A 57,671-nucleotide genomic window follows, 5' to 3' on the forward strand; every position below is an offset into this window, starting at 1 on the left:
ATGGCGGGACGACATTTTTGCCGATGCCAAACAGCGATGCCAGAAACGGGTTGCCCATCTGCTTATTCAGCATTTCGGTGCTGGTAAACAAAATATCTGGCAGTTCGATCTTCATACGCTTACGCGTCAGGATCACTTCATCAGGCTCGATGGTCTGCGTACAGCTATCGCAATGCAGACGTTCAAAGCTGTTTTCAAGATCAGCGGTGCGCCAGACCATTTTGCCACGACAGCTATCCGTCGGGCAGGGAATATACTGGCAGGACATGCCGTCACGATGCCGGCTCCAAGCCGTTTTCATGTAGTCACGATAAATCGCGTCTTTATCTAGCGGCACCATGCCGAAAAGAGCGGCGATACGTACTTTGCGCACGCCTTTTTCTTCCAGCAAACCGTTCAGTTTACGTACCTGACGCAGCGTTTCGATAAACTGATCTTTCAGCAGTTCATTCCGAGGGTAAATTGCTAGCGCCTTTACCGCATCTTTTCTTTTGGCGACCAGTTCACTGCCGATAAAGGTCAGAGCAGGCAGATAGAACGCCAAAGTTTTACCAGTCCCAGTTCCGGCGCAGACAATGGTAGCAGTCGAGCGGTGCTGGCTCTGCTGCAATCCGCGCAGTACGTTTTTGCAGGCTTCTTGTTGAAAGTAGGCGAGGTTGTACATTCCGCTCGAATGGCTGAGCAGGGCCGACAGTAACTGGCGGTGCGTAGAGGTAAAACCAGTTATTTCATCAAGTTGCTGCAAAACTTCAGCAGCCTGTTGGTTACGCTTCGGGTATTTGCGTTGGCGGCGTAAGAAGCGATAGTCGGACACCAACGTCGATGCGGTACGCCAGTTATTATTAAGGCCGTGCTTAGGAAACATCTGGCGCAACTGGCTGTAAAGGCGCACTGCCTCCGCCATGCGGGTACGAAACACCGAAACACCATTTTGCTGGTGACGCAGTAGCAATCCACGATCGATCATAACTTTCGCTATGCCAAAACTAGTTAGGCCGTTGGCCTCGAGCGGGTGGTTCTGTAAGACCTGAGAAATAGTATTACGGAACTCGGTCTCAGTGAAAAAACCTTGTGTGTTACCCCAAGTGAGGAGTACCGCCTCCTGCGACTCCAGCCCATCAAGTACTGCGCGAATAATCTGTTCCATTGAAACTACGGCTCCTTACAGGCGTCTTATGCGATAGCGCGTCGGGTCGTCTTCTTCCGTCAGCCAACTGAGTACATTAGGCGTCAACATATCGAGCGTGGCACCTTGCCCGGCTACGGCTTTGAGGAAGAGATTGACCTCTTCTGGCACATCCAGCTTAAGTGCTCCGCGTTGCTGGCAGAGTTTCTCATGCAGGTCTCTCACCGTATCAAATTCTTCAATGGTTTTCGGCAGCCCCCGGCTACTGCTGGTGAACTTTTCCACGAGATCACTGTAGTGCTGTTGTACTTTTCGTTGTCCTTCCTGATGCGCCAAGTTACTGAACAGTCTCTGATCCACTTCCCACTGCGCTTTTAATCCGCGAATATAGTTAACCCACGCCGCGGTGGTGTGCGTGCTGAGTTCGCTGGCTAAGCGCCTAATTTCTTGAGTAAGCAGGGCAAGTTCACCCTCTTGCTCAACATCATGTTTATGCGTCGCGTACTGCTGGCAAAAGGCCGTCAGCAGGATTTGTGGATTGCCGAAAGTCGCACGGTCAAACGGACCAACAATCGGCTTACCCGTTTCATCGTCGTGGACCTGCCTTAACACCCTATAGCTACAGAGGGCCTGTGCTAGTGTTTGAGTCGGAGTATCGATTTTTTTTGCTATCCGCAGCAGGTTATCGCGGATATCCTGAGCTTTCTCCATTTGTAGGTAGCGTTGAAGGCGTGCTTTAAAATCACCGCTGCGCCGTGCAAAAATACCGCGTTCTTCCGGTACGCTGGCTACGGGAGTTACCACGTCATTGATGTTTACTTCACTCATGATAAGTCCGCCTCCAGCAGCGTTAACTGTTCAGCCAGGTTTGCCAGGGTATCTGTAACTTGGTTTTCTGCATCCTCAACTTGGTCTCCGCCCTTATCGCTTATACGCTGTTGCACATACTTGTCGGTGGCGTCTTCGAACTTGCCCCAAGTCTCTAATAACTGTCGAAACGCCTCAAACTGCTCGCCATTGATGGCAAGGATCTCTCTCATCAACATGTGCGAGTTATCGGCTGGCAACGTCAGTTTTTCCAGTTGTCTGATCAGTTTTTTCAGCTCTGGATCTTTCCAGTTCTTCAGCAACTTCAGCAGTACCGGTACAGTTTCACCCATTGGACGGGCGACGTCCGCGCTATTCGCCAGTTCGACTATCTCCTTCATGGTGTCGCAGAGGTTCACCGCTGCCAGGCTGGCGCTGTTGCCGTCGCTCAGGCGTTCAGTGATGCTCTCTTGGGTCTTCAATAGCAGGGTGCGGTAGCCACCGAGCTTACTTTTGACTTCATGGATCTTGCCCGGTTGTTTGCCAGCGTCTGGCAGTTGTTTCTTAGACGCCTCCACCAGCATTAAGCCGTTAATAGCATACGGCTGAGCACCCGGTTTTTTCGCCGCCGTAAGCGCGATTAAATGCTCGCGACGTTTCAGATGCTCATCAATCACGGTGTCGCGCGCTTGGGTTAAGAACTCATCCAGCAGTGGATGGTTGCTGTTTGCGACTTGCGGTTCCGTTAACAGTGCCTGCACCAGCGTGGTCGGATGGGATGCTGATAATCCATCCAACCCAAGGAATGAACCACTTAACTGCAGATCGTTAATGATACTAGAAAGCTCATCGCGTTCTTCCTGCAACACCTTGAGTTTTACTTCGTGCTCAATGCAATCCATGAAACTATGAAAGGCGGCGTAGTCGATCTCACTGCCGTCATAATCCCAACTCTGATAATGGTTGAAGTGCGCCATCGCCAGACAGGCGCTACGCAACTCAGGAGTATCTTCAAGCTTCACCAGCGGATGTGACTGATTCCCTACAAGCACGCCGGGCAAGTGGATCCTACCCTGAGTTTTTGCTGAGCTGGCCATGAGAGAGGTCTGGATAAGCTCAGTTGACCAGTCGATACGGGCATTCAGCGCTTCCAGGAGCCACTTACGAATGTCGCGGGCTCTGGTTTGCTCGAGCGTCTTGCTCTGGTGCCATTTATCCAGCACGAGTTTCCATTCATCAAGTGGTGATGGTGGTGCCGGTACTGATTCCGGTACTGGTACAGGTTCCGGTACTGGTTCCGGTGCTGGTTCCGGTGGCGTTCCACCGCCCCCCAACAGTACTGCCGCATCCGGCAGACCAAACTCTTTACAGATAGCGGGCGTAAGACCTGCCAGGTTTGTACTATTTCCCCCCCAAACAGCCAGCAGTGAATTAATCCGCTCAGGCTGGCTGAGGCCTTCCAGGCGTACCCTCTGCTGTAATGCCGGGTTACATACAATCTCAGCAAATTGTGATGGCGGGAACTGCCCGTCCAGATAATTCTGGCGATACTTTTTCAGTGGTTCGCGCAAAATTTCATGCAAAATATTACGCGGGATAAACACTAGGCCTTGTTCTTTAACTTTGCAGTGTCGTTCTACCAACTGCCCAATGGCTGCTGGGTTGAAGGGAAACAGCGGATGACCAATGCTAGTGCTGCCAAAACTGGCCAGCGCTGGCGCAGCAGATTCGTTCTCCAGCACCTCCTGATCCTGCCATACAGGAATCTCCTGATAACACTGCGCGTCCTGCTGGAGGTGATAAGTTTCCAGAGCAGCAGCGCCGTGACGGGCAGCGTTGAGATAGCGGCCGCAAAAGTCAATAACGCGTTTTTTCAGTGCGACATCGTTTTCGCTGGCATGCTGCTGGATCACCCATTCGTAGCGGGCACGGGTGCCTAGTGTATTACGTAGGCGCTTAAAGCTATCGTGACCCTCAGTAACCGCAATAATCGATCTTAGAGTACATAAAACCTTTTTGCCGTCGTACTCATCTTCCTCTATCAGACAGGCGATCAGAACATCTTCAATCGCCGAGGTGGCGGTAAGATCTTCCACAAGAAGGATCAGGTCGCGACCTTCTGCCAGCAGCTGTCGGCGGATCATACGCATCAGATCCTGGAAATTGGCCCGGTTAAAGCTAAATAGTTCGACGAAGGTGTCTTCTAACGCCTGGCTGCGCACCACGTTGACAACGCGAGCCGCTGCTTGCTTTTTTTCATCACTGGTAAGCAACTGTTGGTTGCGCAGGTAGGGAAGCACTGTTGGTGAAACCTGCCTGAAGTCCAGTCCGTTGAAGGTGAAGTCTTCCGCAGACATTTCATACCGCAAGTTTGCAATACTGTCGTCATTAGCTCCCTGGCAGAAGCGCTGCGCTATATTGTGAAGACAGGCGCCAGGAGCAGTGAAATACTGCGTCATCACGCTGTCAAAAAACAGCGCGGGCAGTCGGGATGATGCTGCGTGTTGTTGAATTTCTTCCAGCTGCTTTTTTCTGCTTTCTTCCAGCTGAATTTTTCCCATTTTTTCTTGGCGAAGCTCTTCAATGGCATCTGTATATGCTGCGTTTAGCGCTTGACGCAATTTAAGAGCAATATGTTCGGCAACGTTTTCGGGGATTAATTGCTTTCCAACTCCGTTAACCTTTTCACGAATACTCTGATACTCCTCGCCGTCAAGACCTTCCAGAATGGCGGCAAGTACACGTGGCAGAGAAGCATTTTTGGGGATGCGGATAATGTGGTATTTCGCATGATCTTCACGACGTTTGAGCTGAGCATGAACCCAGCGTACCAAGTGGGATTTCCCCACGCCAGAAGCGCCAATTAGCGGCAGCGGGCGGTTATGTTCAAGCAGAAAGTCCAGCAACGCCCCCTCTCCCACCTGCGTGACCTTACCACTTTGAAACTCAATGCGGTCGAGACGCATCGGTTCATGCACCGCCAGCAACTGGCTGTCAGCCAGTGACTCAGCCTCGGTTAGGATGCAGGCAGTAACGTTCTGCTCGCTGGGCCAGTAGCTCTGTAGTTGTGGCATTAGTGGACTCCCACATCATTTAAGGTCAGATGGGTTACGGTACGCAGCACGCTGCCGTTCCGGCCGGTTAACTGCATTGCGCCGCTGGCGTCAGACTCAGCCTTCATGTTGATTACTCCGGAAAGCTGAAGCCGCAGCAGCGCACGCGACAGCGAGGTGGAAAGGCGGTTAGGGCTAAGAGAGTGCCAGCCATACAGACTGATACGCTCCTCGACCTGCTGGCGATAACTGCCACCATCTAGCACCGGGAGCGCCCGATTAAGACGTTGCAGCACTTCGCCGATGGAAAGTTGTTCGCCAACACGCATAAGGAACGGTAACTCTTCACGAATAGAATCGGTGGGGTCAATGGCGTAACTGTCGCGAGTGAGTTGTTGAGCAAAGCCCAGCCAACTGAGATACCCCGGAACGACAGCAATTTCATTACTGTTGATACGAAAATCAGGTATAAACGTGTTCACCAGCACTTCAAGGTTGCCCGATTTGATTTCTGCGTTCTGATAGACATCCAGCGCCAGCAGCAACGCAGCCAAAAGGGTAAGGTCGACGGCGCGTTCATCGCGTGAACTCAGGTCACTGTTATTTTCCTGAGCCTGTAAACAGCGGCGCGCAGCCTGGCGCAGCGGCATACTTTTTGTGCTGAAATAGTTCGCGTTGAAACTGATTTGTGTTGTCTCTTCTACTTTTTCTTCCGTCAGTAACCCCAAGTCCAGCCATGCTCTTAATTCCTGAGACGCTTTACCACGTGCATTTTGTGAGTCGCCGGTTTGCAATGTTTCCGGTGCACAGAGCGCCATCAGCTTTTCACGCGGTAGTTGGTTCTTCGGGCTGGCTTTCAGCACCTGATAAAATGCGGCCAGCACGGCATACTGGCTGCCACCATGGGCATTATTGATAATCGACACTGTCTAGTTTCCTTTGAAGTTGTTCGATGGTGATCCAATTGTGATTATCGAGAAGAACGTAATGCGCCCCGCCAGGATGGTGAGGATCGGGCATATCATGCGGGATCAGCGTCAGTTGTAATGGTGCTGGGTTGAAAGGCGGCAGGTAACCATTGGCGCAGGACTCTTGAGTGGGAAGTACCAACTCTGCCAACTCGGCCATTACATCGTTATCCGGCGCTGGCTCATCACGTGCAGGCAATTCGTCACTCAACAAGATCAGGCGCTCACCGCGCGGAATGGCGCTAAATATACTATGCAACAAGGCAGGATCTGCCCAGACGCGCTGGACAATGCCTCTAAGATGCAGTTGCACCAATAGCGTCGCGACACGGTGATACCAGTTCTCACGTTCCCACTCATCGTCGTTGACTGGCTGATAGGTGATAAAGCAACTGGAGTAAGATAGGCCGCTGAGCGCCTGCCAGCGGCTTAACGCCTGCTGTGCCACCGACGCTGGCGGGTTAAGCAACAGCGGAGGTGGACTCAGGTAATTATTAGTAAGCGCCTGCTTATCGCGACAGGCAGGGCAACCACCACAGGCGTGACCCGGAATAAATTCCGCCATCGAGTAGAGATCCACAAGTGCCTCGCACAGCGGTTTGCTCAGTGGCGTATGCAGCCAGTTGATTAATGCATTATGGTTAGCCCTTGCAGCTTGCAGCGTCTCTTCACGGGAGGGGATAATATGTGTTTTCCACAATTCTTCTCCGGTGTGGTGACTACGCAGGATGCGTACTACCAGTGAGTTTCCGTTCTGTCGGATGATTTGCTCTTTTGCCGCTTCGTAGCGATTAACATCGGCAAAGTCTTTTTTGTCTGGCGGGTTTTGTAGATCGGCATCCAGTTCCAGCACTCCTGCACGCACCATCATCAGTACGGTACGCAAGTTCCATAATTTATTTTGTTTGCTGCGGAAATTAAGGCCGCTATGGATCCTCTCTATATCAATACGATACAGGTTGTCGCCCACCGATTCGGCACTGCCCCATAACTTTTTCCAGCGTTCCAGGCCCAACTCAAGACCAATCAACTTTTGTGAGGACAGATGTTCTGCCTGTTTGACATCCTGATGATTGTAAATTAGCAGTGAGGTGCAGGCATAGCCATCGCGTCCACCACGTCCCACTTCCTGGTAGAAGCGGTCCATGTTTTCCGGCACTGTGGCATGGATCACTGTGCGCACGTCGTTTTTATCCATACCTACGCCAAATGCTGAGGTCGCAATCATGATATCCAGCTGGTTTTTATCCCATTTTTCCAGCAGGCTTCGGCGTACTTCACTCGGCGTATCACCGGTAAATGTTGCCAAACGCTGATACCCCTGCAAACGCAACTGTTGCGCCCACTCTTCAGCTTCTTTCGGTCGTGTCACGTAGAGGATCAGCGGGCGTGGCGCATGAGCCAGCGATTGCAGCACCTTATCCCGTTTGTCGCTGTGGTCTTTTGCCCGATAACACCAGTAAGCAGGTTCCGGGCGCAGATGGCAGGCATGGACTTCGCTCATCTCCTGATCGAAGGTATCGCGCAGGATTTTACGACTGGCTTCGGTGATAGTCGCACTCATCAGCAGTGTTGAGCACGGTGTAAGATTCGCTTCACGGCTGACGCGCTTCAGCCCGCGAATTAAGCCACCAAGTTGCTGGAAATGCGGGCGAAAGTCGTTCCCCCAGCTGGCGACAATATGCGCTTCATCAACAATAACATGCCGCAGCCCTCCCTGTTTTGCTGCTTCAAATAAGGCGAACTGCAGGGAACTGCAGGTAGCTTCAGGAGAGGTGACGATCAGCCGCTGCTCACCCACACGGATACGCATGTACGTATCATATTTATCCTGCGCCGGTAAGCCGCTATACCAGCCGGTGACAGATTCTGCTTTGTTCCCTGCTTCAATCAGTAACTTCCGGAAACGGCTAGCCAGCTCCAACACCAGCGCCGTGGTCGGGGCGATCAGTACACAAAGTGCCCCGGGAGCTGAGACTGTCAGAGCTAATGCTTGCGCTACCAGTGTTTTCCCGGTGCCAGTGGGCAAATTGACCAATAGCGTACTGCCCGGTGGGGCGAACAGAGCCCGGCGTACCGCATCGCGCTGGCCCGGTGCCTGATAGCTGATATAGTTGTCCTTCTTGAAGTAACGGCGCAGGACATAGTCCATCGGTACTCGAGTGTCCTGGCGGCAGAATTGGTGCTGATCGCTGGCGAGAAAAGGCATGCCGTTTCCCTGCTCCAGCCACTGCGGACACCAAGCAGGGCCAGCGCTGAGCAGAAAGGTCTGACCTAGTCGTTGACAGTTAATACCGCTGGCTTCCCACTCCTCCTGTCTTGGCCAGCCAGGGTGGCTGTCATCAGGGACGGTCAGTTCGTTATCGTTGTGGTGGGCATGTTTTTCCCGGTACAGCCAGTCACGGATCAACGCCCGGCGGTCGAGGTGTCCGGCAGTCGCCTCTGGCAGCAGGCACTCACTCAACCTTGATGAAATAAAATCATTATCAATCAGTTGCGCCAGATTCATCCGGTTTATGAGTCCTCATCCAATATAGCTTCTGATGCAATGATTAAGGCACGCGTCGCCAGGCAGGTCATTTTCGGCTGTGCAATACCCTGGCGCAGCGTCTGCCCTGTCTCCTGCCGGTTAGCATGATGCAGCGCGGCGCTGCTTAGATAATGTTCCAGTCGGCTCAGGCTGAGAGCCTGTTGTGTGGCGAACTGTTCCACCGCCAGGCGCTGGGCTATGCTATAGCTATCGTTACACCAGGTGCGCCAATCTTTAGCGCTGATGCAATGGGAGATCTGCGCCCAGCGTTCCTCATTGAGATTTAGGTGGCGTCCGCCCTTATCCTTCGGTTTATAGTCTTCATTAAGTATCATCAACACCTCTGCGTTGGTGACCTGCTCGCCGGCCTGGTCCAGCCACAAGGTAATGGTTTCAGGAGGCATCAGATGGTCGGCCAGTCGTTGCAGTGCTGGTGTATTGACATCAGCTTCAATCAGAAAATCGTAGCGGAAAAAAATATTTTCATCGCCCATGCCTGGTGTGATGCGGATAATCGCGCTAGCAACACCGCGTTCTTCAAAATCCAGCATTTGAAGGATGGCATCATGGAAAGGTTCACCCAAGCGAGCCGGGCGGATTTTACCCTGAGAGGTATCAGCCCGGTAGTAGCTAAGCGGCCAAGTCATGGGCGAACTTCCGCTAGATTGGTTGAGATCAAAGCCCAGCAGGCAGTGTTTTTGTAGGCGCTGTGGACTGACTAAGGTGCCCGTCCCTCTATCACCAGGGTTGAAGCGATAGCGGAATATCGATGGATCTTTCTCATCTGGAATAAAATCGAATTTCAGTACATTACCTATCAGATTACGAGCGCAGCGGCGGAATTCATCTTCATTCTCATCTATATCCGCCAGTGCATCGGCATACTCTCTGGCTTCGATGATATCGCCATCAATTTGCAGCAGGACTTCCTGCATTTCGATGCGCTGCTTTTCCACCGTAAGGCGGCCATCTTCACCAGCCAGACGCGCACTGAGTTGCATCATGCTCTCTTCACCCAGCGGGTAAAGATTGGAAATAAGCCGCTGTAATTCCTCATCAATCAAGTATTGTAGGCTTGCAATCGACTCTTCGAAGACATCGAACACTTCATTGAGAATAGTCAGCCACTGATTTTGCAGACCCTCTGCTTCACTCACCAGCGCCATGCTGAGGATAGTAGTCGCACTCTCAGTCGCGCAGTAGCGATTCAAGCGGCCAAGACGCTGTTCCATACGGTTAGGCGACAGCAACAAGTCGTAATGCAGCGCAATCTTGCGCCCGCCGTGCAGATTGACACCTTCTTCAGCCCGGCGATCGCACACTAAGATCTGGCATTTGCTTCCCTTGCCAAAGCGCACTTCTTTGTCGGGGTTATGGCGCTGGATTTTGCCAATAAATGGTATCATAAGGTCGGTAAATACCTGGTCGGCTACCCATGGCTGGTCACAGAACACCACAATATAAGGGAGTTCTCTGACGTTACTATCCAGAAGTTTTTCCAGTACATCAATTAAGCGCTGGCGCTTGCTGTCACACTCCATTTTGCAGCGGTCTATCAGCTCAAGCAGGATCTCCTTCTCGCCATCAAACAGCGGATGCTGCAACAGCGCAAGCTGTGAATCACTATAGAGAAAGCCCTGCACGGCACCAAGTGACTCCTGCTGTAAGCGATAGTTTGCAAGCCGGGCCAGTAGTTCCGGCGTAGCGATAGCGGCTTCAAACAGTAACTGATAAATTGCCGCCAACGTGGGGTCTTGTGGGTGCATCATTATTGCCGATTCGCGCCAGGCGATCATCATGTCGTTGCTGGCGTTCGTCGTGGCATATTTTTTTAGTGATAGGCCGGACAAGCCAGGCATCAGGACACTAATGGCGGGGTTGCTACGGCGGTTGCGTAGCAGGCGGTGGTGCAGACGGTAACGGTTACCAATGTAGTGGCGGATTTTATTGATCAGCAGATCACGCGCCTCACTCCGCAGCGGTTGCATCATATCTAAATGGGGAAGCAACTGTGAAGCCATCCCGTTTAGTACTTCATCCTCAGGAAACATCCTAGTCAACGCTTCCAGGTTCTCTTCCAGCGTCATGTTGTCGTTATCACAGTTAAACGCGTAGAACAGTGAACCTATTTCTTCGCGCTGCTGGATACGCTGCTGAAATTTCTGTAAGCCAGTGTCAGTCAGTGGGTAATTTTTAGCATCCAGCAGATGCAGCATGGCCAGGAAGTTCTTTTCATTGCCAGTTACGGGCGTCGCTGATAGTAATAGCAATTTTTCACTTTGTTGCGCCAAGTAGTTCACACTAGCGTAGCGCTGCTCGTACTCTGCATCCCATGCCCAGGCACCGACCTGATGAGCTTCGTCAATCACCAGCATATCGGGGCGGAACGACAGGGGGTCCGCTGTGCTGAAGGCGGCCATATCAATGATATGGATCGACTTATTAAGCAGTTCCTCCAGGTGAAAACGTGCAGAAAGTTCCTGCTGCCACTGCCGGTGCAGAACTCCAGGCGCCACAATCACCACGCAGTGGGTGAGCGGATTTTCCGTGACGTGTTGACGCACGATCAGCCCAGCTTCGATGGTTTTCCCGAGGCCGACTTCATCAGCCAACAGATAGCGTTGAATAGGGTCAGATAACACCCGACGCGCGACGGCCAACTGGTAAGGTTCGAGTTCAATACTGGACGACAGCGAAGAGGTAATCCCAGCACAAGCGTTGCGTTGTTTCAGCATCTGATGCTGATAAGCTAGACGGGCATCTTGCCAGAAGGGGGTATAGGTAATGCGCTCGGCCAGAAGGGCCGCAGCATCGCTGATAGGGCGATCCCAGCGCACAAAGATATCATTTAAGCTGACATCTTCCTGCTGCTTGTTAGGAAAATGCAAACGCACCCCTCCAGGCACAGCACCAACAACACGTGCAATCTGCCAGTGTGCAACCTCGTAGTCGTAGCGATAAACCAGACTTTCCGCGTGGAGTTCGGCTTTTTTTAGGTGTTTTACTTCGACAGTTTGCTCTATGCCTTCATAATTTACGGGAGAATCGAAATACTTAATTAGAGCATCATTATTGTTAATGCGAATAAGTTTGCCGATTCCATAAGGCGAGTCAACGAGGTCGCCAGCTTCAAGGGGCATATATCCATCCATAAATTTGCTGTGCGTAACAGTGATTTTAAAAGCCTTTGATTAATGGTGATTTTTTATACGTATAATATCACTGAATACAAGGTCAATGTCATACACTGCAACCCGTAAAGATGATTGTCAAGGAGGGGGATCACGGTTACTAGTCTACTATGACTTTTAGGGGGATTGGTGGGTAATCCGGGGCGGCCTATGACTTATTTACCGGATTTCAAAACTCGTGAAATGACTAAATTTCAAAAAAAAAATTTCGATTTTTCATGAGTTACGAACATATATCGTAACAAGGTCAGCGTTTGTTGATAAGAATGAAAGCATGGGGGCTGTCTGGCGCTTGCACAGAATTTGAACTTCTGCACCATATCTGCAGCCCCCACGTCGATAATCAGCACTCGATACTTCTAATGCCAATTGGGTTGTCACCCTTATTTGATATCTGCATTGACAGTTTTCATATAGCTAGTTACCAAATAGTCAGTAACCAAAGATATATCTTTTGAAAGATTTTGCAGTTCGTTCCATTTACGGACGATAGGCTGACCATCAATATCTGTGCCGAAGTTCCACACGCCACTGCTCCATGCACAAAGCGGCTTTATTCGGTTTAGCTCTTCGACAAAACGAGTGTAGGAAGGGATCTCAGTCCAGCCAGGTTCACCTTTATAGTCCTGATGGACCTGATCGATTTCATCCATCAAGCTGCCAAGCGCAAGAATACCAACGCCATGTAACAAGCGGGAATAGCGAGGCTTTTTATCCCAGTCATCAGTAAACACAGTTTCCACAGCCGACCAGAAGTTATTCAGCAATTTCACCATCTTCCCTTCATCCCCCAACCCTGTCGCCGGGTCACGGAAGCGATACAATGCTCCCTCGCGAAGACTGGCATCGATCATTTTGATCATCGAGTTGTCAGCAATAACCCCATCAGGATTGGTCGCCGTTTTGATACGCCCTGCAAGTGAACCTTCGCCGAAGTTCAGTCGTTGAGTCAGCAGTGAAGGAAACTTACGCATTTGCAGATCGGATGGCAAACGACCGTGGGTATGCGGTGCCAGTTCGTATAACAACGTTTTGGGCAACGGTTTTGTGGAGTTAACCAGCATGAACTGTTCACGCTGTTCTTCCGCGTCATTAGCGATAAAAGCGGAGACCGGCATCATAAACGAATTGATTTCTGCATCCCGCAAAGCAGCAGTACGTTGTTGACCATCCACAATAAAACCTGGCTTCTCAAAATCCTTATCTTCGGAGAAAGGTATTACCAGATGTCCCATGTCGTCATTATCTGTAAGCGGTTCAAAACGCACACGCTTATCAAAAGCGATAATCACCGGGTTTGGTATCATCGGATTTGCGCTCTCAATGTAGCGCTGAATTTCGCGAATATGGTTACGTACTTCTGGACGCTGATAACCAACCAAACTCTCTTCGCCGCGACGAATACGCGAAATCGCTGCAATTTTGCTGATCTGTTTACCTTCTATCGCAAGGCTATAGAGTTGCCTCTCCTCACCCTGTCGGATTCGCAGGGCAGGAACACGATATTCACTCATGACAGTTCCTCTGAGCGTAATGACAATGTGTGCTGTAAACGGTTGTACAACACCTGAATATTATGGAAACCGCGGCGACGGTTACGTTCTGCTCCGCGGAAAATGATGACATTGATACCGATGGCCTGGCAAATATTGCACTGGCATTGTTTCCAGGGTCGTTCTCCTAGCGTACGTTCATAATCCGCACGAATTTTGTCGGCCTCTTTTTCACCCGAATGCAGACGTTCATAAGCCAGGACTGTATCAAGAGCCTTCTCAAGGGACAAAGCCCCTTTATCGTATTCGAACAGGGCATTCATGGCATCCTTTTCCAGATGCCGTGCAATATCCTGATCAATCACGCCAGATTTAATTTTGCGACTCAAACTTGGATTCGCATCAAACTGAGGGACACGCACAGCGGTATAGGCCGGGCCATCAAGCGTATGATAGTTGTTTTTTCGATCTTTGAAGGCCTGCTGAAGCGGTGTAGTCGAGTCAATACTGGTCACACCAAACTTGATAAAGTCGGAGAAACTCTCTGGACGGGCAATACCAAGCAAGTGAACACGCGTATCACTTTTCAGCAACGGCTTAATCTCTTCGAGAGTCTCTAGGATCTGCGCCGTTTTCAACGGCACCATCCCCCCCATAGTGATATTTTTGTATCCCATGGCCAGCAGGGCCTCTACAGACTGACGGTAGGAGGTTTTGCTCCATCCATGTGCAACGCCAAAGGGGGTGAAACAGGACTTTTGAGACTTATTTAAAAACTCTTGAGCCAAGGTCAGCGTGATATCCTGGCGTCGGCGACACTCAGTCAATACTTCGCCACTGAATACCTCACCAGGTTTTTCATAGCCAAAAACGATATGATCGAGAGAAACGCCATGGTTAAAGCGGGAAGTTTCGTAAAACTCAATCACCTCTTCCACACGGTATGGCGGGACGTCCTGATTAACATAGGTGAAGGCTCCGCAATCACCCATAGTTTCCATATTTTCCGGCAGACGGAAAAAGTGCTTCATTCCATTACGAAAGTAACGCAAACGCTGGGCACGAGTATATTTGCTTTCGCCGCCGCCAAGACCATCAACTACAGCTTTAGAAACCAGCATACCATCGTAAGGATAAGGAAAAACCTCATGCGGATACTGATCGTCACGTTGACGCACGCGATGTTCGTTACGCGTTTCGCGGAAGAAGTCGAAACTGGGATCGATAAAATCCTGACTATCAGGGAAAAAATACTTTAGCTTCGACAACTTACTCTCCTGTGACGCCACTGCAAAGCCTCAAAAAACGGGGGATTCTACCATGAAACCCAGGCAAGTAGCATTAAGGTTTAGCCTCTCTCAGGGCCATAAACTCAGCCCGAAAACGTTTTTCCTCAAATGAATTTCCCGAGTCACGAAATTCACGCAACGCGTGTGTTGCACTGATACCAGGATTTTTTTCCATAATCTTTAAAATGAAAGACTTAACTTCCTCCGGACTACGACGAATTCCTTTTTTCACTTCACGCTCAGGTAACTCCTTGAGTTCTTCTATTAACTTTTGAGATAACTTATTTAAATCATTGAGTTGTTTTGACGTAAATTCCTTCACAATGTATTTTGCCACACTGATATTAAGCATGAGCATATTGCATCTCAGCCACTGAACCATATTTTGGTTGGTTTTGAAAAGGTATGTAGTTAACCTACCATTGATTTTTTTGGAAGTTATAATAAGCAGTTGTTTTTTCGCATCAACTAGATACTCAAGACCATTAATGATATCTAGTTCAATTGCATTAATATAATCTGGAGAGCCACAGATAATATAATAGTCTCTTTTTCTTTTTTTCATTAATTCTACAATAGATGTAGGATGCTTAGATTTAAAAATAGATCTATTGGTTATTTCTTTCCACCATGTTCTATGAAAACTTTTCCCTACATATTCTTGAGAATACAATGGTATTGATTCGTCATATCCAACAGCAAAGGTCGCTTTATAAGGTACAACATTGTCTTTGTGGTGAAGGAGTCCTAAACCAGCAGAAATAATCCATAAATCAATAGGATAATCATCTAAGATGGCTTTAGCCGTCGCCCAGTGCCCACCTTTATAAAGATCCTCTGCACATACAGTTGCATATGTAGAAATAGCTTCATTCAGAGCATTGCACCAAGAATTCACGAGCACATTTGAAGGGGTTCGGCCTGATGAAAATTGACTCAGACTCAATATATCCCTACTACCGTAGTGTTTGCCGTTTGTACATGTGGTTATTAAGTTGATGTTGCTCACAATCGCCCCCCAGAATCGTGTTACACAAGCTACAGGAGAAAAAAGGGGATGACAAGAACGGAGTAATCAGTCCCTGAAAAAATTTTCAGGGACTGATGTTAGTGAGGAATATACTCGAAATACTCATCTTGAGAATGAGAACATCTTTGGCATCGCCTCAGAATACCTTTTTCCTCAAGAGAGAGACAAAAATTTCGACATGACTCAAGAAGGACGTCAGAATTTTCGTTTTTATCTTTAGAAATCAATGCCCTAGCGAGTGTGTCATAACTAAAACCTCCCGTTGAGTGCGATACAATGCTCATCGCAAGTTGAGTATCGAAAGTTTTCATAGTGCACCTCTGAGTCGCCAGAATAATACAGTTATAAAAAAGTATGGGTTATAGTTCAAGCCGGCTTTTCAAATTCGAACATAGCAAGCATCAGGAATTAGACTACTTGCCAAAGTCATAAGGGCTAACTTCGCTTTCCCTATTCGCATCCAAAAAATCAGCCCACCACTGCAGCATCAGTCGCCGTTCATCAAGATGTTCGGCCTTATGAATGTAAGCTGCGCGTACTGAGTTACGTTCCATATGGCTCATCTGCCTTTCCACTGCATCCCTCGACCACAATCCAGACTCGATCAATGAACTACAGGCCATTGTCCTGAAACCGTGCCCACAAACCTCTACCTTCGTGTCATAACCCATAACGCGCAGCGCCTTGTTCACCGTGTTTTCACTCATCGGTTTGCGATGGTCATGATCGCCGATGAAAACAAAATCGCGATCACCACTAAGTTTGTAAACATCTTTAAGAATCGCTAAAGCTTGATGAGAAAGCGGCACCAGATGAGGCGTACGCATTTTTGAACCACGCTGTGAATGCTTTACTCCTTCAATAGCTTCGCGCTCTGCAGGTATTGTCCACATTGATGTTTCGAAATCGATCTCAGACCAACGGGCAAAGCGTAGTTCACTTGAACGAATGAATACCAAGAGCGTGAGTTCGACGGCAAGCCTAGTAAGGGGTCTTCCGGTATAGCTATCAATGCGCTTCAGAAGCTCAGGGATTCGCTTCAACTGCAGAGCAGGCCGATGCTGCCTGTTACTTGAAGCAACAGCGCCAGCCATCTCCTGCGCGGGGTTGTAGTCCAGCAAACCACTTTGTACGGCGTAGCGCATAATTGCCGTGGTGCGCTGCTGTAGACGGGAAGCCACTTCAAGACGCCCAGACAACTCAACAGCTTTGATGGGCGCTAAAAGGTCGCGCGTTTTTAGTTCGGCAATATTCCGCTTACCTATGGCAGGGAAGAGATTGTCCTCTAGGCTTTTAAGCACTCGTCGACTATGTTCTTCCGACCACTTTTTATTTGTGGCATGCCACTCAATAGCAAGCTGCTCAAAAGTACGTGCTTCCTCCTGCTCAATCTTATCATTTTTCTTTTTATCTCCCGGATCGATGCCGTTTGCTAAAAGCTTACGAGCGTCATCGCGACGAGCTCTGGCATCTGCAAGAGATACGTCAGGGTAAACACCTAAAGCCAGCATCTTTTGCTTTCCGCCATAGCGGTACTGCAGACGCCAGTATCTTGAACCATTTGGGTGGACGAGAAGATGCATACCATTGCCATCGGTCAGTTTGTATTGCTTATCCGTTGGCTTGGCTGTTCTGACTTTGATGTCTGTTAGAGCCATGCTTATCCCCTCCCTGTTGGTACAAGCATTATCGAACCGGAAATACCATCATCTGTACCAACATCTGTTGGTAGATGTACGTTGAAGTCGATTGACCTTAAGAGAGTTAATATAGCGGGAATGATGGGTAAATACTGGATTTCAGGCACAAAAAAAGACGTCCGTTGACGTCTATTGATGTTCCGATGGTGCCGAAGGCCGGACTCGAACCGGCACGTATTTCTACGGTTGATTTTGAATCAACTGCGTCTACCGATTTCGCCACTTCGGCACTGAAGGGGATGCGGAAACGTTGTGGATTATACCTGTCGCGCGCCGCCATGCAAGCGACGACACGCTAAACCCGCGCTAAGTGCCCAAAAAACCAGCGCCCTTTCATTCCACCTCAGACACCGCCAGCCGAATCACCCTCGCCGCCTTCTGCTCCGGCAGCGCCAGCACCTTCGCCCACATCTCCTGCACCATATCGCAGGAGAGCTTCTCTTTGCCCGCCGCCTTCTCCGGCATCTGCAGCAGCTGGATGTCCTCGCCGTACTTATCGGCAAGCGCCTTCATAATCGGCCGCACGTCCTCAACTGCCGCCTCGCGTTCGGCCGGGGTCACGGTGTGGCGGTTTTTGCCGTAGGCCGCGCGCATCATGTCGGCGTCGGCCTGTATGCGCCGCGCCATCAGGTCTTTATCCAGCATGCGCATCGGGTTCACGCCGCCCTTCACCGCCGGGTAGAGGAAGCGGAAGCAGGCGTCGTCGCTCACCTTCTGGATGGCGGCGGTCTGCTCCATGTTAATGGTCATGTAGTTCACCACGTTGGCGTCCGGGGCGTTTTGCAGGCGCGTCATTTGCAGATGCAGGATCTGCGGCTGGATGGTGTCGATAATCTGCTGCTCCGGCTCGCCCGCTTTTTGCAGGTCGGCCATCTGGTCGAGGATGCGCTGATGCAGCGCGGGCTCCTGCTCCTTAATCACCTGCCAGGCGGGCATCGCGTTAAGGGCGGAATCCATCTGCCGTTCCGGAGCGCGCTGCCTGTCGAAGAACACCCAGAACGCCACGGCGGCGGCCACCACAACAACCATCACGGAACGGGTCCACGTTTTATTCATCTCGCATCCTTATCCTTGAGTTGTGCCGGTTTACACCGGCACGCCGCTGTGGAAGCGAAACTCGTGGTCCGGTGTCGAGATAAGTGTGGCTTCAATTTCGCCAAAAAGCTTTATGCGCGGTGAGATATCGTCGTCGCTCACCTGCTGAGCCAGCGTCAGGTAGTCCTGATAATGGCGCGCTTCCGAACGCAGCAGCGAGAGATAAAACTTCTGCAGGTCGTCGTCGAGGAACGGGGCCAGCGCGGCGAAGCGTTCGCAGGAGCGGGCTTCGATGTAGGCGCCGCAGATGAGCTTGTCGATCAGCGTCAGCGGTTCGTGGGTGCGCACTTCTTTCAGCATCCCTTTGGCGTAGCGGCTGGCGGTGATTTTGACGTACGGAATGTTGCGGGCCAGCATCGCCTCACGCACCTGCCAGAAGTGGTGCAGCTCCTCTTTAATCAGCAGCACCATGCTGTCGATGAGCGCCTGGCCCCACGGGTCGTCGGTTTTGGGCATCACGCTTTTGCCAATCTGCCTGTGCAGGGCGATGAAGTCCGGCTCCGGGCCGTCGCGGAAGGTGAACTGTTCGTAGGGCTTGAGCCAGTCGAGCAGCGCGTCGGCACCGCTTTCGTCGGCGACGTATTTACGCACCAGCAGCAGCGCGGTCTGGGCGGCCTTGAGCTCGCACACCATGTGGTCGGTGAGCAGCAGCGGCAGGTTCGCCGGGTCGCGGGCTTTATCAATCCATGCTTGCGGGGTCGGGCACTGGAGGAAGTTGAGTACGGGGGCGAATATCTGCGGGTAATCCATGGTTCTGCCTTGAAAAAGCGGTGGCGAGCGCCACCGCCTGAATCACTTAGTGACGCACGCCGTCGTCGTCTTCGTCGACGTAATCTTCGTCGTCGCCTTCTTCGCCGTCTTCACCGTTCGGATCTTCGAAGTAGGTTCCCCAGCCGTCGTATTCCACTTCGAACTTCTCGGCCAGGTTCATCAGCTGTTCTACCTGCGCGTCTATCAGCTCCGCCTTCAGCGCGCCTTCGCTCAGGATGTCGCAGCAGATGACGGTGTCGCCCTCTTCCACTTCCAGCTCTTCCGGCTCGGTCACTTCGTAACCCAGTTTAAAAGCTTCCACCGCCATTTTTTCCAGCGCGTCGAAATCATCCGCAGAGAAATGGTGCTCGATGGTGTACAGCGCGTCCGGATCGCTACCGTCTTCCAGCAGTTCTTCAATAATCAGACGCGTCTCTTCGCGTTGCTCTTCCAGGTGTTCCGGGTTTGCCATGGCTCAATCCTCTTTAAAGTGCGGCAGATACTTCTATTTTCACACACGGACGGGTTTGCCTCCACCTTTGTTGGAAAGATTTGTGAAACGGGGTTGCAAATGAATAATTACACATATAAAGTGAATTTTAATTCAATGAGTGGCGTTCGCCATGTGAGGATAAAATGTCCGATTTATACAAGAAACACTTTCTGAAATTGCTCGACTTTACCCCTGCACAGTTCACTTCTCTGCTGACCCTTGCCGCACAGCTCAAAGCCGATAAAAAAAATGGCAAGGAAGTACAGAAGCTTACCGGTAAAAATATCGCGCTCATCTTCGAAAAAGACTCGACCCGTACACGTTGCTCTTTCGAAGTTGCCGCATTTGACCAGGGCGCGCGCGTCACCTATTTAGGGCCGAGCGGCAGCCAGATTGGGCATAAAGAGTCAATTAAGGACACCGCGCGCGTGCTCGGACGAATGTACGATGGCATTCAGTATCGCGGCCACGGCCAGGAAGTGGTCGAGACGCTGGCGCAGTACGCGGGCGTGCCGGTGTGGAACGGGCTGACCAACGAGTTCCACCCGACGCAGCTGCTGGCGGATCTGCTGACCATGCAGGAGCACCTGCCGGGCAAGGCGTTTAACGAGATGACGCTGGTCTACGCGGGCGACGCGCGCAACAACATGGGCAACTCGATGCTGGAAGCGGCGGCGCTGACCGGGCTGGATCTGCGCCTGGTGGCCCCGAAGGCCTGCTGGCCGGAAGAGAGCCTGGTGGCGGAGTGCAGCGCGCTGGCCCAGAAGCACGGCGGGAAGATCACGCTGACGGAAGACGTGGCGGCGGGCGTGAAGGGCGCGGACTTTATCTATACCGACGTGTGGGTGTCGATGGGCGAAGCCAAAGAGAAGTGGGCGGAGCGGATCGCGCTGCTGCGCGGGTATCAGGTGAACGCGCAGATGATGGCGCTGACCGGCAACCCGAACGTGAAGTTCCTGCACTGTCTTCCGGCGTTCCATGACGACCAGACCACGCTCGGCAAGCAGATGGCGAAAGAGTTCGATCTGCACGGCGGGATGGAAGTGACGGACGAGGTGTTTGAGTCGCCGGCGAGCATCGTGTTTGACCAGGCGGAAAACCGGATGCATACGATTAAGGCGGTGATGGTGGCGACGCTTGGGGAGTGATTGACTCCTCTGCGGTCTGGTGCCCTCTCCCACGGGGAGAGGGAGAACACCGGCTCTGCTTAATTGATTTTTCACCCCGAAAAAGGTACGTTTTCGCCTTAATTCCAGCGTGGACATGCCAGCATTATGCCGATTATTCAGTCTGTTGAACGTGCGTTGCAGATCCTCGACCTGTTCAACGAGCAGGCCACCGAGCTTAAGATCACCGACATCAGCAAACTGATGGGGCTGAGCAAGAGCACCCTCCACTCGCTGCTGAAAACCCTGCAGCTTCACGGCTATATCGATCAGAACCCGGAGAACGGCAAATATCGCCTCGGCATGAAGCTGGTCGAGCGAGGTCATTTCGTCGTGGGCTCCATCGATATTCGCCAGAAGGCGAAAGGCTGGCTGACGGAGCTGTCCCAGCGGACCGGGCAGACCACCCATCTGGGGATCCTGGACGGGCGTGAAGGGGTTTATATTGAGAAAATTGAAGGCAAGCTGGCGGCCATCGCCTATTCGCGCATCGGCCGCCGCCTGCCGGTTCACGCCACCGCCATCGGCAAGGTGTTGATTGCCTGGCTGGGCGAGGCCGAGCTGAACGCCCTGCTGGAGGGCTATCAGTACACCACCTTTACGCCTTCCACCCTCGCCTCTCGTGAAGCCTTAACGAGCGCTCTGGCGCAGACCCGCGAGCAGGGTTACGCCATCGACCGCGAAGAGAACGAGCAGGGCGTGCGCTGCGTGGCGGTGCCGGTGTGGAACCATGAGTCACGAGTCATCGCCGCCCTGAGCCTGTCGACGCTGACCTCCCGCGTGGACGACGCTGAGCTGGCTAATTTCCGCGAGCAGCTTCAGCAGGCCGGGCTCCAGCTTTCACGCGCGCTGGGCTACCCGGCCTGAGCCGTTATGCCGGCTCGTAGGTCAAGTAGTCGAAGTCCGCGTGGCAGCCGTCGCCGCTGATGTCCTCGCAGTGCAGCCCCACAAACGCGCCGGTGAAGAAGCCGCGCCCGCCGATGTAGTCGTCCGACAGCTTCCACGCCTCATACGTTACCGGCACGGCGTGCCACGTCTCGCCGTCGAACGAGTAGCTGTAGCGGTAGACCAGCGTATCCACATCCACCCGCAGCCAGACGCTCTCCGCATGTTCCGGCACTGGAATGGGCTGCTCGTGTAGCGGCCACGACGGCACGTTGTGGTCGAGCTGAATAACCTTAATCGTTCTGCCCTGCCCCTCCTCGTAGTCCACAAAGCAGTAGCTCCAGTTTTTGCTGTTGTAGTAGCAGGTCAGCCCCGCGCTCTGCTGGAAGTGGACCGGCGAGAACTGCATCCGCGTTTCGGAGCGGAAGGTGAAGTGCTGCCAGCGGCGTGCCACGGTCGACTGGGTAAAGGTGGAGTTGAGCGAGTCGTTGCCGTAGAGCCGTAAGTAGCCCGGCCGCGCGGTGAGCGAGCCGAGGGTGTCGTCGAACGGAATGCGCAGGGTCTGCAGCTCCGGGTCAAGCGAACTGGCGTCGAAATCGTCCCGCCAGCTGACCTGAAGGGCTGCAGGCTGCTCCGACACCTGCGGGCCTTTCACGGTCAGCTGCGCGTGCTTGCCGCCTTCCACGTACGGCCAGCCGTCGCGCCACTCAATGCGGGCGATGCCGGTCTCGCGCCCCAGCGGGCAGTAGCCGCGTCCGCCGGAGGCCAGCAGCGGCACGCCGGGCAGGCGCAGCGGGCGGCTGGTGAGGTAGGCCATATACCATTCACCCGTATGGGTCTGCAGCAGCGAGCCGTGGCCGCTCTTCTGCAGCGGGTTCTCCGGCAGGTGCCAGCTGGTCATCATCGTCACGTCCGGGTGCAGCTCGTACGGCCCGTCGATATTTTTGGAACGCAGCACCACGACGGCGTGCTCGTAGCTGGTGCCGCCCTCGGCCACCATCAGGTAGTACCATCCCGCGTGGCGGTACAGGTGTGCGCCTTCGGTGTAGCAGAGCGGCGTGCCGGTAAACAGCGTTTTGCGCTCGGGCGAAAGCGTGCCGGTCTGCGGGTCAAACTCTTGCATCACGATGGTGTTGTACGGGTTGCTGTGGTGGCGCGGCCCCCACGGGCGGTAGATATAGTATTTTCGGCCGTCGTCGTCGTGGAACAGGGACGGGTCAAACCCGCCGTTGCCCATCGGGATCGGCTCGCTCCACGGCCCTTCGATGGAGGACGCGGTAACGAGGAAGTTGCGGCCGTTTTTCCACGGCGAATCGACAATCTTCACGTCGGTGTAGAGCAGCCAGAATTTGCCGTCGGCATAGCTCAGGCACGGCGCCCAGATGCCGCCCGAGTCCGGGTTGCCCTTCATGTCCAGCATCGACACGCGGTCCAGCGGGGTGCTGACCAGCGACCAGTTTTTCAGGTCACGGGAGTGGTAGATGCGCACGCCCGGGAACCACTCGAAGGTCGAAGTGGCGATGTAGTAGTCCTCGCCCTGGCGGCACAGGGACGGGTCCGGGTTGAAGCCGGTGAGTATCGGGTTAGTGATTTCCATAGTGCCTCCGGTTAATGGGATGCGGCTGTCGCGGCGTCGGGGACGGCCTCGCCCTGCGCCGCGCGGTGCTTGATCAGCTGCTGGCTGATGGCCTCCACGCGGGCGTCGGTGAGCCTGTAGAACGACAGCATGATGAACATGCCCGCGTAGAGCACCACCGGCACCACGCAGAACAGAATTTTGATGGTGGTGAGCACCTCCACCGGCTGCACGCTGCTGCTGGCGGAGTAGTTCACATACGCCAGGATCCAGCCCACTACCGCCCCGCCAATCGCCAGGCCAATCTTCAGGCTGAACAGATAGGTGGAGAACACCAGCCCGTCGAGGCGGCGACCGCTGCGGCTCTCCTCGTAATCCACCACGTCAGAGGCCATCAGCCACTGCAGCGGCGTGGTGGTGTTGAAGACGAACAGGAAGAGGATGTTGAGGGCAAAAATCAGGGCGATGTGCTCGGCCGGGGTCACGAAAATCAGCAGGCTGATCAGCGAGTAGGCGACGATGATCCACTTGAAGGCGGTAACGCGGTCGAAGCGCCCCAGCAGGCGGGAGGAGCAGAGCGAGCCGAACATGGTGGCGAGGCTGCCGTAGAGTAAGAACTGGGTCGCCATCTCCGGATGATCCATCACGTATTTCACGAAGTAGAGCGTCGCCCCGCCGCGCACCACGTTGGAGCAGGTCGCCATCATCTTGAACGCGCACATGATCCGCCACTGGCTATTGCCCAGCAGCAGCTTAAGATCTTTCGCCACCGACGAACCCGGCTGCACCTCAAAGGTATAGCGCTCTTTGGTGGTAAAGAAGCAGACGTAGAGCAGCACCACGCCGCTCAGCCCGAGCACGCACATGGCGCCGAAATAGCCCACCTGCTCGTTCCCTTTACCGATGATGCTCACCAGCGGCAGCGCGATGCCGCTGATGGCGAGCGAGCCCGCCGCCGCCAGGAAGAAGCGCCAGGACTGCAGGGCGTGACGCTCTTTCGGGTCGGCGGTGATGACGCCCGGCATGGCGCAGTACGGCACGTTAACGAAGGTGTAGACCAGAGTCAGGAGAATGTAGGTCACGCAGGCGTAGATGATTTTGCCCTGCGCGGAGAAATCCGGCGTGTAGAAGGTCAGCACGCAGACGATGCCAAACGGGATGGCGCCCCACAGCAGGAACGGGCGGAACTGGCCGTGCCGCGTGCGGGTGCGGTCTACCAGCAGCCCCATCAGCGGGTCGGTCACGGCGTCGAGCACGCGGGAGACCAGAAACAGCGTGCCCATAATCCCCGCCGACAGGCCGAAGACGTCGGTGTAGAAGTAGGCCAGCAGGAACATCGTGGCCTGCCAGACGAAGCCGCAGGCGGTGTCACCCAGCCCGTAGCCAATTTTGTCTTTCATGGTTAATTGCGTCATCAGAATTACACCCTTATGTAGTGTGCTGAATTACAACATCGTGTTAATGGAGTGTAATGAGCTGTTCAATTAGCCAGCAATGATCATATCTTATTTCTGAATTACGTTATTTTGCTTTTGTGACGCCGACGATATATCGCAACTTATTGTTTAAATTAATAAATAACAGGAACAGCAAAACCGCCCGCGAAATATTTCCCGCAGACGGCTTTATCTCAGAAAATAATTAAATGCCGAGCGCTTTTTTACCGGCGTTAATTACCTCAATGATTTTATCGGTGTCATAAATACAGCCTTTCCAGGTGCCGCCGCTCACCGACTGCAGCGCCGCCCACAGCCGGGTATCGTCCGGCAAAAAGTCATGGGCGTGCAGATCCGGGTGCGTCTGCCTGACTGCCAGCTCGCGCGCGCCCTCTTCCGGCGTCAGCGGGTTGTCCGCGGTGCCGATAAAGTTGACGCTGCCAGTTAACGTCAGACGATCCACGGCAATCTCGATGATGTCGTTATCGCGCAGCTTGCCAATCGGCCCGCCCGCCAGCGCCTCCGGCGACACGTGGCCGAAGCAGGCGCCCGTCGACACGCCCGAGAAGCGCGCATCGGTGATTAACGACACCGTCTTGCCCCACGAGATGTGTTTGAGCGCGGAGGTGAGCTGGTAGGTCTCTTCCATGCCGGTGCCGGACGGCCCGCCGCCGATCGCCACCATGATATCGCCCTGCTTAATCTCTTCCCGCTTGATGGCTTTGATCGCCTGCGCTTCCGAGACAAACACCCGCACCCGGCCGGTGTGGCGGTACACGCCATCTTCGCCCACCACCGACGGGTCGATCGCCGTGGCCTTGATCACCGACCCTTCCGGCGCGATGTTGCCCGTCGGGAAGCAGACCGTCGAGGTCAGCCCTTTCGCTTTTGCCTTCCCGGGCGGCAGGATCACGTCATCCGGATCCACGCCGTCCTGCTCGCGCAGGCACTGGCGGAAGCGTGCCCGACGCTCGGATGCCTGCCACCAGTCGAGGTTCTCGCCCACCGTCTGGCCGGTCACGGTCATGGCGTCTAGGTGCAGCAGGCCGAGATCGCGCAGGTGGAGCATCACCTCCGGCACGCCGCCCGCGAGGAACGCGCGCACGGTCGGATGATAGTCGGGGCCGTTGGGCAGCACGCTCACCAGGCGAGGCACCCTGCGGTTAACGCGCGTCCAGTGTTCAACGTCCGGGATCGTGCAGCCCGCCGCGTGAGCGATGGCCGGAATGTGCAGCAGTAAATTGGTGGAGCCGCCGAACGCCGCGTGGATCACCATCGCGTTTTCGATGGCTTTATCGGTGAGGATATCGCGCGTGGTGATGCCGCGGTTATCCAGCTCGCTGACCGCGCGCGCCGACTGGCGGGCGATCTCCAGCCACACCGCCTGCCCGGACGGCGCCAGCGCGGAATGCGGCAGCGCCAGGCCCAGCGCCTCCGCGACCACCTGCGAGGTGCCCGCCGTACCGAGGAACTGACACCCGCCGCCCGGCGAGGCGCAGGCGCGACAGCCCAGTTCGGCGGCCTCCTGCAGGGAGAGTTCGTGGTTGGCGAAGCGCGCGCCGATGGTCTGAACCTTGCCCGCGTCTTCCCCCACGGTTGGCGGCAGCGTCGCCCCGCCCGGCACCAGAATGGTCGGCAGGTCGTGCATGGAAGCCAGCGCAATCATGGTGGCGGGCAGCCCCTTATCGCAGGTTGCCACGCCGATCACCGCCCTACGCGTCGGCAGGGAGCGGATCAGGCGGCGAAACACGATCGCCGCGTCGTTGCGGTACGGCAGGGAGTCGAACATGCCGTGCGTGCCCTGAGAACGGCCGTCACACGGATCGCTGACGAAGGCCGCGAACGGGATCCCGCCGTTGCGGGTAATCTCCTTCGCCGCCGCCTGCATCTGCATGCCGATCTCCCAGTGGCCGGTGTGGTAGCCGAGCGCGACCGGGCGTCCGTCTCCGGCGCGGATGCCGCCCTGGGTGCCGATAATCAGCACCTCTTTGCCGGTCAGCTTGTTGGCGTCCCAGCCCATCCCGGCGTTCTGCGTCATGCCGAACAGGTTGCCGCTAGGAGATTCCATCAGCATCTGCGGGGTCAGCGGCAGCGCGCCCTGCGGCCCCGCCGCGTGGGTGATCACCGCATAAAACGCGTCGTCCTGCGGGGTGAAAATGTTCTCGATGGTCATGGTTATCGTCCGGCTCAGCAGAGCTTGAGCTGTTGCAGCAGGGTTTTCAGCTGCGCCTTGCGCGGCTCGTCCAGCGGGGAGGCGGGCGGCAGCACGTGCGTGGAGACAGGGCGACCGCAGAGCACGATCGCCTCTTTAATCACGTTCACAAACGGCGTATCCAGCTGATACATCTGCGGAATTTGCAGTAAGGTTTGATGATACTCAGCCGCTTTCGCCACGTCCCCGTCGCGCCAGGCTTTCAGAAGATTCACCGACACCTGCGGGGCAAAGTTACCGCTCGCCGAGATCGCTCCGTCGCCGCCGAGCAGCAGGGTATTAAAGAGGTGATCGTCGTAGCCGCAGAGCACCGTGAAGTGCGGATGGGCGCCTTTGACGGTATGGATCATGCTGCGCAGGTGGGCGACGGAGTCGATGGTGTCTTTGATGCCGATAATATTGCTGCGCGAGTTGGCGAGGGCTTTCACCAGCGCCGGAGTCAGATCCTGCCCGGTCAGCGCCGGGAAGTTGTAGAGCATCACCGGCAGCGTGACGCTGTCGGCCACCTGCTCGAAATAGCGGATCAGGTTCGCTTCCGACACTTTCCAGTAGTAGGGGTTAATCACCACGATACCGTCCGCGCCCGCCTGCTGCGCGTGCTGGCTCAGTTCAATGGTTTCCCGGGCGTTGGTGCCGCCGGTGCCGATCAGGACCGGCACGCGACGATCGACGTGATCGATAGCAAAGCGGGCAATGGTTTTGCGCTCTTCGGCGCTAAGCTGGGAGAACTCGCCGCCGCTGCCCAGGAAGAACAGGCCGTCAACGCCTGCCTTGATGAGATCGTCGATCAGCGCGGCGGTGCCCGACTTATCGAGCTGGCCGTCGGCGGTAAAAATGGTGGAGACAGGGGGAATGATTCCCGTGAACAACGCGGACTGCGGCATGAGATCTCCTTGCTGAATCATTTTGTTCTACATTATAGAACAGCGTTCATTAATTTAAAGATCATACTATGACGCAGAAAAAGCGCAGGTAAATGGGAAGGGAAGAGGGAGTGCGGGAAATTTAAGCTGGATCACATTATGCGTGGGTGCGGTCTGGTGCCCTCACCCCTGCCCTCTCCCACAGGGAGAGGGAGTAAACCCGTTTAGCCGATCAGCATCTTCACCACAACCTTACGCACCTGCGCCGGCGCCCCCACCGCGCACAGCGGCTTATGCACTTCACCCGGCCAGAACACCACAAAATCCCCCTCGCTCAGCACCACGGTTTTTTCCTGCTCGCCTTCAGGCAGGAACGCAATGTCTTTGTCCGCCAGCCAGTCGGTGTCCGGCGTGCCGTGCGGCAGGGTGCTGAAGGTCATCCCTTCCTGACCCTTCATCACGATCTGGATATCCAGATAGCGCGCGTGGTACTCGGCGCGGCGCTCGGCGAACGGCTGGGTCATATCTTCCGAGACCAGATAAAACAGGCTGTTGCCGTTGATGTCGTGCTTGCCGAGCGGCGTGGCGTCGGTGACGTGGGCTTTGACGTGCTCAATGGCCTGGCGCAGAACGTCAGGCAGCCAGGGCTGCAGATGGTGGATGTTGCCGATAATCATGTGAAATCCCTCTATGTAAAACAACGTTTCATTTTTATCAGTTATACGAGAGTTAAGACTGCCATACCAGCCCTTTTTCGAAGAGGTTTGCGCGAGCGCATGTTTATCGGGAAAGGTGTTAACCCACTGTTAATCCTGCCCAGGCATTTATGCAGGGGTTATGCATAACCTCGATCAGCGCTTATCGTCCGACTCTTCTAACCTCTTGATCATGCTCTCTAATTAACAAAACCCGTTGCCGTCTCACACTTTACTGTTTTGATAATTTGCTCTAAAAAACCATAATTATTTATTGATTTTTCTTAAGTCAAAAATAGTTAATTACGTTAATTGCATAGCCATTCTCACTATCAATATTTATCATTTAAAATCAATAACATAACAATATATTTCAAAAGATTAAAATCTACAAAATAATAACAACCTCAAATAATGCCACCGGATCCTGCTTAGCTATTCACCCCTCAACAATATGAAATTAATCATTATCTGATGCGAATCATGCAAATGAAAACAAACCGCTTAATATCCATTTTCGCGTGAGCAATATCACAATACGGATTATTTAACTGCCTAGTATGAATCACGAAATCAATTGAGCTTAGCCGCCATGAAATTAAATGCACCACATGGCGCATGCCCTTTTTATTCTGAAAAACAGTTAAAGGAATAATTATGGAAAAGCATTACGTCGGTTCTGAAATTGGTCAATTGCGTAGCGTTATGCTGCACCGCCCAAATTTAAGTCTGAAACGCTTAACGCCATCAAACTGTCAGGAGCTGCTTTTCGATGACGTGCTCTCGGTTGAGCGGGCGGGTGAGGAGCATGACATCTTCGCAAACACGCTGCGCGAGCAGGGTGTGGAAGTCCTGCTGTTGACCGACCTTCTGACACAAACCCTTGATATTGCAGAAGCGAAAGCCTGGCTTCTGGATACCCAAATCTCTGACTATCGCCTCGGCCCAACCTTTGCCGGCGACGTGCGCGGCTGGCTGGCGGATATGCCGCACCGCGAACTGGCGCGCAGACTGAGCGGCGGATTAACCTACGGCGAAATTCCGGCGGCCATTAATAATATGGTGGTGGATACCCACACGGCGAATGATTTTATTATGAAGCCGCTGCCAAACCATTTATTTACCCGCGATACTTCGTGCTGGATTTATAACGGCGTCTCTATTAACCCGATGGCGAAACCGGCCCGTCAGCGTGAAACCAATAACCTGCGGGCAATATATCGCTGGCACCCGGCGTTTGCCGACGGCGATTTTATTAAGTATTTCGGCGACGAAAATATTAATTACGACCACGCCACCTTAGAAGGCGGTGATGTATTAGTCATTGGCCGCGGCGCGGTACTGATCGGCATGTCCGAGCGCACAACGCCGCAGGGCGTAGAGTTTCTCGCCAACAGCCTGTTTAAGCACCGCCAGGCCGAGCGCGTGATCGCCGTTGAGCTGCCAAAACACCGCTCCTGCATGCACCTCGACACCGTCATGACCCACATCGATGTGGACACTTTCTCCGTCTACCCGGAAGTGGTGCGCAAGGACGCCCAGTGCTGGACGCTGACCCCGGACGGACGCGGCGGCCTGCTGCGCACCCAGGAGACCGACCTGCTGCACGCTATCGAGAAAGCGCTCGGCATTAGCCAGGTGCGCCTGATCACCACCGGCGGCGATGCTTTTGAAGCGGAACGCGAGCAGTGGAACGACGCCAATAACGTCCTGACCCTCCGCCCCGGCGTGGTGATCGGCTACGAGCGCAACGTCTGGACCAACGAGAAGTACGACAAAGCGGGCATCACCGTGCTGCCCATTCCTGGCGACGAACTCGGACGCGGGCGCGGCGGCGCGCGTTGCATGAGCTGCCCGCTGGAACGCGACGGAATTTAAAGGAGCCATCATGGAACGAAAACCCACTCTGGTTGTGGCCCTCGGCGGCAACGCGCTGCTCAAGCGCGGCGAGCCGCTGGAAGCCGAAATCCAGCGCCAGAACATCGAGCAGGCCGCGCGCACCATCGCCGGATTAACAGAACAGTGGCGCGTGGTGCTGGTGCACGGCAACGGGCCGCAGGTCGGGCTGCTGGCGCTGCAGAACAGCGCCTATGACAAAGTCACGCCCTACCCGCTGGACGTTCTCGGTGCCGAAAGCCAGGGAATGATCGGCTACATGCTCCAGCAGGCGCTGAAAAACAATCTTCCGCAGCGCGAGGTGAGCGTCCTGCTCACGCAGGTAGAAGTGGACGCCGCCGACCCGGCCTTCAGCAACCCCACCAAATACATCGGCCCGGTCTACAGCGAAGCCCAGGCAAAAGCGCTGGCCGCGGAAAAAGGCTGGGTGTTTAAGGCCGACGGCAGCTACTTCCGCCGCGTGGTGTCGTCACCGCAGCCGAAGCGCATCGTCGAGAGCGACGCCATCACGGCGCTGATCCAGCGCGACCACCTGGTGATCTGCAACGGCGGCGGCGGCGTGCCGGTGGTGGAGAACGCCAATGGCTATCGCGGCATTGAGGCGGTGATCGACAAAGACCTCTCCGCCGCCCTGCTGGCGCGCCAGATAGAGGCCGACGCCCTGCTGATCCTGACCGATGCCGACGCGGTGTATCTCGACTGGGGCAAACCGACCCAGCGCCCGCTGGCGCAGGTGACGCCGGAGCTGCTCAGAGGCATGCAGTTCGACGCCGGCTCGATGGGGCCGAAAGTGGCCGCCTGCCGCGAGTTTGTTGAAGCCTGCAACGGCATGGCCGGGATCGGCGCGCTGGCCGACGGCGCGGAGATCCTCGCGGGCGAGAAAGGCACGTTGATTCGTAACTAATTCAAATTTAAAAAGGATTTACCCATGACCATCAACCTGAAAAACCGCAACTTCCTGAAACTGCTGGACTACACCCCGGCGGAGATCCAGTACCTGATCGACCTCGCCATCGAGCTGAAGGCGGCTAAAAAAGCCGGGCGCGAAAAGCAAACCCTGGTCGGGAAAAACATCGCCCTGATTTTTGAAAAAACCTCCACCCGCACCCGCTGCGCCTTCGAAGTGGGCGCGTTTGACCAGGGCGCGCAGGTCACCTACCTCGGCCCAAGCGGCTCGCAGATCGGCCATAAAGAGTCGATGAAAGACACCGCCCGCGTGCTGGGCCGCATGTATGACGGCATCGAATACCGCGGCTACGGCCAGGCCATCGTTGAGGAGCTGGGCGAGTACGCGGGCGTGCCGGTGTGGAACGGCCTGACCGACGAGTTCCACCCCACGCAAATCCTCGCCGACCTGATGACCATGCTGGAGCACGCGCCGGGCAAAACCCTGCCGGAGCTGAGCTTTGCCTATCTCGGCGACGCGCGCAACAACATGGGCAACTCGCTGATGGTCGGGGCGGCCAAGATGGGGATGGATATCCGCCTCGTCGCGCCGAAATCCTTCTGGCCGGAAGCCGGGCTGGTTGAGCAGTGCCGCGCAATCGCCAAAGAGACGGGCGCGCGCATTACCCTCACCGACGACGTGGAAGAAGGCGTGCGGGGGACCGATTTCCTCTACACCGACGTGTGGGTCTCCATGGGCGAGCCGAAGGAAGCCTGGGCCGAGCGCGTCAGCCTGATGAAGCCGTATCAGATTAATGCAGACGTCATGAAGGCCACCGGCAACCCGAACGTCAAGTTCATGCACTGCCTGCCGGCGTTCCACAACGAGCACACCAAAGTGGGCCGCGAGATCGAGATGGCGTACGGCCTGAAGGGGCTGGAGGTGACGGAAGAGGTCTTCGAATCACCAAACTCCATCGTCTTCGACGAAGCAGAGAACCGCATGCACACCATTAAAGCGGTCATGGTGGCGACACTCGGCGACTAATCACCGCCCGGCGCGCCGCGGGGTGCGCCGGGTTTAAGGAGAACATCATGGGCAAATTTAAGTTTCCCTCCGCTTACACCATTCTCTTTTTTCTGATTGCCGTTGTGGCGGCGCTGAGCTGGGTCGTCCCCGCCGGTCAGTACCAGATGGCGATGAACGAAACCCTCGGTAAAGAAGTCCCGATTGCCGGAACGTACGCGCACGTGGCGGCACATCCGCAGGGGCTGGTTTCCGTCCTGATGGCACCCATCGCCGGGCTGTACGATCCGGTCTCCGGCCAGGCCGGGGCGATCGACGTCGCGCTGTTTATCCTGATCATCGGCGGTTTTCTCGGGATCGTCACCAAAACCGGGGCGATTGACGCCGGGATCGAGCGCGTTACCACCCGGCTGCGCGGGCGCGAGGAGTGGATGATCCCGATCCTGATGGCGCTATTCGCCGCAGGCGGCACGATTTACGGCATGGCCGAAGAGTCGCTGCCGTTCTACACCCTGCTGGTTCCGGTGATGCTGGCCGCCCGGTTCGATCCGGTTGTCGCCGCGTCCACCGTGCTGCTCGGGGCGGGGATCGGCACGCTCGGCTCTACCATTAACCCGTTTGCCACGGTGATCGCCGCCAACGCTGCCGGGATCCCCTTCACTAACGGCATCGCCCTGCGCGTGGCGCTGCTGGTCATCGGCTGGGTAATCTGCGTGGCGTGGGTGATGCGCTACGCCCGTAAGGTGCGCCAGGATCCGTCGCTGTCGATCGTCGCAGACAAACAGGAAGAGAACCGCGCCCATTTCCTCGGCGACAAGGGCGAACAGTCGCTGGAATTCACCCCGGTGCGCAAAATCATCCTGGTGATTTTTGCCCTCGCCTTCGCGGTGATGATCTACGGCGTGGCGGTGCTGGGCTGGTGGATGGCGGAGATCTCCGCGGTGTTTCTCGCCAGCGCGATTATCGTCGGCCTGATTGCCCGCATGAGCGAAGAGGAGCTGACGTCGACGTTTATCAACGGCGCGCGAGATTTGCTGGGCGTCGCGCTGATTATCGGCATCGCGCGCGGTATCGTAGTCATCATGGATAAGGGCATGATTACCCACACCATTTTGCACAGCGCGGAAGGGCTGGTCAGCGGGTTGTCCACGGTAGCGTTTATCAACGTGATGTACTGGCTGGAGGTCGTGCTGTCGTTTCTTGTGCCTTCTTCATCCGGCCTGGCCGTTCTGACGATGCCGATCATGGCGCCGCTTGCCGATTTCGCTAACGTCAACCGCGACCTGGTGGTGACGGCTTACCAGTCGGCCTCCGGCATCGTTAACCTCGTCACGCCCACTTCTGCCGTCGTGATGGGCGGGCTGGCTATCGCCCGCGTGCCCTACGTGCGTTATCTGAAATGGGTGGCGCCGCTGCTGGGCATTTTAACGGTGGTGATTATGGTGGCGTTAAGTCTGGGTGCCTTGTTGTGATTTGCCGGATGGCGCTGCGCTTATCCGGCCTACGGATCGGTGCCGTGCCACCGGTTATTTCAGGAACTGATATGGGAACTATGATGGATTACGAAGAGTACTCTCCCAAAGAGCAACTACAGCTGACGGTCTGCCAGCGCCTGATCGCAGAAAAGAGCTATCTCTCTCAGGAGGAGATCCGCCGGGATTTACAGGAGCGTGGTTTTGAGACCATCAGCCAGTCCACCGTTTCACGTCTGCTTAAATTGCTCGGCGTCATAAAAATTCGAAATGCCAAAGGGCTAAAGATTTATTCGCTGAATCCCCAGCTGCGCCCTGCCCCCGACGCCGCGCGTACCGTGTCCGAAATGGTGGTCAGCGTCGAGCACAATAGCGAGTTTATCCTTGTGCACACCGTCGCCGGATATGGCCGCGCGGTGGCGCGTATTCTGGATTACCACCAGCTACCGGAAATTTTAGGCGTGGTGGCCGGCAGCAGTATCGTCTGGGTCGCCCCTCGGGTGGTGAAGCGCACCGCGCTGGTGCATAAGCAAATTAATTATTTACTCAGAACGCATTAATATTCATAAAGAACCGTTTGCATTGAGTAAAGCGTGCATTAAATCGCTTGATCCGAAAAGCGAGCTGCGTATAATGCCCGACAATTTGCCGGGAGGAAGCATGGTCAAGCGTGTACGACATAACGTCTTACCGCGTCTGAAATCAGACGCTGGCCTGCCGTTTTTCTTCCCGTTGCTAAACCTATTCCCAGAGCCCCTCATTTGAGGGGCTTTTTTTTGCCCGGCGTCAGGAGATAAACATGAATCCGCTTTATCAAAAACACATCATTTCCATAAACGACCTCAGCCGCGAAGAGCTGGAACTGGTTCTGGAAACCGCGGCAAAACTGAAGGCCAATCCGCAACCGGAGCTGCTGAAGCACAAGGTGATTGCGAGCTGCTTCTTTGAAGCCTCGACCCGCACCCGTCTCTCCTTTGAGACCTCCATGCACCGCCTGGGCGCGAGCGTGGTGGGCTTCTCGGACAGCAGCAACACGTCGCTGGGTAAAAAAGGCGAAACCCTGGCGGATACCATTTCAGTAATCAGCACCTACGTCGACGCGATTGTGATGCGTCATCCGCAGGAGGGCGCGGCGCGCCTGGCGACCGAGTTCTCCGGCGGCATTCCGGTGCTGAACGCCGGCGACGGTGCCAACCAGCATCCGACGCAGACCCTGCTGGATCTGTTCACCATTCAGGAAACGCAGGGCAAGCTCGAGAACCTGAACATCGCCATGGTTGGCGACCTGAAGTATGGCCGCACCGTCCACTCCCTGACCCAGGCGCTGGCGAAATTTAACGGCAACCGCTTCTTCTTCATCGCGCCTGACGCGCTGGCGATGCCACAATACATTCTCGACATGCTGGATGAGAAAGGCATTCAGTGGAGCCTGCACGCCAGCATCGAAGAGGTGATGAGCCACGTGGATATTCTGTACATGACCCGCGTGCAGAAAGAGCGTCTGGATCCGTCCGAATACGCCAACGTGAAGGCGCAGTTCGTGCTGCGCGCCAGCGACCTTGAGGGCGCGCGCGACAACATGAAGGTGCTGCACCCGCTTCCGCGCATCGATGAGATCACCACAGACGTGGACAAAACGCCGCACGCCTGGTACTTCCAGCAGGCCGGAAACGGCATCTTCGCCCGCCAGGCGTTACTGGCACTGGTTCTGAATCGCGAATTGGCACTGTAAGGGGAAACGACCATGACACACGATAACAAACTCCAGGTTGAAGCCATCAAGCGTGGCACCGTGATTGACCACATCCCTGCGCAGGTGGGCTTTAAGCTGCTGACGCTGTTCAAACTGACCGAAACCGACCAGCGCATCACCATCGGCCTGAACCTGCCGTCGGGCGAGATGGGCCGCAAGGACCTGATTAAAATCGAGAATACCTTCCTGACCGACGAGCAGGTCAACCAGCTGTCGCTTTACGCGCCTGACGCCACCGTCAACCGCATCGACGAGTATGAAGTGGTCGGCAAATCCCGCCCGAGCCTGCCGGATCGTATCGAAAGCGTGCTGGTCTGCCCGAACAGCAACTGCATCAGTCACGCTGAGCCGGTTTCTTCCAGCTTTGCAGTGAAAAAACGCGCCGATGACATCGCGCTCAAATGCAAATACTGCGAAAAAGAGTTTTCTCATTATGTGGTGCTGGCCAACTAATTGAGGTTGGTAATGAAATCCCGGCTGTTATAATGGCCTGGAACATTCTTAACGCTGTAATTCTGGAGAAAACATGAGCAAAGTACTCGCGACGGAAAATGCGCCAGCGGCTATCGGCCCTTACGTTCAGGGCGTTGATCTGGGTAGCATGATCATCACTTCCGGGCAGATCCCGGTGAACCCAAAAACCGGCGCGGTGCCGGAAGATGTCGCGGCACAGGCGCGTCAGTCGCTGGAAAACGTGCAGGCTATCGTTGAATCTGCCGGTCTGAAAGTGGGCGATATCGTGAAAACCACCGTTTTCGTGAAAGATCTGAACGATTTCGCGACCGTTAACGCCACTTACGAAGCGTTCTTCACCGAGCACAACGCCACCTTCCCGGCGCGCTCCTGCGTTGAAGTGGCCCGTCTGCCAAAAGACGTGAAAATTGAAATCGAAGCGATTGCCGTACGTCGCTAATTCGCTTTGGCGATAAAAAAAGGCAGCCCAGGCTGCCTTTTTTGTTGCTTGCTACTGATTCCGCGTCGCCCTGAGCAGCGTCTCCAGCGGATAGACCGCCGCAATCACCACCTCGTCCTGAACCTTCCCCGCGTTATCCAGCTCGCTCTGAATCGAGGCTATCTCTTTATCATCCAGCGTGCCCTGGCGCGCCACCAGATCCGTCAGCCGCAGGCCAATCGAGGCCAGCTTATCCACCTCCTGAATCACCGGCTTCATCGCCTTTAGCTGATAGCTGTTTTCACTTAGCGCCAGCGCGTCGCTGGTGTTGCTCTGCCAGCGGTTAAAGACGTGGCGCAGCGCGTCGGCGCTTTCCGCGTCTTCCGCATCGCTCACCAGGCGGTCCGCCCATTTGTGCATCTGGCGCACGGTGGCGCTTTCAGCGTTCAGCGCATCGGCAAAGCGGTTGAGCGGTTCAAACTGATGGTAGTTTCCGGCCTGGAACTTCAGGTGCTGGCGGGTGTAATACTGCGCAGGCTCTACCGCCTGTGCGAGGATTTGCAGCGGCAGCGTGTCGGCATTACCGGCAAGGCGCGTGAACTGCACCTGCTGCTGGGTATGCTGCTGCAGCCCGACCGACACCGTCGACCAGCTGTCCATCGCCTGCAGGCGGGTGTACATGTTATCGACGTCGTTGACGTCCTGCGCGGACCACAGCCGCTCCGCCACCGCAAAGGTGCGCGGCCACAGGCGGATATCCAGCACCGGCGCCACCACGTTTTCCGCCCATAGCGCGGCTTCACCGCCGAGCAGGTTGGCCTGATTCGCCACGTCCGGCACGACCGGCGGAATGCCTTTCGGCACCGCGTCCAGACGCGTGCCGCTGATTGGGTAACGCGTATTCCCCACCAGGAAATAGCCGGTGAGCTTGTCGTTATCGACGGAGACCACCGGGCGCGTCTCGCCCATCCAGGTGTCGACGGTGAAGGTCACCTGGTTGTCGTCACGCCATTCAATATCCTGCACCGCGCGGCGCGATTTCCCGGCAAAATCAATAAATCCGCGCCAGCCTGCGTCCCCTTTCACCAGCGTGAAGCTCCCCTCCACCGGCTTGCCCTTCAGGCGCGGCATGGAAAAGGCCCAGCTCTGGACGCTGTCGGTGTCTGCAATCACATCCACGCCGTTCAGACCCTGCGGGACAATTTCGTTGCGGTAGTGATAGGCGGTGGACTGGGGCTGGTCGAGATAGAAACCGGTGGAGAGAATGCCCTTGTAGCCGTTCTGCGCCACCTGCCCCAGCGCGTCCTGGCCCTGCCAGGACTGGATCAGAATGCTTTTCGGCAGGTCGGGATGGTAGATCTCGTCCCAGCCGACCATCTGCCGGTGATGCTTCTCAAGGATCGTCTCCAGTTTACGGTTGAAGTACGCCTGCAGCGCGTGGCTGTCCGCCAGCCTGTTGTCACGCATAAACTATTGAATGGCCGGGTTCGCTTTCCACTGGCTGTCATCCACCTCGTCACCGCCGATATGCAGATACGGATCGGGGAAGATCGCCGCCAGTTCGCTGACCATCGCGTCAGCAAAGGCGTAGGTTGCCTCTTTTATGGGATCCAGCACCGGCTTCAGCACGCCCCAGTGGCGCTCCATGGCGTACGGCCCCGGGGCGCTCATCAGCTCCGGATAGGCTACGGCAATCGCCGAGGCGTGGCCCGGCATGTCGATCTCCGGCACCACGCGGATACCGCGTTCGGTGGCGTAGCGCACCACCTCACGCATCTGTTCAGGCGTGTAGAACAGCCCGTCGCTGGCAAGCTGCGTCAGCTTAGGGTAGCGCTTCGAGCTGAAGCGCCAGCCCTGGTCGTCGGTTAAGTGCCAGTGCAGGACGTTGAGCTTCGCCGCGGCCATGCCGTCGATCTGACGTTTGATATCCGACAGCGGGATAAAGTGACGCGCCGAGTCGAGCAGCAGCCCGCGCCACGGGAAGCGCGGCGAATCTTCAATGGTGACCCACGGCAGCGAGGTGTTTTCCGCGCCGTTCTGCATCAGCTGGAGCAGCGTTTCCATGGCGCGCAGCGCGCCGAAGCGAGTGTTGGCGGAGATATCGACGCCGTTGGCGTCTACCGTGAGCCTATAGCTTTCATCGCTGTCCGGCAGCGGCTGCGGTTTTACCTTTTTAGCGATGGCAATGCGGATAGTCGGTTTGTCTGGCTTTTCAGCCTGCGGCTGCAGCGTCCAGCCGGTTTGCAGGGCAATGCGCTGGCGCAGGCGGTTGACGGCGTCACCGAGATCGTCCCCGCTGACGCTAATGGATACGTTGTTGCTGAGCACCAGCGCGCCCTGGGTCGTCGGGCGTTCGACCTTCGCAGGCCAGGGCATCAGGGGGAGATCGCCTGCCGGGGCGGCAAACGCAGAGGCGCCGAGCATCAGCCCGGCGGTTAAGAGACTGTACCGTAACATGAATGTTCCTTATCTGACGGGCCAAATAAAGGCAAAACATTCTGTTAACATGCGCTCAATTTGTCGTCAAGCGAATGCGCCGACGGAGATCACAGGTTGTTGAATTTGGGAGGAAAGCTAGCTGCCCGGCGGTGCTGCCGTTACTGCCACCGTTACTGCCACCCATACCGACGCGCATAGAATCCTTTCACCATCTGCGTCAGCACCATATAGCCCGCAAGGATTGCCACCAGCCACGGGAAGTAGCTCAGCGGCAGCGCCTGCAGCTGCAGGTAGCTCGCCAGCGGCGAGAACGGCAGCGCGATGCCGAGCGCCATCACAATCCCCGTCATCACAATCAGCGGCCACGCGGCGCGGCTCTGGATGAACGGAATGCGGCGGGTGCGGATCATATGCACAATCAGCGTCTGCGACAGCAGACCTACCACGAACCAGCCGGACTGGAACAGCGTCTGGTGTTCCGGGGTGTTGGCGTGGAACACAAACCACATCAGGCAGAAGGTCAGGATATCGAAGATGGAGCTGATCGGGCCAAAGAACAGCATAAAGCGCCCTAAATCCGCCGGGTTCCAGTGCTGCGGCTTCTGGATCTGCTCGTCGTCTACGTTATCAAACGGGATCGCCACCTGAGACACGTCGTACATCAGGTTCTGGATCAGCAGGTGCAGCGGCAGCATCGGCAGGAACGGCAGAAACGCGCTCGCCACCAGCACGCTGAAGACGTTACCGAAGTTGGAGCTGGCGGTCATTTTGATGTACTTGAGCATGTTGGCGAAGGTGCGGCGCCCTTCGATCACGCCCTCCTCCAGCACCATCAGGCTCTTTTCCAGCAGAATGATATCCGCCGCCTCGCGGGCGATATCCACCGCGCCATCGACGGAGATACCGATGTCCGCCGCACGCAGCGCGGGCGCGTCGTTGATGCCGTCGCCCATAAAGCCCACCACGTGCCCTTCGCGCTTAAGCAGGGTGACGATGCGCTCTTTGTGCATCGGCGTCAGGCGGGCAAACAGCGTGGTACGCTGGGCAAGCTTCGCCAGCTCGTCATCAGAGAGATGTTCAATATCGCTCCCCACCACCACGTCGCCCGCGTCCAGCCCCACTTCATGGCACACTTTCGCCGCCACCAGCTCGCTGTCGCCGGTAAGGATTTTCACGGTAATACCGCTCGCCTTCAGCGCCTTCAGCGCCGGTGCGGTGGTCTCTTTCGGCGGATCGAGGAAGGCGATGTAACCCTCGAGGATCAGATCGGATTCGTCGATACGCTGATAGTCACCCTCGCGCGCGGGCAGGAACTTGCTTGCAACCGCCACGACGCGCAGCCCCTGACGGTTCAGGTTGTCGGTGACGCGCTTGATGCGGCGCAGCATGGTGTCGTCCAGCGGCACGATGTCGCCGTTATAGCGAACCTGCGTCGACACGTTGAGGATCTCCTGCAGCGCCCCTTTGCAGATCAGCTGGTGCACGTCCGTCTGCTCGCTCACCACCACCGACATACGGCGGCGCTCAAAGTCGAACGGGATCTCATCTACCTTCTGCCAGCGGCCGGAGAGCGTGCGGGCGGATTCCTCGTCCACCCCTTCCAGCACCGCGACGTCGAGCAGGTTTTTCAGCCCGGTCTGATAGTGGCTGTTCAGCCACGCGCTGTGCAGGACGCGCTCGCTGGTTTTGCCGGAGATGTCGGTGTGGTTCTCCAGCACGATTTTGTCCTGCGTCAGGGTGCCGGTTTTATCGGTGCAGAGGATGTCCATCGCGCCAAAGTTCTGAATGGCGTCGAGGTGTTTGACGATCACTTTCTGTTTAGAGAGCTTCACCGCCCCGCGCGCCAGCGTGGAGGTGACGATCATCGGCAGCATTTCAGGCGTTAAGCCAACGGCCACGGAGAGCGCAAACAGGGCCGCCTCCCACCAGTCGCCTTTGGTGTAGCCGTTGATCAGCAGCACGATCGGCGTCATCACCATCATAAAGCGGATCAGCAGCATGCTGACGCGGCCAATGCCTTTCTGGAAGGCGTTTGGCTCGCTCTCCTGCTCGCTGACGCGCCCGGCAAGCTGACCAAACCAGGTATTGCCCCCGGTGGCGGTGACAATCGCCTGCGCGGTGCCGCTGACCACCGTGGTGCCCATAAAGCACAGGGTATCGCACTCGAGCGGGTTCATCTGCTGCGGGTCGCGGCTGCGCGCCACCTTTTCAACGGGCAGGGATTCCCCGGTCAGCGAGGCCTGCGCCACGAACAGATCGCGCGCCTGGATGATGCGTAAATCCGCCGGGATCATGTCCCCCGCGGCCAGCTTCACCAGATCGCCCGGCACCAGCTGGTCGATAGGCAGCTCCACCCAGGCGTTTTCGCCGAGATCGTTAATCACGCGGGAGACGGTCGCGGTGTTGCTGACCATCGCCTTCAGGGCGTCCGCCGCTTTGGTGGAGCGGGCTTCCTGAATGAAGTTCAGCAGCGTGGAGATACCGACCATCAGGGCAATGACGCCTGCGGCAAACAGGTCTTCCGTCGCATAAGAGATGAGGCCGAGCACGGTCAGCAGCAGGTTGAACGGGTTGCGGTAGCAGAGCCACAGGTGCACCCACCACGGAGACGGCTTTTGCGCCGGGATCTGGTTATCGCCGTGCACGGCGCGGATTTTTTCCACTTCGGTAGCGTTTAGCCCTTCCGGGTGTCCGCCGAACGCGCGCCAGACTTCGTTTTCATCCATCGCCGCCACGTTCAGGCAGCGTTCGGTCAGGGACGCGGGGATCGCCGCCCCCGCCATGTTTTTGGCATTGGGCAGCGGGTCGCGCTGAACAAGACGGTGTGGCAGGTGGCGGCTCAGCAGGGCCTGCAGCTGCCGGGTGATATTTTTAAACATAGTCATTCCTCCGCATCCGCCAGGGCAGACGCAGCAATTCCTTCAGGCGTGGCAAAGCCGTACCTGAGAGGCACTCAATTTTTCAAGCAGGAACGTTTAAGACGTTGCTGCCTCACGCCGGTGAGACAGCAAAAGCTGGCTTACCGGAAAGAACGCATTCTCCCGTTCAGGAGAGGTGTGGGATCGGGATCCATGAAGCCTCCGGTAAGTAAAAAAACAGGGTGTCGCCGCGCAGTATAAGGATTTAAGCGTACCCTATATGACGATTCGGGCGGTATTATACCCCCCTGCAAATAAACCGAACGTAAACCAGACTTTGCCCATAGCGAAATCGCGCTATAGCATTAGGCTCAATTCACTACATCGTCGTTGTTACAGGGAATACAGCATGCAGAACCGCCTTACGATTAAAGACATCGCGCGTTTAAGCGGCGTGGGGAAATCGACCGTCTCACGCGTGCTGAACAACGAAAGCGGCGTCAGCGAACGCACCCGCGAGCGCGTTGAGGCGGTCATGAATCAGCACGGTTTTTCCCCTTCCCGCTCCGCGCGCGCCATGCGCGGGCAGAGTGACAAAGTCGTCGCCATCATTGTCTCGCGTCTGGACTCTCTGTCTGAAAACCTCGCCGTGCAGACCATGCTGCCCGCCTTCTACGAGCAGGGGTATGATCCGATCATGATGGAGAGCCAGTTCTCTGTGCAGCTGGTTGAAGAGCATCTGGGTATGCTCCAGCGGCGCAACATTGATGGCGTGGTGCTGTTCGGTTTTACCGGCATTAAGGACGAGATGCTGAAACCCTGGCAGCCTTCGCTGGTTCTGCTGGCACGCGATGCACACGGGTTTGCCTCCGTCTGCTACGACGATGAAGGGGCAATCGTGACCCTGATGCAGCGTCTGTACGAGCAAGGCCATCGCCACATCAGCTATCTGGGCGTGCCGCATGCGGACGTCACCACCGGCAAGCGTCGTCATGAGGCCTATCTGGCCTTTTGCAAACAGCACAATCTCTCCGCCGTGGCCTCCCTGCCGGGGCTGGGCATGAAGCAGGGCTACGAGCAGGTCGCCAGCGTACTGACGCCGCAGACCACGGCGCTGGTGTGCGCCACGGATACCCTGGCGCTGGGTGCCAGCAAATATCTTCAGGAGCAGCGCATCGATAACCTGCAGGTGGCGAGCGTCGGCAGCACGCCGCTGATGAAGTTCCTGCACCCGGAGATCATCACCGTCGATCCGGGCTACGCCGAGTCCGGCAGACAGGCCGCCGCGCAGCTGATCGAGCAGATAAACGGGCGTTCAGAGCCCCGTCAGATCGTCATTCCCGCTCACCTTTCGTAACCCCTCTAAAACAGATTATTGTGATCTTCGCCTGATTTCGGGAACGTTCCCATTTTCGCCGTCACGCTGAAGGAGTAGGCTTGCGCTCAGGTCATTACACCCCTCACCATCTGTCATGAGGTTTCATGATGAGTAAAGTCAAACAAGCAGATATCGATCGGCTGATCGTCCTGGTCGGCGGACGCGAAAACATCGCTACCGTCAGCCATTGCATTACCCGCCTGCGCTTCGTGCTGAACGATCCGGCCAAAGCTAACCCGAAGGCCATTGAAGAACTTTCCATGGTCAAAGGCTGCTTCACCAACGCCGGGCAGTTCCAGGTCGTTATTGGTACCGAAGTGGGCGATTACTATCAGGCTCTGCTGGCGACAACCGGGCACTCCTCCGCCGATAAAGAGCAGGCGAAGAAGGCCGCGCGCCAGAATATGAAGTGGCACGAGCAGCTGATTTCCCACTTCGCGGAAATTTTCTTCCCATTGCTGCCCGCGCTGATCAGCGGGGGCTTAATCTTAGGCTTCCGTAACGTCATCGGCGATGTGCCGATGAGCGACGGCAAAACCCTGGCGCAGATGTATCCGGCGCTGAAAACCGTTTACGATTTCCTGTGGCTGATTGGCGAGGCGATCTTCTTCTATCTGCCGGTCGGGATTTGCTGGTCCGCGGTGCGCAAGATGGGCGGCACGCCGATCCTCGGTATCGTGCTGGGCGTCACGCTGGTCTCTCCACAGTTAATGAACGCTTACTTACTTGGTCAGCAAGTGCCTGAGGTGTGGAACTTCGGCCTGTTTACCATCGCCAAAGTGGGCTATCAGGCGCAGGTCATTCCGGCCCTGCTGGCGGGGCTGGCGCTGGGCGTTATTGAAACGCGACTGAAGCGCATCGTGCCGGATTACCTCTATCTGGTGGTGGTGCCGGTCTGCTCGCTGATTCTGGCTGTCTTCCTGGCGCATGCCTTTATCGGTCCGTTTGGCCGCATGATTGGCGACGGCGTAGCCTTCGCGGTGCGTCACCTGATGACCGGCAGCTTCGCCCCAATCGGTGCCGCGCTGTTTGGCTTCCTGTACGCCCCGCTGGTGATCACCGGCGTGCATCAGACCACGCTGGCCATTGATATGCAGATGATCCAGAGCCTTGGCGGCACGCCGGTCTGGCCGATTATCGCCCTGTCTAACATTGCGCAGGCGTCGGCGGTGACCGGCATCATCATCGTTAGCCGCAAGCACAACGAGCGTGAGATCTCCGTTCCGGCGGCCATCTCTGCCTACCTCGGCGTCACCGAACCGGCGATGTACGGTATCAACCTGAAATACCGTTTCCCGATGCTCTGCGCGATGATCGGTTCCGGTCTGGCGGGCCTGGTGTGTGGTCTGAACGGCGTGATGGCGAACGGGATTGGCGTCGGCGGCCTGCCGGGCATTCTCTCCATCCAGCCGGCTTACTGGCAGGTGTTTGCCCTGGCGATGGCCATCGCAATCATCGTCCCAATGGCGCTCACCACCGTGGTTTACCAGCGTAAGTTCCGTCAGGGCTCGCTGCAGATTGTTTAACTTCTTCTTTCGGGGCGCAGTTGCGCCCCTTCGCATTTGCAGGAACGCATTATGAATACCCTTCCTCACTGGTGGCAAAACGGCGTCATCTATCAGATTTACCCAAAGAGTTTCCAGGATACCACCGGCAGCGGCACCGGCGATCTGCGCGGCGTGACGCAGCGTCTGGACTACCTGAAAACCCTCGGCATCGACGCCATCTGGCTGACGCCGTTTTATATCTCACCGCAGGTGGATAACGGCTACGACGTGGCGAATTACACCGCCATCGACCCGGCGTACGGCACGCTGGATGATTTCGACGAGCTGGTTTCTAGGGCCCACGAGCGCGGCATCCGCATCGTGCTGGACATGGTGTTTAACCACACCTCCACGCAGCACGCCTGGTTCCGCGAGTCGCTGAACAAAGAGAGCCCGTACCGCCAGTTCTACATCTGGCGCGACGGTACGCCGGAGCAGCTTCCCAACAACTGGCGCTCCAAGTTCGGCGGTAACGCCTGGCGCTGGCACGCCGAGAGCGAGCAGTATTACCTGCACCTGTTCGCCCCGGAGCAGGCTGACCTCAACTGGGAAAACCCTGAAGTGCGCGCCGAGCTGAAAAAAGTGTGCGAGTTCTGGGCCGATCGCGGCGTGGACGGCTTGCGTCTCGACGTGATTAACCTGATTTCGAAAGTTCAGGATTTCCCGGACGACAACACCGGAGACGGTCGCCGCTATTACACAGACGGGCCGCGCGTTCACGAATATCTGCAGGAGATGAGCCGCGACGTCTTTACCCCGCGCAACCTGATGACGGTGGGCGAGATGTCCTCGACCTCGCTGGAGAACTGCCAGCAGTACGCGTCGCTCGACGGAAGCGAGCTGTCGATGACCTTTAACTTCCACCACCTGAAGGTGGACTACCCCGGCGGCGTAAAGTGGACGAAGGCGAAGCCGGACTTCGTGGCGCTAAAAACCCTCTTCCGCCACTGGCAGCAGGGGATGCACAACAAAGCCTGGAACGCGCTGTTCTGGTGTAACCACGACCAGCCGCGCATCGTGTCGCGCTTCGGTGACGAAGGAGAATACCGCGTTCAGGCCGCAAAGATGCTCGGCATGGTGCTGCACGGCATGCAGGGCACGCCGTATATCTATCAGGGCGAAGAGCTGGGGATGACCAACCCGCACTTCAGCCGCATCACCGATTACCGCGACGTGGAGAGCCTGAACATGTTCGCCGAACTGCGCGCCAACGGCCGCGAACCGGATGAATTGCTGACGATTCTGGCGAGTAAGTCCCGCGATAATGGCCGCACCCCAATGCAGTGGGACGCGTCGCACAATGCGGGCTTTACCGAGGGCGAGCCGTGGATTGGCGTCTGCGATAACTACGAGACGGTGAACGCCCGCGCGGCGCTGGACGACCCGGATTCGGTGTTCTATACCTACCAGTCGCTGATTAGCCTGCGCAAAACTCTGCCGGTGCTGACGTGGGGGGATTATGAGGATCTCCTGCCGGAACATCCTTCTCTTTGGTGCTACCGTCGTCAGTGGCAGGGGCAGACGCTGATGGTGGCGGCGAACCTGAGTAATACGCCTCAGGAATGGCAGGCAGACGCCCTCAGCGCTAAGTCGCAGGTGCTAATGAGTAACTATCCGGCACCGCAAATTACGTTGCTCCGTCCGTTTGAAGCGGTCTGGTGGTTGCAGCAGTAACTCTCTCTGCCGGGTGCGGCTCAGCACCCGGCTTACTTTACTGTTTTTGTTGAGTAAATAATCAGATTTTTCTCTCGCGCCTTTACAATCGCTGAAGCGCCCGTCGTTTGTACTCTCGTCTTTTTACTTTGTTCTGCATCAAATAAATCGCAAACATGTTTGATGCAAATCACTATATGTAGCACTTAAAATGCACGCCGACCCAACATCTTGTATTTATCGTCTACTATTCCAACAACAAGACGGCGCTTACGCTGGCCGGAATTGTGGATAACACAAGCTGGGAACGCGGGAAGTCTTTGGCCCGGCGGGGAATATGCCCGGTTATTACTTCTCCACCTCTGTGGATAACCTGTTTTCAAAAAATGGAGTGATCATGACACCGCATGTGATGAAACGTGATGGCTGTAAAGTGCCGTTTAAATCAGAGCGCATCCAGGAAGCCATTCTGCGTGCAGCTAAAGCAGCGGGAGTCGATGACGCAGATTACTGCGCCACCGTCGCAGAAGTCGTTAGCAGCCAGATGAACGAACGCAGCCAGGTCGATATCAGTGAGATCCAGACCGCGGTTGAGAACCAGCTGATGGCGGGGCCTTACAAGCAGCTGGCGCGCGCCTACATTGAGTACCGTCACGATCGTGACGTGCAGCGTGAGAAGCGCGGTCGTCTGAACCAGGAGATCCGTGGCCTGGTGGAGCAGACCAACTCCGCCCTGCTCAATGAAAACGCTAACAAAGACAGTAAAGTGATCCCGACCCAGCGCGACCTGCTGGCCGGTATCGTCGCCAAACACTATGCCCGTCAGCATCTGCTGCCGCGCGACGTGGTCTCGGCGCACGAGCGCGGTGAAATTCACTACCACGATCTCGACTATTCGCCGTTCTTCCCGATGTTCAACTGCATGCTGATCGACCTGAAGGGCATGCTGACCCACGGTTTTAAAATGGGTAACGCCGAGATTGAACCGCCTAAGTCGATCTCTACGGCCACCGCCGTCACCGCGCAGATTATCGCCCAGGTCGCCAGCCATATTTATGGCGGCACCACGATTAATCGCATTGATGAAGTGCTGGCCCCGTTCGTGACGGCAAGCTTCAACAAGCATCGTAAAACGGCCGAAGAGTGGCAGATCCCGGACGCCGACGGCTACGCACACTCCCGCACCGAGAAAGAGTGCTACGACGCCTTCCAGTCGCTGGAGTATGAGGTGAACACGCTGCACACCGCCAACGGCCAGACGCCGTTTGTGACCTTCGGGTTTGGTCTGGGCACCAGTTGGGAATCACGCCTGATCCAGCAGTCCATCCTGCGCAACCGCATTTCCGGCCTCGGCAAGAACCGCAAAACGGCGGTGTTCCCGAAACTGGTATTCGCTATCCGCGACGGCCTGAACCACAAGTTTGGCGATCCGAACTACGACATCAAACAGCTGGCGCTGGAGTGCGCGAGCAAGCGCATGTACCCGGACATCCTGAACTACGATCAGGTCGTCAAAGTCACCGGTTCGTTTAAAACGCCAATGGGCTGCCGCAGCTTCCTCGGCGTGTACGAAGATGAAAACGGCGAGCAGATCCACGACGGGCGCAACAACCTGGGCGTCATCAGCCTGAACCTGCCGCGCATCGCGCTGGAGGCGAAAGGCAATGAAGCGGAATTCTGGACGCTGCTGGACGAGCGCCTGCAGCTGGCGCGTAAGGCGCTGATGACCCGCATTGCACGCCTTGAAGGAGTCAAAGCCCGCGTGGCGCCAATCCTCTATATGGAAGGGGCCTGCGGCGTGCGCCTGAAGGCGGACGATGACGTGTCTGAGATCTTCAAAAACGGTCGCGCGTCCATTTCGCTGGGCTATATCGGTATTCACGAAACCATTAACGCATTGGCTGGCGATACGCATATGTACGACAGCGAGGCCCTGCGCGAAAAAGGCATCGCGATTGTTCAGCGCCTGCGCGACGCGGTTGACCAGTGGAAAGAGGAGACCGGCTACGGCTTTAGCCTCTACAGCACGCCGAGCGAGAACCTGTGCGACCGCTTCTGCCGTCTGGACACCGCCGAGTTCGGGATTGTGGAAGGCGTAACCGACAAAGGGTATTACACCAACAGCTTCCACCTCGACGTGGAGAAAAAGGTGAACCCGTACGACAAGATCGACTTTGAAGCAGCGTATCCACCGATCGCCAGCGGCGGCTTCATCTGCTACGGCGAGTACCCGAACATTCAGCACAACCTGAAGGCGCTGGAAGACGTGTGGGATTACAGCTATCAGCACGTGCCGTATTACGGGACCAACACGCCAATCGACGAGTGCTACGAGTGCGGCTTTACCGGTGAGTTTGAGTGTACGAGCAAAGGCTTTACCTGCCCGAAATGCGGCAACCACGATGCGGCCCGCGTCTCCGTGACCCGTCGCGTGTGCGGCTATCTCGGCAGCCCGGACGCGCGTCCGTTTAACGCCGGCAAGCAGGAAGAGGTGAAGCGTCGCGTGAAGCATTTGGGGAATGGGCAGATCGGGTAAGTTCTGCGCAGGGTTCTCCCCCTCACCCTACCCCTCTCCCTCAAGGGAGAGGGAACCGATCGAGCACATTGCTAAGCCTGACTCCGGTTTTCTCCCTCTCCCCGTGGGAGAGGGCCGGGGTGAGGGCATCAGGTTAACGCTATGAATTATCACCAGTACTACCCCGTCGACATCGTCAACGGCCCCGGCACCCGCTGTACCCTGTTCGTCTCAGGCTGCGTCCACGAATGCCCCGGCTGCTATAACAAAAGCACCTGGCGCTTAAATTCCGGCATGCCGTTCACCGCCGAAATGGAAGACCGGATCGTCAACGACCTCAACGACACGCGCATTCACCGTCAGGGGATCTCCCTTTCCGGCGGCGACCCACTGCACCCGCAAAACGTACCGGAGATCCTGAAGCTGGTGAAGCGCATTCGGGCAGAGTGTACGGGAAAAGATATCTGGGTCTGGACGGGATACAGGCTGGATGAGCTGAACGCGAAGCAAATGGAAGTGGTGGATCTGATCAACGTCCTGGTCGACGGCAAATTCGTGCCGGATTTAAAAGACCCGGCGCTGATCTGGCGCGGCAGCAGCAACCAGGTTGTGCACCATTTACGATGACCGCTAAAGCCGTTTGTTTGCATCATGATAAACGGCTGATTTCTCTCGCTTACCGATAGCGATAACAAATACCGTTACAACTTTGTCCTGAACCTGATAGACCAAACGATAACCCTGCGATCTGAGTTTTATTTTGTAGCAATCCGGCAGACCATGCAGGCGGGCCGATTCGACCCTGGGGCTCACCAGCACGTCCGCAAGTTTCTTCTTAAACTGGTCTTTTACAGTCTGCCCCAGCTTGCTCCACTCCTTTAACGCCCTCGGGTCAAATGCCAGTTCATAAGTCATCCAGACTAACCTTGATTCCCTTTTGCGGATTCGCCAGTCGCTCCCGGACCGTCTGTATCAGTTCATCTTCACTGTCGCTAATCGTGACCGTTTTCACCGGCATACGTCCCGTCTCCGCGACGTACTGAAACAGTAATCGTACGGCTTCCGTTGGGGTGATATTGAGTTTTTCCAGCACGGCATAAGCCTCGTTTTTGAGTTTGTCATCCAGACGGACGTTCAGCGTGGCCATTATGCCTCCGGTAAAATCGAATGTGTAATGCATTTTAGCATTACATTCGCATTACATCGAATTCTGGATAACGCCTCTCAAAACCGACTCAAACTCTCCATTGCCACCGCCTTAAACCCGGCAAAGTCATCGCAGCTACAGAGCCGCGACATCGCCCGTTCACGCAGGAAAGTGACGAAGATATCGTAAATCGCCATCGCCTCTTCGTACTCGCTTTTGCTGATGGCGAGCAGGAAGATGACGTGCGCGGTTTCGTCTCCCCACTGAACGCCGTGCGGGGCGAGCACGGTATAGACCACGGTTTTCTGCGCTAAAAGGCCGAGGGAGTGCGGGAGCGCAATACCGTCGCCGAGCATGGTGCTGACGATGGCTTCACGCTCAACAACCGAATCCAGGAACTCCGCGCCAACAAAGCCTTCGGCCTCAAGCTGTTCACACAGCTCGCGGAACAGCGTCTGCTGGTCAACGGGCTTGTCGAGAATGCGGAAATGGGCCGCGTCGAAGTATTTATCCAGCATCCACGGGCGGGTGCGGTCCACCAGCACCAGCTTGCCGATCTGCTCTAACTGATAGTCGGTCGGGAATGGGGCGATCGTCACCACCGGTTTGGACTTTTCGCTGACGCGGGCGGTGGCGATCACAAAGTCTTCGCCAATCGTTTCCGCCAGCTCGTACTCGCGCAGGGTGAGCGTGCGGACCACCTCAATCTGCGGGTACTTGCGCTGGAGCACCGCCTCGATCATGCGGACCATGGCATTCCCGGCGTCGCATACCAGCAGCACCCGCGGCTGGCGCTGGTAGCCGATGTTGTAATGGCGCTCCAGCCCGACGCCGATATGCAGCACCAGGAAGCCGATCTCGTTTTCGCTGATCGCATACGGCGTGTATTTTCCCCAGCTCGACACCGCCGCAAGGGTCATATCCCACGCCATCGGGTAGTGCTGCTTGATGTTATCCAGCAGCGGATTGGGGATCATGATTTGATACCGCACGCGGGTGATCATGGTTTTGATGTGCGTGAGCAGGTCCGCGTGCAGCTGCACGTCGCTAAGCAGGTTGTAGTTATAGTGGGTGTTGATGTAGCGCAGGATGTAGTTGACCAGCGCTTCGTCGTCATCGGCATTAATCGCGCTGGGCGCGATCTCCTGGATCTGCCGCGCCGCAATGTGCACGCACAGCCAGCTCTCCTCTGAAGGTGAAAGCGCTTTGCCCGCCAGGTGCTGAATAGTGACGGCGATATCCTTCGCCGCCTCGCGCACGTTCTCTTCCACGTCTTCTGCGTGGAATTCCGGCAGCGGATAGCCCTCGCTGATGCGCCGCACCGACACCGCGCAGTACAGGCGCAGGAACAGCTCGCCTTCGTCGGTCAGGCGAATGTGGTGACGCGTCAGCGCCTCGTGCAGCACGGGCACCATCTGCTCCGCCACGCCTGCGTTCAGCGCCACGTCGGTCACCAGCGGGTTCAGGCTGTCCTGCTGCGCCAGCTCCCAGAGCAGATCGGTCAGGCAGGCGCGGGTCGACATCTCGCTGCCAAACAGCTTCATGCCGTGGCGCGGACGCGTTTCCAGCGTCAGGTTATAGCGATGGAACCACTCGCGGACTTCGGCCATGTCGCTTTGCAGCGTGGCGCGGCTGACGAACCACTCGTCCGCCAGATCCTCGAGCTTAAGAGAAAATGCCGAGGTCAGAAAACGCACCACCAGATAGTGCACGCGCTCCGGCCCGGTCCGGGGAATACGCAGCGCGCGCGGGTGGGATGCCTGCAGCTGCTGGTAGCGCTGGGCATCATCAATTTTGAGCTGGTAGCCGTTGCCCCGGCTCAATATAAACTGCGCGCCGTGGCTTGCCAGCAGCGCGTTCAGGGCGGTGATATCTGCACGGACGGTTCGCGTGGAGACCGACAGCCGCTGCGCCAGCTCGTCCTGCGGCAGCGTCTCGTTTTGCAACAGATCGAAAAGTTGCGCTAAACGTTGGTTCGGAAATCGCACGTCGTTGTCCTCTACAGCTTAAGGTGAAATGACCATCTGGGATGGGCTGCCGACCGGGGTATAGTCCGGCTCGAAGCTCAATTTTCCGTCCTGCGCCACGCGGAAACGGGTGATGTTGTCGCTGCGCTGGTTCATGACGTACAGCCAGCGTCCCTGCTTATCGAGCGTCAGGGTGCGCGGGTAGTCGCCGCGCGTCCAGACGTCGTCCTGATGCGTCAGCGTGCCCTCCGCTGTTACGGTAAAGTGCCCAATGCTGTTATGCAAACGGTTAGCCACATACAGCTGTTTACCGTCGGCACTTAATGCGAGCCCGGCAGCAAAGCTGGTGCCTTTGTAACCTTCCGGCAGGGCTGAAAGCGTTTTGCCCTCTTTCAGGGTACCGTTGGCGCTCACGGTATAATGGGTGAGCGTAGACGCCTCTTCGTTAATCAGCCACAGGGCATCGCCCTTCGGCGTAAAGACAAAGTGGCGCGGCCCGGCGCCTTTTGAGGAGGCGCTGATAAACGGCGGATCGTTCGGCGTCAGCTTCCCTGTCCGACCGTCAAAACGGTACTGATAGATGCGATCCAGCCCCAGATCGGTGGAAAATACGTATTTCCCGCTCGGATCGGCGGCGATCATGTGCGCATGCGGGACGTTATGATCGCTGATCGCGAAACTGCCCTCGACGGCAGCTTCCGGCTTCGCCGCGCCCGGTTCGCCTTGATCCTGATGAGTGTCCGTAGCCTCACCCAGGCTGCCGTCTGCTTTAACGGGCAATACTGCGATAGAGCCGCTGACGTAATTCGCCACCAGCAGATGCTGGCCGTTCGGCGTCAGCGACAGGTAAACCGGCCCCGCGCCGCCGGAGGCCACCTGATTCAGCTCGCTCAGCTCACCGTTATCGCCGACACGCAGCGCCTGCACCACGCCCTGCTCCACCTCGCTTGCCAGATACAGCGTTTTGCCGTCTTGTGAAAGAGTCAACTGCGCCGCATTCGGCAGTTTGCTCACCAGCGTTTTATTCGCCAGCGCGCCGCTTTGCGGGTCAACGGTGAAGCGGTACAGCCCTTCGCCGTTGGGGTTGTAGGTGCCCACCCAGGCATATTGCGGCTGGGCGATAGCGGCGGTGGCGAACATTGAGAGTGAAGCAACAAGCAGGGTACGGGTGTGCATGGTGGCTCCTTCAGGTGTGTGCGGTAAGGTTTTGTTCTACTTCACCAGCTTCTTCGTCATCGCCAACAGCGTACGCACATCTTCCGGGCGCGTATCGCCGCTGGCTTTGTCAATAATCGAGCTGTAGATATGCGGGATGATTTTACTCACGCCCGCGTCGAGGGCGATCTGCAGGATCTCCTCATAGTTTTCCAGATCGATACCTCCGGTCGGCTCGAGCCAGAAGTCGTGACGGGCGCAGGCTTCCGCCACCGCGTTGTACTCGTCACGGCACTTCAGGCCGCCCATCGGGAAGTATTTGATGGAGCTGCCGCCAAAATCCTTCAGCAGGGCAATCGCGGTTTCAACCGGAACAATGCCGTCCGGCGCTGCGCTGCTCAGCGGTCCGGTGGAGATTTTGACCATCCCCACGGTGCCGGTCGGAGAGACCAGACCGTTGACCACCGACTCATTCTGCCCCAGCAGCGCGCGGCTGGTGGCCACGCCGGTGAAGACCTGGTTGACGTGCTGCGGCTGCACCTGGCGGGAGATTTCACTCACCATCGCTGACTGGTTCGGGTCGCCCGCACCCAGGCCGACGGAGAGCGCGTTATCAATCAGCGCGGCATATTCACGCATATCGGCAACGGCGCTCGCCACGTCCGGGTAATTTTTGGAGAGCACGCCCACCAGCACGTGACCTTCCGCCGCCTCGTAAATGGCGCTGGCGTTGGCTTTCGATCCTGCCAGCACGTTCAGGCAGACGCGGTCACGGTAAAAGTTGGGGGTCAGTTTCATGCTTTTTTCTCCTGTCCTAATACTTCGCTAATGCGGCGGTACACGATGTTCAGCTGGTCAGCATTCACGCTGCGCACGTCCGCCTCGATAATCCCTTCGTTGGCCTTGTAGCCACGGAAGTAAATGGCGTATTCGCCCTGCTTGAGCTTCGCCACCAGATCGCCCGTGCCGACGCCCGTTGCGGCTTCGTCGAACTTAATCTCGGTGCGGGCAATATCGCGTCCGGCGCTGTCCCAGACCACGCGCGCGGTCACGCCGTTCAGGGTGTTGAGCGCCTCGATAAACGGCGTCATCTTCGCCACCATCTCGGCCCCGCTCTCTTTGGTCGCCGTCAGGTAGTGTTCGATGGCGCAGGTCAGGCCGAGTATCCCCTCTTTACCCACCTTCATCGCGCGGCCAATGCCCGCCGTCTGGCGCTTCACCCACTCAACGTACTGGGTTTTGCCGATCACCAGCCCGCTGGTTGGCCCTTCAATCGCCTTCGCGCCGCTGTAGATCACCAGATCGGCACCGGACCGGTAATACGCGTGCAAATCTTCTTCCGCCGCCGCATCAACGATCAGCGGGAGATCGTGCTTGCGCGCCACCACCGCCGCCTGCTCGACGCTGAGCATGCTTTTCTGCACGCAGTGGTGAGATTTGATGTAGAGGATCGCCGCGGTGCGCGGGCCGATCGCCGCCGCCAGCTGATCGGCGGAGCATTCGTTGGCGTAGCCCGCTTCCACCAGCTTGCCGCCGCCCAGAGCCACCATGGTGCCCACCGGCGCGCCAAAATTCACGTTGTGGCCTTTCGGCAGGACGATCTCGTTGTTTTCAATCGGGGTCACGTGCAGGTTTTCCAGCAGCCAGTCGCTGTCTTTGACCAGCACCGCCGCCACGGACTGGGCAATGCCCGCCGACGCGCAGGAGACCACCGTCGCGCTTTCAACATCCAGCAGCTTCGCGATATATTCCCCGGTTTTGTTGACCAGATCCTTCATCTCGAAATAGTGATTCATGCCGTCCATCGCCGCCTGCACCACTTCCGGGCGCGGCGTGGAGACGCCGAGCGCCGTCATGCGGCCAGAGGTGTTGATCACCTGCTTTAAGTTGTACTTCTCATAAATCGAAGGCATGTTCCGTGCTCCCTTGTTCGGTCATGTAGCCCTTGCCCGCGCGGATCGCGGCAAGCGGCACCAGAATGTGTTCAGCCTGCAGGCTGTCGTTTTCTGCATCCGTCAGCACCGTCGGCTGGCGTTTAATCGTGAACAGCGTTAAATCCGCGTCGAGACCCGGCTGGATGCGGCCCTTGCGCGCAAGGCGCAGGCCGTCGGCGGCGTTGGCGGTCACGCAGTCAATCACCTGCGGCAAAGACATGCCGATGGCGAGGAATTTCGACATCACGCTTGCCAGCGAGCCCACCGGGCCGTTAATTCGGTTGCGGCAGTAGATATCCGAGCTGATGGTGTGCGGCAGAATGCCCATCGCGATGGCGCGTTTCGCCACCTCAAAGCTGAAGCTCGCCGTACCGTGGCCGACGTCCAGACGCACGCCGCGCTTCAGGGCGGAGGTGATGGAGGCGCGCAGCTCACCGGAGGGCGTCAGAATGCGGTTGGGTTTGCCGTTATAGCAGTGGGTGATGATGTCGCCGGAGCTCAGCAGCTCGGCAATTTCGTCGAGGTTCGGCGGGTTGTTGCCGATGTGCACCATCAGCGGCAGGTCGCCGTTCTCTTTCTGAATGGCTTTGGCGCACTCCAGCGGCGTAATGCCGTTTTCACCGACCACGCTGCTGCTCATGCGCGCCTTCAGGCCGACGATAAAATCAGGGTGGCGCTTTACCGCCTGCTTCACCGCGTCGGCGTCGATATTCGCCATGTTGGCCAGCTCGTTCTGGGCAATCAGCCCCACGCGGGAGATGTTCAGCAGGGCAAACACCTCGGTGGAGGCCCTGCGGGTGATTTCATAGAAATCGTCCACGTCGTCGGCACCGGTACTGCCCGCGTCCACCACGGAGGTAACGCCGGTGGCAATGCCCACGCTGTCCGGCTCGTCGTGGTAAATCGGGGAGTTCGGGTAGCAGTGAACGTGGGAGTCAATCCAGCCTGCGCTGACGAACACGTCGCCGTTCAGCTCAACCGTTTTATGCGCGGGGGCGTCAATGTCGCCCAGCGCCGCGATCTTCCCGTCCTGAATGGCGATATCGGTCAGGGTATCGTCGGCAAGGCGCGCACGGCGCAGGAGTAAATCAAACATGAGGATCTCCTGATAAGGCGGGCGCCTGAGCGCCCGCGGGTATTAAAGGGCGACCGGGAACAGCCAGCCCAACAGCATTGCCCCGAGAATGGCGCCACCGGTGATCGGCTTCTGCCAGATGTAGAACACCAGCGCACCCAGCAGGGAACCGACGCCGATAGGAATGGAGGCGGTCATGGCGCTGAGGATAATCAACGGCCCGAGGAAGCGGCCGGAGGCGTTACCCGCGCCCATCATCACGTCTGCACCGTAGGTGGAGTTGCTCTGGTTGATAGTGAACTTACGCGCCAGGATGATGACGTAGCCAATCGCCAGGCCAATCACCAGGCCGGTAATCAGCGCGGCAATAAAGTTGGTCACCGGGAACATGATGCCCGCGCCCAGCAGCAGCGCCGGAACGCCGAGGCCCACGCCGGTCTGGATCGCGCCGCCGATGTCGAGAATACCCACCAGCGACCCTTCGATAATACGGGCGAACAGGAAGCTTGCGCCGAACGCCGCCACCGCGCCGTAAACGCCGGTATCGATCCCCGCTTTCAGCATCGCCACGAAGGCCACTTCGTTAAACGCGCCGATGCCGTAGAGGTAGTACATGTGCGTCCCGGCGAAAACGCCGGATGAGAGCAGGCCAACGAAGATCGGGAACGACCAGTCGGCATACCAAAAACCTTTATTCTGTTCCATTTAGAGGCTCCTGTTATTTACCGCTGAGCGAGTTGTGGATCATGTCGAGCCAGTTCGGCACGGTCAGATGGAAGGATTCGATCATCTTCATGTCGAAGCCGCGGAAGAAGCCGCTCAGCACGAAGAGCAGGACGATCGCCGCCATCATCACTTTGGTGACGTGGTTCCAGCCGCTCTCTTCGACGCCTTTACCGATCAGGATCCCCAGCACCAGGCCCGGTACGGCGTTCCCCATGATCAGCTGCGCCGCACCGCCAAAGATGGTGGCCCAGAAGCCCGATTTTTTACCCGCGTCGATGGCCGCCAGCCAGAAGATTACCGGCATCACGGTGTTGACCAGCAGGTTTGCTGCCGGTACCAGCACCTTCACCGCGGTGACCTGAAGCGCTGCCGGAACGGAGGAGGCGGTCAGGTTCAGGAAGGTGACGACGAGCATGCCAATCACCCCGCAGGCAATCGCCATTTTGCGCGGGTCGTGCAGCGTTTCGCCGACGTTACGGTTTTTGATCATCAGTGCAGCAGCACCCCAGTTCGGGATGATGCGGTGGTCAACGTCCTGTGTGAAGGCACCTGCGGCCACGGAAGAGGCCCAGGCGTTAAAGAAGAAACCTAACCCAAAGGAGAAGTGGGACGCCGGATCCCCTTCACAGGAGTTCAGTTCCCCCAACGTACGAAACGCGCCCATACCCTGAGTGGTAGGCGCATGAAACATGCGTGCAGCCCCGGCTCCGACACCGACGCCAACCAGGCCGCCAATGATGAGCGATTTTATTAATATAATTAAGAACATCAGTCTGCCCTTTTATGAATAATCAGCGTTGCGTGACGAAATCCACCTGGTCAAGATTGATAGCGGTCACGTTGACGGTCACATCCAGCTCCACGCTGTAGGTGCGTCTTTCCCGGCGCAGAAAGAAGAACAGAAACGCTTCTTTTCGCACCGCTTCTTGCGCCTGAACGACCTGCACATCCTGTGGCTCAATACGCAGTAAGATATGCGGTGAGGCTTTCATCA

Annotated in this window: 46 protein-coding genes, 1 tRNA gene and 2 pseudogenes (2 of these 49 cut by a window edge); 17 read left to right on the forward strand and 32 right to left on the reverse strand. The window is 56.5% G+C overall.

The window, feature by feature from the left end; translation table 11 throughout:
- The 14 genes from dpdJ to rraB form a co-directional block, all read right to left on the reverse strand.
- Positions 1-1,147 carry the beginning of a protein DpdJ gene (gene dpdJ, locus NUX24_RS08635; protein WP_257830968.1) on the reverse strand. Its footprint begins 3,383 nt before the window's first position, so only the first 1,147 of its 4,530 coding nucleotides appear in the window; its start codon is at positions 1,145-1,147; the stop codon falls past the left edge of the window.
- 15 nt (positions 1,148-1,162) lie between these two features.
- On the reverse strand, positions 1,163-1,954 hold the full coding sequence (locus tag NUX24_RS08640) for a hypothetical protein (protein ID WP_257830971.1): 792 nt from the start codon (positions 1,952-1,954) through the stop codon (positions 1,163-1,165).
- Complete coding sequence (gene dpdH / locus NUX24_RS08645) at positions 1,951-5,007, reverse strand: protein DpdH (protein WP_257830973.1); 3,057 nt, start codon at positions 5,005-5,007, stop codon at positions 1,951-1,953. The genes NUX24_RS08640 and dpdH overlap by 4 nt, the downstream gene beginning before the upstream one ends.
- Positions 5,007-5,912 carry a protein DpdG gene (gene dpdG, locus NUX24_RS08650; protein WP_000022531.1) on the reverse strand — a complete coding sequence of 302 codons (906 nt, stop codon included), beginning with the start codon at positions 5,910-5,912 and terminating at the stop codon, positions 5,007-5,009. The genes dpdH and dpdG overlap by 1 nt, the downstream gene beginning before the upstream one ends.
- Complete coding sequence (gene dpdF, locus NUX24_RS08655; RefSeq protein WP_257830976.1) at positions 5,896-8,463, reverse strand: protein DpdF; 2,568 nt, start codon at positions 8,461-8,463, stop codon at positions 5,896-5,898. Before dpdF ends, dpdG begins: the two co-directional genes overlap by 17 nt.
- Before the next feature lie 5 nt (positions 8,464-8,468).
- Positions 8,469-11,624, reverse strand: coding sequence for a protein DpdE (gene dpdE / locus NUX24_RS08660; protein ID WP_257830979.1), 3,156 nt, complete (start codon positions 11,622-11,624; stop codon positions 8,469-8,471).
- A 434-nt stretch (positions 11,625-12,058) separates the two neighbouring features.
- Entirely contained in the window at positions 12,059-13,189 is a 1,131-nt protein-coding gene (gene dbpB / locus NUX24_RS08665) for a DGQHR domain-containing protein DpdB (protein ID WP_103774113.1), read from the reverse strand.
- Positions 13,186-14,436, reverse strand: coding sequence for a tRNA-guanine transglycosylase DpdA (gene dpdA / locus NUX24_RS08670; RefSeq protein ID WP_257830982.1), 1,251 nt, complete (start codon positions 14,434-14,436; stop codon positions 13,186-13,188). The genes dbpB and dpdA overlap by 4 nt, the downstream gene beginning before the upstream one ends.
- Positions 14,437-14,509: 73 nt before the next feature.
- Positions 14,510-15,361, reverse strand: coding sequence for a hypothetical protein (locus NUX24_RS08675; RefSeq protein ID WP_308280938.1), 852 nt, complete (start codon positions 15,359-15,361; stop codon positions 14,510-14,512).
- Positions 15,362-15,900: 539 nt separating this feature from the next.
- Positions 15,901-17,145 carry an integrase arm-type DNA-binding domain-containing protein gene (locus tag NUX24_RS08680; protein WP_241515500.1) on the reverse strand — a complete coding sequence of 415 codons (1,245 nt, stop codon included), beginning with the start codon at positions 17,143-17,145 and terminating at the stop codon, positions 15,901-15,903.
- Between the two features lie 186 nt (positions 17,146-17,331).
- Positions 17,332-17,416, reverse strand: a tRNA-Leu gene (locus NUX24_RS08685).
- A 104-nt stretch (positions 17,417-17,520) separates the two neighbouring features.
- Positions 17,521-18,243: a topoisomerase II gene (locus tag NUX24_RS08690; protein WP_257830988.1), complete on the reverse strand. Its 723-nt coding sequence runs from the start codon at positions 18,241-18,243 to the stop codon at positions 17,521-17,523.
- A gap of 30 nt (positions 18,244-18,273) precedes the next feature.
- Positions 18,274-19,032 (reverse strand): tRNA isopentenyl-2-thiomethyl-A-37 hydroxylase MiaE, encoded by a 759-nt coding sequence (gene miaE / locus NUX24_RS08695; RefSeq protein WP_257830990.1) that lies wholly within the window; start codon positions 19,030-19,032, stop codon positions 18,274-18,276.
- A gap of 46 nt (positions 19,033-19,078) precedes the next feature.
- Positions 19,079-19,504 (reverse strand): ribonuclease E inhibitor RraB, encoded by a 426-nt coding sequence (rraB, locus tag NUX24_RS08700; protein WP_014882320.1) that lies wholly within the window; start codon positions 19,502-19,504, stop codon positions 19,079-19,081.
- 99 nt (positions 19,505-19,603) lie between these two features.
- Here rraB and NUX24_RS08705 point away from each other — a divergent pair, with 99 nt between their 5' ends.
- The 3 genes from NUX24_RS08705 (at position 19,604) to xynR (ending at position 21,558) form a co-directional block, all read left to right on the forward strand.
- Positions 19,604-19,699, forward strand: a complete 96-nt coding sequence (locus tag NUX24_RS08705) for a hypothetical protein (RefSeq protein WP_239007012.1) — start codon at positions 19,604-19,606, stop codon at positions 19,697-19,699.
- Positions 19,669-20,673: an ornithine carbamoyltransferase gene (gene argF, locus NUX24_RS08710; RefSeq protein ID WP_045907043.1), complete on the forward strand. Its 1,005-nt coding sequence runs from the start codon at positions 19,669-19,671 to the stop codon at positions 20,671-20,673. The genes NUX24_RS08705 and argF (NUX24_RS08710) overlap by 31 nt, the downstream gene beginning before the upstream one ends.
- A 126-nt stretch (positions 20,674-20,799) precedes the next feature.
- Positions 20,800-21,558 (forward strand): DNA-binding transcriptional repressor XynR, encoded by a 759-nt coding sequence (gene xynR / locus NUX24_RS08715; RefSeq protein ID WP_257830999.1) that lies wholly within the window; start codon positions 20,800-20,802, stop codon positions 21,556-21,558.
- A gap of 4 nt (positions 21,559-21,562) precedes the next feature.
- Here xynR and NUX24_RS08720 read toward each other — a convergent pair whose 3' ends face one another.
- The 5 genes from NUX24_RS08720 to NUX24_RS08740 all read right to left on the reverse strand — a co-directional run bounded on the left by NUX24_RS08720 (position 21,563) and on the right by NUX24_RS08740 (position 28,340).
- On the reverse strand, positions 21,563-23,173 hold the full coding sequence (locus NUX24_RS08720) for a glycoside hydrolase family 43 protein (protein ID WP_257831001.1): 1,611 nt from the start codon (positions 23,171-23,173) through the stop codon (positions 21,563-21,565).
- 11 nt (positions 23,174-23,184) lie between these two features.
- A complete protein-coding gene (locus NUX24_RS08725) occupies positions 23,185-24,567 on the reverse strand; it encodes an MFS transporter (RefSeq protein WP_047652120.1) in 1,383 nt (460 codons plus the stop codon).
- A gap of 226 nt (positions 24,568-24,793) precedes the next feature.
- Complete coding sequence (yagF, locus tag NUX24_RS08730) at positions 24,794-26,761, reverse strand: xylonate dehydratase YagF (RefSeq protein WP_257831003.1); 1,968 nt, start codon at positions 26,759-26,761, stop codon at positions 24,794-24,796.
- Positions 26,762-26,775: 14 nt separating this feature from the next.
- Positions 26,776-27,684 (reverse strand): 2-keto-3-deoxygluconate aldolase, encoded by a 909-nt coding sequence (yagE, locus tag NUX24_RS08735; protein ID WP_257831006.1) that lies wholly within the window; start codon positions 27,682-27,684, stop codon positions 26,776-26,778.
- 203 nt (positions 27,685-27,887) lie between these two features.
- Positions 27,888-28,340, reverse strand: a complete 453-nt coding sequence (locus NUX24_RS08740; RefSeq protein ID WP_257831008.1) for a YhcH/YjgK/YiaL family protein — start codon at positions 28,338-28,340, stop codon at positions 27,888-27,890.
- A gap of 675 nt (positions 28,341-29,015) precedes the next feature.
- On the opposite strand from NUX24_RS08740, the gene arcA reads away from it, so the two are divergent.
- From arcA to NUX24_RS08765, 5 genes are all read left to right on the forward strand, one after another.
- On the forward strand, positions 29,016-30,236 hold the full coding sequence (gene arcA / locus NUX24_RS08745; protein ID WP_257831010.1) for an arginine deiminase: 1,221 nt from the start codon (positions 29,016-29,018) through the stop codon (positions 30,234-30,236).
- Positions 30,237-30,246: 10 nt separating this feature from the next.
- Complete coding sequence (gene arcC, locus NUX24_RS08750) at positions 30,247-31,158, forward strand: carbamate kinase (protein WP_257831012.1); 912 nt, start codon at positions 30,247-30,249, stop codon at positions 31,156-31,158.
- 24 nt (positions 31,159-31,182) lie between these two features.
- Positions 31,183-32,187, forward strand: coding sequence for an ornithine carbamoyltransferase (gene argF / locus NUX24_RS08755; RefSeq protein WP_023310201.1), 1,005 nt, complete (start codon positions 31,183-31,185; stop codon positions 32,185-32,187).
- A 47-nt stretch (positions 32,188-32,234) separates the two neighbouring features.
- Positions 32,235-33,638 carry a YfcC family protein gene (locus NUX24_RS08760; protein ID WP_033144505.1) on the forward strand — a complete coding sequence of 468 codons (1,404 nt, stop codon included), beginning with the start codon at positions 32,235-32,237 and terminating at the stop codon, positions 33,636-33,638.
- A gap of 80 nt (positions 33,639-33,718) precedes the next feature.
- Positions 33,719-34,198, forward strand: coding sequence for an arginine repressor (locus NUX24_RS08765; RefSeq protein ID WP_029739272.1), 480 nt, complete (start codon positions 33,719-33,721; stop codon positions 34,196-34,198).
- Positions 34,199-34,201: 3 nt separating this feature from the next.
- On the opposite strand, the pseudogene NUX24_RS08770 reads toward NUX24_RS08765, so the two are convergent.
- A pseudogene (locus NUX24_RS08770) lies at positions 34,202-34,319 on the reverse strand (hypothetical protein).
- Here NUX24_RS08770 and NUX24_RS08775 point away from each other — a divergent pair.
- The 4 genes from NUX24_RS08775 to ridA all read left to right on the forward strand — a co-directional run bounded on the left by NUX24_RS08775 (position 34,299) and on the right by ridA (position 36,304).
- On the forward strand, positions 34,299-34,403 hold the full coding sequence (locus NUX24_RS08775) for a pyrBI operon leader peptide (protein WP_022646880.1): 105 nt from the start codon (positions 34,299-34,301) through the stop codon (positions 34,401-34,403). The pseudogene NUX24_RS08770 and the gene NUX24_RS08775 overlap by 21 nt on opposite strands.
- A 34-nt stretch (positions 34,404-34,437) precedes the next feature.
- The gene (gene pyrB / locus NUX24_RS08780; RefSeq protein WP_023310198.1) at positions 34,438-35,370 is read left to right on the forward strand and encodes an aspartate carbamoyltransferase; all 933 of its coding nucleotides are present in this window, start codon (positions 34,438-34,440) and stop codon (positions 35,368-35,370) included.
- Between the two features lie 12 nt (positions 35,371-35,382).
- Positions 35,383-35,844 carry an aspartate carbamoyltransferase regulatory subunit gene (pyrI, locus tag NUX24_RS08785; protein WP_023310197.1) on the forward strand — a complete coding sequence of 154 codons (462 nt, stop codon included), beginning with the start codon at positions 35,383-35,385 and terminating at the stop codon, positions 35,842-35,844.
- A gap of 73 nt (positions 35,845-35,917) precedes the next feature.
- Positions 35,918-36,304, forward strand: a complete 387-nt coding sequence (ridA, locus tag NUX24_RS08790; protein ID WP_008501391.1) for a 2-iminobutanoate/2-iminopropanoate deaminase — start codon at positions 35,918-35,920, stop codon at positions 36,302-36,304.
- 51 nt (positions 36,305-36,355) lie between these two features.
- Here ridA and NUX24_RS08795 read toward each other — a convergent pair.
- Both NUX24_RS08795 and mgtA read right to left on the reverse strand, forming a co-directional pair.
- A pseudogene (locus NUX24_RS08795) lies at positions 36,356-38,740 on the reverse strand (beta-N-acetylhexosaminidase).
- Positions 38,741-38,892: 152 nt separating this feature from the next.
- On the reverse strand, positions 38,893-41,601 hold the full coding sequence (gene mgtA / locus NUX24_RS08800; protein ID WP_257831020.1) for a magnesium-translocating P-type ATPase: 2,709 nt from the start codon (positions 41,599-41,601) through the stop codon (positions 38,893-38,895).
- Between the two features lie 388 nt (positions 41,602-41,989).
- Here mgtA and treR point away from each other — a divergent pair, with 388 nt between their 5' ends.
- The 5 genes from treR (at position 41,990) to nrdG (ending at position 49,300) form a co-directional block, all read left to right on the forward strand.
- A complete protein-coding gene (treR, locus tag NUX24_RS08805; RefSeq protein ID WP_126328941.1) occupies positions 41,990-42,937 on the forward strand; it encodes a trehalose operon repressor TreR in 948 nt (315 codons plus the stop codon).
- A gap of 128 nt (positions 42,938-43,065) precedes the next feature.
- Complete coding sequence (gene treB / locus NUX24_RS08810) at positions 43,066-44,484, forward strand: PTS trehalose transporter subunit IIBC (RefSeq protein ID WP_047652131.1); 1,419 nt, start codon at positions 43,066-43,068, stop codon at positions 44,482-44,484.
- A gap of 51 nt (positions 44,485-44,535) precedes the next feature.
- Positions 44,536-46,179, forward strand: coding sequence for an alpha,alpha-phosphotrehalase (gene treC / locus NUX24_RS08815; RefSeq protein ID WP_257831022.1), 1,644 nt, complete (start codon positions 44,536-44,538; stop codon positions 46,177-46,179).
- 376 nt (positions 46,180-46,555) lie between these two features.
- Positions 46,556-48,694 (forward strand): anaerobic ribonucleoside-triphosphate reductase, encoded by a 2,139-nt coding sequence (gene nrdD, locus NUX24_RS08820; RefSeq protein ID WP_032662478.1) that lies wholly within the window; start codon positions 46,556-46,558, stop codon positions 48,692-48,694.
- Between the two features lie 141 nt (positions 48,695-48,835).
- Positions 48,836-49,300: an anaerobic ribonucleoside-triphosphate reductase-activating protein gene (gene nrdG, locus NUX24_RS08825; protein WP_257831026.1), complete on the forward strand. Its 465-nt coding sequence runs from the start codon at positions 48,836-48,838 to the stop codon at positions 49,298-49,300.
- 3 nt (positions 49,301-49,303) lie between these two features.
- Here the strand turns inward: nrdG and NUX24_RS08830 are convergent, their stop codons facing one another.
- The 10 genes from NUX24_RS08830 to NUX24_RS08875 form a co-directional block, all read right to left on the reverse strand.
- The gene (locus tag NUX24_RS08830; protein ID WP_257831028.1) at positions 49,304-49,588 is read right to left on the reverse strand and encodes a type II toxin-antitoxin system RelE/ParE family toxin; all 285 of its coding nucleotides are present in this window, start codon (positions 49,586-49,588) and stop codon (positions 49,304-49,306) included.
- Positions 49,578-49,820, reverse strand: a complete 243-nt coding sequence (locus tag NUX24_RS08835) for a type II toxin-antitoxin system RelB/DinJ family antitoxin (protein ID WP_023331889.1) — start codon at positions 49,818-49,820, stop codon at positions 49,578-49,580. Before NUX24_RS08835 ends, NUX24_RS08830 begins: the two co-directional genes overlap by 11 nt.
- A 77-nt stretch (positions 49,821-49,897) precedes the next feature.
- Entirely contained in the window at positions 49,898-51,808 is a 1,911-nt protein-coding gene (locus NUX24_RS08840) for a transcription antiterminator (protein WP_257831030.1), read from the reverse strand.
- Positions 51,809-51,826: 18 nt separating this feature from the next.
- Positions 51,827-52,963 carry a lactonase family protein gene (locus NUX24_RS08845; RefSeq protein ID WP_257831032.1) on the reverse strand — a complete coding sequence of 379 codons (1,137 nt, stop codon included), beginning with the start codon at positions 52,961-52,963 and terminating at the stop codon, positions 51,827-51,829.
- Positions 52,964-52,999: 36 nt separating this feature from the next.
- Positions 53,000-53,740 (reverse strand): KDGP aldolase family protein, encoded by a 741-nt coding sequence (locus NUX24_RS08850; RefSeq protein ID WP_047652095.1) that lies wholly within the window; start codon positions 53,738-53,740, stop codon positions 53,000-53,002.
- Positions 53,737-54,855: a DgaE family pyridoxal phosphate-dependent ammonia lyase gene (locus NUX24_RS08855; protein ID WP_257831034.1), complete on the reverse strand. Its 1,119-nt coding sequence runs from the start codon at positions 54,853-54,855 to the stop codon at positions 53,737-53,739. The genes NUX24_RS08850 and NUX24_RS08855 overlap by 4 nt, the downstream gene beginning before the upstream one ends.
- A complete protein-coding gene (locus NUX24_RS08860) occupies positions 54,839-55,972 on the reverse strand; it encodes an amidohydrolase/deacetylase family metallohydrolase (protein WP_257831036.1) in 1,134 nt (377 codons plus the stop codon). Before NUX24_RS08860 ends, NUX24_RS08855 begins: the two co-directional genes overlap by 17 nt.
- Positions 55,973-56,014: 42 nt before the next feature.
- Positions 56,015-56,656, reverse strand: a complete 642-nt coding sequence (locus NUX24_RS08865) for a DUF4310 family protein (RefSeq protein ID WP_023310183.1) — start codon at positions 56,654-56,656, stop codon at positions 56,015-56,017.
- Positions 56,657-56,669: 13 nt separating this feature from the next.
- Entirely contained in the window at positions 56,670-57,446 is a 777-nt protein-coding gene (locus NUX24_RS08870; RefSeq protein ID WP_023310182.1) for a DUF4311 domain-containing protein, read from the reverse strand.
- Positions 57,447-57,468: 22 nt separating this feature from the next.
- A protein-coding gene (locus NUX24_RS08875) for a DUF4312 family protein (RefSeq protein WP_108367487.1) crosses the window boundary here: on the reverse strand, positions 57,469-57,671 show its 3' portion. Its footprint extends 97 nt past the window's final position; the window shows 203 of its 300 coding nt (coding positions 98-300); its start codon lies off the right edge, out of view; it ends in the stop codon at positions 57,469-57,471.

This window comes from Enterobacter sp. HG048, from assembly GCF_024702055.1.
Classification (GTDB): domain Bacteria; phylum Pseudomonadota; class Gammaproteobacteria; order Enterobacterales; family Enterobacteriaceae; genus Enterobacter; species Enterobacter dykesii.

Coding starts and splice junctions, on each gene's coding strand:
- yagE (WP_257831006.1), bottom strand. CDS start 27,684: ATGCCGCAGTCCGCGTTGTTCACGGGAATCATTCCCCCTGTCTCCACC.
- NUX24_RS08720 (WP_257831001.1), bottom strand. CDS start 23,173: ATGGAAATCACTAACCCGATACTCACCGGCTTCAACCCGGACCCGTCC.
- mgtA (WP_257831020.1), bottom strand. CDS start 41,601: ATGTTTAAAAATATCACCCGGCAGCTGCAGGCCCTGCTGAGCCGCCAC.
- yagF (WP_257831003.1), bottom strand. CDS start 26,761: ATGACCATCGAGAACATTTTCACCCCGCAGGACGACGCGTTTTATGCG.
- NUX24_RS08845 (WP_257831032.1), bottom strand. CDS start 52,963: ATGCACACCCGTACCCTGCTTGTTGCTTCACTCTCAATGTTCGCCACC.
- NUX24_RS08690 (WP_257830988.1), bottom strand. CDS start 18,243: ATGAATAAAACGTGGACCCGTTCCGTGATGGTTGTTGTGGTGGCCGCC.
- argF (WP_045907043.1), top strand. CDS start 19,669: ATGTCCGATTTATACAAGAAACACTTTCTGAAATTGCTCGACTTTACC.
- treR (WP_126328941.1), top strand. CDS start 41,990: ATGCAGAACCGCCTTACGATTAAAGACATCGCGCGTTTAAGCGGCGTG.
- argF (WP_023310201.1), top strand. CDS start 31,183: ATGACCATCAACCTGAAAAACCGCAACTTCCTGAAACTGCTGGACTAC.
- NUX24_RS08680 (WP_241515500.1), bottom strand. CDS start 17,145: ATGGCTCTAACAGACATCAAAGTCAGAACAGCCAAGCCAACGGATAAG.
- NUX24_RS08740 (WP_257831008.1), bottom strand. CDS start 28,340: ATGATTATCGGCAACATCCACCATCTGCAGCCCTGGCTGCCTGACGTT.
- rraB (WP_014882320.1), bottom strand. CDS start 19,504: ATGGCAAACCCGGAACACCTGGAAGAGCAACGCGAAGAGACGCGTCTG.
- dpdE (WP_257830979.1), bottom strand. CDS start 11,624: ATGCCCCTTGAAGCTGGCGACCTCGTTGACTCGCCTTATGGAATCGGC.
- NUX24_RS08855 (WP_257831034.1), bottom strand. CDS start 54,855: ATGCCTTCGATTTATGAGAAGTACAACTTAAAGCAGGTGATCAACACC.
- NUX24_RS08760 (WP_033144505.1), top strand. CDS start 32,235: ATGGGCAAATTTAAGTTTCCCTCCGCTTACACCATTCTCTTTTTTCTG.
- NUX24_RS08765 (WP_029739272.1), top strand. CDS start 33,719: ATGATGGATTACGAAGAGTACTCTCCCAAAGAGCAACTACAGCTGACG.
- NUX24_RS08860 (WP_257831036.1), bottom strand. CDS start 55,972: ATGTTTGATTTACTCCTGCGCCGTGCGCGCCTTGCCGACGATACCCTG.
- dpdF (WP_257830976.1), bottom strand. CDS start 8,463: ATGAATCTGGCGCAACTGATTGATAATGATTTTATTTCATCAAGGTTG.
- NUX24_RS08775 (WP_022646880.1), top strand. CDS start 34,299: ATGGTCAAGCGTGTACGACATAACGTCTTACCGCGTCTGAAATCAGAC.
- xynR (WP_257830999.1), top strand. CDS start 20,800: ATGCCGATTATTCAGTCTGTTGAACGTGCGTTGCAGATCCTCGACCTG.
- dpdH (WP_257830973.1), bottom strand. CDS start 5,007: ATGCCACAACTACAGAGCTACTGGCCCAGCGAGCAGAACGTTACTGCC.
- ridA (WP_008501391.1), top strand. CDS start 35,918: ATGAGCAAAGTACTCGCGACGGAAAATGCGCCAGCGGCTATCGGCCCT.
- NUX24_RS08870 (WP_023310182.1), bottom strand. CDS start 57,446: ATGTTCTTAATTATATTAATAAAATCGCTCATCATTGGCGGCCTGGTT.
- NUX24_RS08705 (WP_239007012.1), top strand. CDS start 19,604: ATGAATAATTACACATATAAAGTGAATTTTAATTCAATGAGTGGCGTT.
- pyrI (WP_023310197.1), top strand. CDS start 35,383: ATGACACACGATAACAAACTCCAGGTTGAAGCCATCAAGCGTGGCACC.
- arcA (WP_257831010.1), top strand. CDS start 29,016: ATGGAAAAGCATTACGTCGGTTCTGAAATTGGTCAATTGCGTAGCGTT.
- treB (WP_047652131.1), top strand. CDS start 43,066: ATGAGTAAAGTCAAACAAGCAGATATCGATCGGCTGATCGTCCTGGTC.
- NUX24_RS08830 (WP_257831028.1), bottom strand. CDS start 49,588: ATGACTTATGAACTGGCATTTGACCCGAGGGCGTTAAAGGAGTGGAGC.
- miaE (WP_257830990.1), bottom strand. CDS start 19,032: ATGGATTACCCGCAGATATTCGCCCCCGTACTCAACTTCCTCCAGTGC.
- NUX24_RS08835 (WP_023331889.1), bottom strand. CDS start 49,820: ATGGCCACGCTGAACGTCCGTCTGGATGACAAACTCAAAAACGAGGCT.
- arcC (WP_257831012.1), top strand. CDS start 30,247: ATGGAACGAAAACCCACTCTGGTTGTGGCCCTCGGCGGCAACGCGCTG.
- NUX24_RS08850 (WP_047652095.1), bottom strand. CDS start 53,740: ATGAAACTGACCCCCAACTTTTACCGTGACCGCGTCTGCCTGAACGTG.
- dbpB (WP_103774113.1), bottom strand. CDS start 13,189: ATGAGTGAATATCGTGTTCCTGCCCTGCGAATCCGACAGGGTGAGGAG.
- NUX24_RS08725 (WP_047652120.1), bottom strand. CDS start 24,567: ATGACGCAATTAACCATGAAAGACAAAATTGGCTACGGGCTGGGTGAC.
- nrdG (WP_257831026.1), top strand. CDS start 48,836: ATGAATTATCACCAGTACTACCCCGTCGACATCGTCAACGGCCCCGGC.
- treC (WP_257831022.1), top strand. CDS start 44,536: ATGAATACCCTTCCTCACTGGTGGCAAAACGGCGTCATCTATCAGATT.
- nrdD (WP_032662478.1), top strand. CDS start 46,556: ATGACACCGCATGTGATGAAACGTGATGGCTGTAAAGTGCCGTTTAAA.
- NUX24_RS08640 (WP_257830971.1), bottom strand. CDS start 1,954: ATGAGTGAAGTAAACATCAATGACGTGGTAACTCCCGTAGCCAGCGTA.
- NUX24_RS08865 (WP_023310183.1), bottom strand. CDS start 56,656: ATGGAACAGAATAAAGGTTTTTGGTATGCCGACTGGTCGTTCCCGATC.
- pyrB (WP_023310198.1), top strand. CDS start 34,438: ATGAATCCGCTTTATCAAAAACACATCATTTCCATAAACGACCTCAGC.